This is a genomic window from Verrucomicrobiaceae bacterium (assembly GCA_016713035.1).
Lineage (GTDB): Bacteria > Verrucomicrobiota > Verrucomicrobiia > Verrucomicrobiales > Verrucomicrobiaceae > Prosthecobacter.
The window spans coordinates 288,356-346,026 of the sequence record JADJPW010000001.1; the positions used below are offsets into that span (position 1 = coordinate 288,356).

Annotated in this window: 37 protein-coding genes and 2 pseudogenes (2 of these 39 running past the window's edge); 21 read left to right on the forward strand and 18 right to left on the reverse strand. The window is 60.1% G+C overall.

Annotated elements, in window-relative coordinates:
* Positions 1-198: the 5' end (the start) of a phosphatidate cytidylyltransferase gene (locus IPK32_01250; protein ID MBK8090646.1), read on the reverse strand. Its footprint begins 717 nt before the window's first position; 198 of the gene's 915 nt are visible here — the first part of the coding sequence; the start codon lies at positions 196-198; the stop codon falls past the left edge of the window.
* Between the two features lie 101 nt (positions 199-299).
* Between IPK32_01250 and IPK32_01255 the strand changes: the two genes are divergently transcribed.
* The 3 genes from IPK32_01255 to purM all read left to right on the forward strand — a co-directional run bounded on the left by IPK32_01255 (position 300) and on the right by purM (position 3,389).
* Entirely contained in the window at positions 300-926 is a 627-nt protein-coding gene (locus tag IPK32_01255) for a LysM peptidoglycan-binding domain-containing protein (GenBank protein ID MBK8090647.1), read from the forward strand.
* Between the two features lie 284 nt (positions 927-1,210).
* Complete coding sequence (locus IPK32_01260) at positions 1,211-2,299, forward strand: sialidase (protein MBK8090648.1); 1,089 nt, start codon at positions 1,211-1,213, stop codon at positions 2,297-2,299.
* 88 nt (positions 2,300-2,387) lie between these two features.
* The gene (gene purM, locus IPK32_01265) at positions 2,388-3,389 is read left to right on the forward strand and encodes a phosphoribosylformylglycinamidine cyclo-ligase (protein MBK8090649.1); all 1,002 of its coding nucleotides are present in this window, start codon (positions 2,388-2,390) and stop codon (positions 3,387-3,389) included.
* Positions 3,390-3,399: 10 nt separating this feature from the next.
* On the opposite strand, the gene IPK32_01270 is transcribed toward purM, so the two are convergent.
* Entirely contained in the window at positions 3,400-5,496 is a 2,097-nt protein-coding gene (locus IPK32_01270) for a hypothetical protein (protein ID MBK8090650.1), read from the reverse strand.
* Between the two features lie 437 nt (positions 5,497-5,933).
* Between IPK32_01270 and IPK32_01275 the strand changes: the two genes are divergently transcribed.
* Together IPK32_01275 and panB are read left to right on the forward strand one after the other, a co-directional pair.
* A complete protein-coding gene (locus IPK32_01275) occupies positions 5,934-7,322 on the forward strand; it encodes a sulfatase-like hydrolase/transferase (protein MBK8090651.1) in 1,389 nt (462 codons plus the stop codon).
* Positions 7,323-7,428: 106 nt separating this feature from the next.
* Positions 7,429-8,196, forward strand: coding sequence for a 3-methyl-2-oxobutanoate hydroxymethyltransferase (gene panB, locus IPK32_01280; GenBank protein ID MBK8090652.1), 768 nt, complete (start codon positions 7,429-7,431; stop codon positions 8,194-8,196).
* 18 nt (positions 8,197-8,214) lie between these two features.
* Here the strand turns inward: panB and IPK32_01285 are convergent, their stop codons facing one another.
* Genes IPK32_01285 through IPK32_01295 form a run of 3 tightly spaced genes read right to left on the reverse strand, consistent with a single transcriptional unit; the run spans position 8,215 to position 18,330 of the window.
* Positions 8,215-8,814, reverse strand: a complete 600-nt coding sequence (locus IPK32_01285; protein MBK8090653.1) for a hypothetical protein — start codon at positions 8,812-8,814, stop codon at positions 8,215-8,217.
* Between the two features lie 37 nt (positions 8,815-8,851).
* Entirely contained in the window at positions 8,852-10,459 is a 1,608-nt protein-coding gene (locus IPK32_01290; GenBank protein MBK8090654.1) for a DUF1501 domain-containing protein, read from the reverse strand.
* A gap of 8 nt (positions 10,460-10,467) precedes the next feature.
* Entirely contained in the window at positions 10,468-18,330 is a 7,863-nt protein-coding gene (locus tag IPK32_01295; protein MBK8090655.1) for a DUF1800 family protein, read from the reverse strand.
* A 211-nt stretch (positions 18,331-18,541) separates the two neighbouring features.
* Here IPK32_01295 and IPK32_01300 point away from each other — a divergent pair, with 211 nt between their 5' ends.
* From IPK32_01300 to IPK32_01310, 3 genes are all read left to right on the forward strand, one after another.
* A complete protein-coding gene (locus IPK32_01300) occupies positions 18,542-19,012 on the forward strand; it encodes a helix-turn-helix domain-containing protein (protein ID MBK8090656.1) in 471 nt (156 codons plus the stop codon).
* 143 nt (positions 19,013-19,155) lie between these two features.
* The gene (locus IPK32_01305) at positions 19,156-19,344 is read left to right on the forward strand and encodes a hypothetical protein (protein ID MBK8090657.1); all 189 of its coding nucleotides are present in this window, start codon (positions 19,156-19,158) and stop codon (positions 19,342-19,344) included.
* Positions 19,345-19,443: 99 nt separating this feature from the next.
* Positions 19,444-20,826, forward strand: coding sequence for an aspartate aminotransferase family protein (locus IPK32_01310; protein MBK8090658.1), 1,383 nt, complete (start codon positions 19,444-19,446; stop codon positions 20,824-20,826).
* A gap of 105 nt (positions 20,827-20,931) precedes the next feature.
* Here the strand turns inward: IPK32_01310 and IPK32_01315 are convergent, their stop codons facing one another.
* A complete protein-coding gene (locus IPK32_01315) occupies positions 20,932-21,378 on the reverse strand; it encodes a hypothetical protein (protein MBK8090659.1) in 447 nt (148 codons plus the stop codon).
* A 27-nt stretch (positions 21,379-21,405) separates the two neighbouring features.
* A complete protein-coding gene (locus IPK32_01320) occupies positions 21,406-22,233 on the reverse strand; it encodes a hypothetical protein (protein MBK8090660.1) in 828 nt (275 codons plus the stop codon).
* A gap of 117 nt (positions 22,234-22,350) precedes the next feature.
* Here IPK32_01320 and dhaL point away from each other — a divergent pair, with 117 nt between their 5' ends.
* Positions 22,351-23,028 (forward strand): dihydroxyacetone kinase subunit L, encoded by a 678-nt coding sequence (dhaL, locus tag IPK32_01325; GenBank protein MBK8090661.1) that lies wholly within the window; start codon positions 22,351-22,353, stop codon positions 23,026-23,028.
* Between the two features lie 130 nt (positions 23,029-23,158).
* Here the strand turns inward: dhaL and IPK32_01330 are convergent, their stop codons facing one another.
* Positions 23,159-23,986 (reverse strand): hypothetical protein, encoded by an 828-nt coding sequence (locus IPK32_01330; protein ID MBK8090662.1) that lies wholly within the window; start codon positions 23,984-23,986, stop codon positions 23,159-23,161.
* 68 nt (positions 23,987-24,054) lie between these two features.
* On the opposite strand from IPK32_01330, the gene IPK32_01335 reads away from it, so the two are divergent.
* The 4 genes from IPK32_01335 to IPK32_01350 all read left to right on the forward strand — a co-directional run bounded on the left by IPK32_01335 (position 24,055) and on the right by IPK32_01350 (position 27,216).
* Positions 24,055-24,243, forward strand: coding sequence for a DAK2 domain-containing protein (locus tag IPK32_01335; GenBank protein ID MBK8090663.1), 189 nt, complete (start codon positions 24,055-24,057; stop codon positions 24,241-24,243).
* Positions 24,244-24,320: 77 nt separating this feature from the next.
* Complete coding sequence (locus IPK32_01340) at positions 24,321-25,289, forward strand: hypothetical protein (GenBank protein ID MBK8090664.1); 969 nt, start codon at positions 24,321-24,323, stop codon at positions 25,287-25,289.
* Entirely contained in the window at positions 25,271-26,374 is a 1,104-nt protein-coding gene (locus tag IPK32_01345; GenBank protein ID MBK8090665.1) for an AMP-binding protein, read from the forward strand. Before IPK32_01340 ends, IPK32_01345 begins: the two co-directional genes overlap by 19 nt.
* Positions 26,371-27,216 carry a sugar phosphate isomerase/epimerase gene (locus IPK32_01350; protein MBK8090666.1) on the forward strand — a complete coding sequence of 282 codons (846 nt, stop codon included), beginning with the start codon at positions 26,371-26,373 and terminating at the stop codon, positions 27,214-27,216. Before IPK32_01345 ends, IPK32_01350 begins: the two co-directional genes overlap by 4 nt.
* Before the next feature lie 62 nt (positions 27,217-27,278).
* Here the strand turns inward: IPK32_01350 and IPK32_01355 are convergent, their stop codons facing one another.
* From IPK32_01355 to IPK32_01385, 7 genes and pseudogenes are all read right to left on the reverse strand, one after another.
* Positions 27,279-27,878: a transglycosylase domain-containing protein gene (locus IPK32_01355; protein MBK8090667.1), complete on the reverse strand. Its 600-nt coding sequence runs from the start codon at positions 27,876-27,878 to the stop codon at positions 27,279-27,281.
* Positions 27,879-28,002: 124 nt separating this feature from the next.
* Positions 28,003-32,706, reverse strand: coding sequence for a choice-of-anchor D domain-containing protein (locus IPK32_01360; protein ID MBK8090668.1), 4,704 nt, complete (start codon positions 32,704-32,706; stop codon positions 28,003-28,005).
* Positions 32,661-32,957, reverse strand: coding sequence for a hypothetical protein (locus IPK32_01365; GenBank protein MBK8090669.1), 297 nt, complete (start codon positions 32,955-32,957; stop codon positions 32,661-32,663). Before IPK32_01365 ends, IPK32_01360 begins: the two co-directional genes overlap by 46 nt.
* A gap of 73 nt (positions 32,958-33,030) precedes the next feature.
* A pseudogene (fdhF, locus tag IPK32_01370) lies at positions 33,031-35,792 on the reverse strand (formate dehydrogenase subunit alpha).
* 25 nt (positions 35,793-35,817) lie between these two features.
* Complete coding sequence (locus tag IPK32_01375) at positions 35,818-36,354, reverse strand: hypothetical protein (GenBank protein MBK8090670.1); 537 nt, start codon at positions 36,352-36,354, stop codon at positions 35,818-35,820.
* A complete protein-coding gene (locus IPK32_01380) occupies positions 36,347-36,706 on the reverse strand; it encodes a nucleotidyltransferase domain-containing protein (GenBank protein MBK8090671.1) in 360 nt (119 codons plus the stop codon). Before IPK32_01380 ends, IPK32_01375 begins: the two co-directional genes overlap by 8 nt.
* A 1,708-nt stretch (positions 36,707-38,414) precedes the next feature.
* Complete coding sequence (locus IPK32_01385) at positions 38,415-40,079, reverse strand: SLBB domain-containing protein (GenBank protein ID MBK8090672.1); 1,665 nt, start codon at positions 40,077-40,079, stop codon at positions 38,415-38,417.
* Positions 40,080-40,305: 226 nt separating this feature from the next.
* On the opposite strand from IPK32_01385, the gene IPK32_01390 reads away from it, so the two are divergent.
* The 7 genes and pseudogenes from IPK32_01390 to IPK32_01420 all read left to right on the forward strand — a co-directional run bounded on the left by IPK32_01390 (position 40,306) and on the right by IPK32_01420 (position 49,790).
* Positions 40,306-46,302 (forward strand): chitobiase/beta-hexosaminidase C-terminal domain-containing protein, encoded by a 5,997-nt coding sequence (locus tag IPK32_01390; protein MBK8090673.1) that lies wholly within the window; start codon positions 40,306-40,308, stop codon positions 46,300-46,302.
* A gap of 36 nt (positions 46,303-46,338) precedes the next feature.
* A complete protein-coding gene (locus IPK32_01395; protein ID MBK8090674.1) occupies positions 46,339-47,550 on the forward strand; it encodes a putative sulfate exporter family transporter in 1,212 nt (403 codons plus the stop codon).
* An 89-nt stretch (positions 47,551-47,639) separates the two neighbouring features.
* Complete coding sequence (locus IPK32_01400) at positions 47,640-48,668, forward strand: alpha/beta hydrolase (GenBank protein MBK8090675.1); 1,029 nt, start codon at positions 47,640-47,642, stop codon at positions 48,666-48,668.
* Positions 48,669-48,759: 91 nt separating this feature from the next.
* Positions 48,760-49,002, forward strand: a complete 243-nt coding sequence (locus IPK32_01405; protein ID MBK8090676.1) for a transposase — start codon at positions 48,760-48,762, stop codon at positions 49,000-49,002.
* Positions 48,999-49,235 (forward strand): hypothetical protein, encoded by a 237-nt coding sequence (locus IPK32_01410; protein MBK8090677.1) that lies wholly within the window; start codon positions 48,999-49,001, stop codon positions 49,233-49,235. The genes IPK32_01405 and IPK32_01410 overlap by 4 nt, the downstream gene beginning before the upstream one ends.
* Positions 49,166-49,354, forward strand: a pseudogene (locus tag IPK32_01415) (transposase). The gene IPK32_01410 and the pseudogene IPK32_01415 overlap by 70 nt, the downstream one beginning before the upstream one ends.
* Positions 49,344-49,790: a transposase gene (locus IPK32_01420; GenBank protein MBK8090678.1), complete on the forward strand. Its 447-nt coding sequence runs from the start codon at positions 49,344-49,346 to the stop codon at positions 49,788-49,790. The pseudogene IPK32_01415 and the gene IPK32_01420 overlap by 11 nt, the downstream one beginning before the upstream one ends.
* Positions 49,791-49,944: 154 nt before the next feature.
* On the opposite strand, the gene IPK32_01425 is transcribed toward IPK32_01420, so the two are convergent.
* On the reverse strand, positions 49,945-50,493 hold the full coding sequence (locus IPK32_01425; protein ID MBK8090679.1) for a hypothetical protein: 549 nt from the start codon (positions 50,491-50,493) through the stop codon (positions 49,945-49,947).
* A gap of 151 nt (positions 50,494-50,644) precedes the next feature.
* Positions 50,645-55,894, reverse strand: coding sequence for a hypothetical protein (locus tag IPK32_01430; GenBank protein MBK8090680.1), 5,250 nt, complete (start codon positions 55,892-55,894; stop codon positions 50,645-50,647).
* Between the two features lie 212 nt (positions 55,895-56,106).
* On the opposite strand from IPK32_01430, the gene IPK32_01435 reads away from it, so the two are divergent.
* Positions 56,107-57,228, forward strand: coding sequence for an Lrp/AsnC family transcriptional regulator (locus IPK32_01435; protein ID MBK8090681.1), 1,122 nt, complete (start codon positions 56,107-56,109; stop codon positions 57,226-57,228).
* 7 nt (positions 57,229-57,235) lie between these two features.
* Here IPK32_01435 and IPK32_01440 read toward each other — a convergent pair whose 3' ends face one another.
* Positions 57,236-57,671, reverse strand: partial view of a hypothetical protein gene (locus IPK32_01440; protein ID MBK8090682.1) — the 3' end only. It continues 830 nt past the right edge of the window; 436 of the gene's 1,266 nt are visible here — the last part of the coding sequence; its start codon lies off the right edge, out of view; the stop codon is at positions 57,236-57,238.

Below are 57,671 nucleotides of genomic sequence, written 5' to 3' on the forward strand. Positions count from 1 at the left end.
GCCCATCAGCCGGTGATACTCTGCGACACCTGCCAGACCAAAAAAAGCCATCACCCCGGCGATGCCCCACTCATTCTGCCAGAGCAGCGCCGCCACGATCACGCCCCAGAGGATCAGCGTCGAGGTGAGCCGCGCTGCAAAGACATGCCGCCGTGTTTTCGGTGGAGGGGCAGCAGCTACGGGTGCGGATTCGTTCATGTGATCGGGTATCGAGACTATTTAGAGCGTAGTGGCTGGATTTGGGCAATCACGCATTTTCAAGATTGGCAGTTCTGCCCTTTGAGCGCACAATGCACCGCATGGCAGCCTACATGATACAGCGCGGCGACACCCCCACCGGTATCGCCAGGAAGCACGGCATGAGCTTTGATGACTTCAAAGCCATGAACCCCGGCCTCTGCGATGCACAGAACCACTGCCGCATCCTCTTCCCAGGCCAAGTCGTGCAAGTCCGCAGCACGGCAGCGAGCCCGCAGCGCCCCGCTACCGCTGGGCAGGCCTTTGCCCCCCAGGCCCCGCCGTGGATGGAGATCGCGCTGCGTGAGCAGGGCGTGGCAGAGTGGAGTCCGGGCGATAATCCGCGCATCGTCGAGTATCTCGCCAGTGTCGGCATCCGTGGTGGGGATGAGACGAGCTGGTGTGCCGCTTTTGTGAACTGGTGCATCCGCAAAGCAGGCTTTAAGGGTCATCAGACAGGCCTCGCGGGGCCATGGATCAGCTATGGAAGAGCCGTGGCCCCCACCTACGGCTGCATCGTCGTCACGCAGCCGCTTTCCGCAGGTGCCAGCGGCCACATCGGCTTCCTCCACGCACTCGATGAGCGGAATGCCTGGCTGCTCAGCGGCAACAGCGCCAACCGCGTCCGCATCTCCGCCTACTCCCGCTCCAAGCTCGCCGCCGGTCAGTGCTTCCGCTGGCCAGCGTGAGTGGCCAGTGTGCGAAAGATGCGCCAGCATGGCAGCCATCTCGCTCCGCGAGATGAGCCAAAGCGCATGCGGACAGCTGCTTTGGCATGCTTGATGGCAAAGCATTCTGCTAGCCACGCCCTCCGTTCATCTCGCGGAGCGAGAGGACTACTTTGCTTCGCCTTGATTGCACACGCTGGGATAGCAAACGCAGCCTAGCTTTTCTGAAGCGTGGCCGCAGGTCCGCTGTCCGTTCCTTTTGGGTCAAACGCCAGAGTGGACTTTGGGCGACGTATTGGGTTGGCATGAAAAAACTCCTTTTGGCTCTTTGGGTGGTCGGTTCTCCCTGCGTGTGCTCGGCGGCGGGTGATGGGCCGTTTTCGGTGATTCCGGCTGAGTTTGAGGCGGTGGAGGCTCCGGGGCGGTCGCCGCTGCTGTTTCGCGATGGTTCGGCAGTGAAATCGGCGGCGGATTGGGAACGGCGAAAGGCGGAAATCCGCCGCGAATGGACGGAGATCATGGGTGCATGGCCGCAGGTGATCGAAAGGCCCCGGATGGAGATTTTGGAAACGAAGGCCCGTGAGGAGGGCATCACGCAGCAGAAAATACGGATCGAAACGGGCCCTGGGCAGATGGGGGATGGCTATCTGCTGATCCCCGATCGTGCGGGGAAGCGACCGGCGGTGTTTGTGCCCTATTATGATGCGGAGACGAGCTGCGGCATCGGTGAGAAGCCGCTGCGTGACTTTGCCTGGCAGCTCGCACGGCGTGGTTTTGTGGCGCTGGCCATCGGCTCACCGGGCGGGGATGCGCGGAAGCCAGTCATGAGCGCGGGGGCGCAGTGTCAGCCGCTTTCTTACTTGGGGTATATCTGTGCGAATATGTGGCAGGCGCTGGCGGCGCTGCCGCAGGTGGATGCGGAGCGTATCGGTGTGCTGGGGCATTCGTATGGCGGGAAGTGGTCGCTTTTTGGCTCCTGCCTGTGGGAAAAGTATGCCTGCGCGGCCTGGAGTGATCCTGGGATTGTGTTTGAGGAGACACGCGGCAGCATCAATTACCAGGAGCCGTGGTATCTGGGGCTCGATCCCGCACTCACGCGGAAGCCGGGGCTGGTGCGGTCGGATAGTCCGCGCACGGGGGCCTATCGGGTGCTGGTGGAGCGTGGGCATGATCTCCAGGAGCTGCATGCGCTGATGGCTCCGAGGCCGTTTTTGGTGTCTGGCGGGGCGGAGGACCCGCCGCGCCGCTGGGCGGTGCTGAAGCATGCCATGGCGGTGAATCGCCTGCTGGGCTTCACCGGCCGGGTGAGCATGACGAACCGTGAAAAGCATGACCCGAACGAGGAATCGAACGAGGCGATTTACCGCTTTATGGAGCATTGGCTGCGGCCTTGAGCCTTTTGGGGCGGGTTTGGCCTTCTGGTGGGCAATTGAAGAGGGAAATTGACCAGGGGGGCCTACCGCGCTAAACCCGGTCTCCCCCATGAGCACCCAAGCAGCCGCCCACACCTACAAACAAGCCGGAGTCGATATTCACGAAGCAGCCTCTCTCGTCGATGACATCGGCGTGCTGGTGAAGCGCACCCAGCGCAATCGCAAGCTGGCGAACCCTTTTGGCCTCTTTGCGGCGGCGTATGACCTGAGTGGCTACAAGGCACCGATCATCGTGACGGGCTGCGATGGCGTGGGCACGAAGCTGGAGCTGCTACTGGAGCATGATTTGCTGGAAGTCGCGGGCAAGGATCTGGTGGCGATGAATGTGAACGACGTTCTGACCACTGGCGCGGACCCGATCATGTTCCTGGACTACGTGGGTATCCCGAAAATCGAGAAGCAGCAGATTTACCGCATCATCGCCGGCATGACGGACTACCTAGAGGCCTGCGACTGCGTGCTGGCTGGCGGTGAGACGGCTGAGATGCCCGGTATGGTGCCTGCGGGCATGGTGGAGCTGAGCGGATTCGCCATCGGCGCGGCGGAGAAGCCTGATTTGCTCGATCCCGGCACGATCCAGGCCGGTGATGTGCTGGTGGGCTGGGCGAGTGCTGGCTTCCACGCGAATGGTTTCAGTCTGGTGCGCCGCATCATCGCTGCGGAGAAGCTGAGCTTTACCCAGGATGAGATGCGCACGCTGCTGCTGCCGACTTTGCTCTACCATGAGCAGACGAGGGCGCTGAAGGCTGCTGGCGTGCGTCCGCGTGCGATGGCGCACATCACGGGCGGTGGTCTGCCAGAGAATCTGGGCCGCATCTTTGTGAAACGCGGCCTCGGAGCGAAGCTGCGCATTCCGTATTGGGAGAATGATGTGGCGCAGCGTGTGCTGCGGCATGCTGACCCGTCCGACGCCTTTGATACCTTCAACATGGGTCTGGGCTGGGTAGCGATCCTGAAGGCTGATGACGTGGACAAGGCTCTGGCCTGTGGTGCCAAGGTGATCGGTGAAATGGACACCAGCGCCACCGTGACGGTGGAGGTGGTGAAGTAATCCTCGCTCTCTACAAGGCCATTTTGCGCTGAATCGCCGTCTGGGGCGAGAGGCTGAGCTTTCGGCTCATGAACTCATGCGGCAACAGCACCTCGGTGGCTCCACTGAGGCAGCTACCACCCATGAAGTGGTTTTCTGCCTGCTCGGCGGTTTCACACAGCCATGCATAGCTGCGGTGATACAGGCTGAGAAAGGCATCCACGTAGGGGGCGATGTTTTCAGATGCCTGCGAGGCCATTTCGAGCGCGATGGCCTTCATCTCCGCTGCGGTGGCGGCGCTGATGCCTGCGGAGGAACTCTGCGGCAGAGGACGCGGGAGTAGGTGGTCATTGAGCGATACAGTCCTACCATCCTCCGCGAAGGGATAGACCGCTCCATCCATGGTGGCGATGACTTGGTGGATGAGATTGAGCATCTTCGGCACGATGGACTGAAGCGCGGCGAGCAGGGCACCGGGGTCATCCATGTTGGTGAAGCGGGCACCGAGGGTCTGGAAGCCGAAAAAGATGGTCAGCAGCTCACGGAAGGATGGTAGGGCTCCGCACATGGCCTCAAAGATGGTGACCCAGCCGGGTAGGGTCTCGCGGCGCTTCAGCAGCTCGGGCGTGAGCGCACTCTCCTGCGCCCACCAGATCAGCCCCAGGGCGGAGGCGAAGCGGCACTCCAGGGTGCGCTCGCGGTCCTGGAGCGGGCCTTCCATGTTCTCCATGACCAGGCGCTGGCGGGATGATTCTGTGCGCAGCACGGCGGGGGTCGAGTCCTCTGTGGCGAACTGGGCACGCGATACGGCAAATCCCGCTGTACTGAGCACCGCAGCGGCCTCCAGGTCCCGGCGGCGCTGCCAGGCGATGTTCCACTCCTGGAGTGCGGCGCGGTGCTGCGGTCCCCAGAGCAGGAGTTCCTGGCGGACGCGGAGGATTTCTCTGACCAGGGCTGCCCGTTCGCTGGCGGCGGCGTGGGTGGGCCCCAGGCCGCACATGGCACGCTCAGGATGCGCCATTCCGCCAAAGTAACGCCGGATGGCGAGCAGGCACTCGTCTTCCCGGCGGTTCTGATGCAGCACCTCCTCATCGGCGACCATGCGGAACTCATTCAAATTCAGCTCCAAGTCGTGCTGGTAGTGGAAGTAGGTGGCCTGGCGGGACATTTCGACGAAGTTTTTCAAAATCGTGGCCGCTGGCTGGGTGGCGGGCAGGTGAGCGACGAGGAAGGCCCCCTTTGCCCCAGCGGACTCCGCCGCATTAGGGACCTCCGAGACACCTGGCAGGGCACCGCTGCGGGCTTTTTCGGAGGCGGATTCTCGCATGGAGTGCGCCACATGGCGGGCGATGAGAAGGGACAGGTTTTCTGGCAGGCGATACTGGCTAATGCCGCGGCGGACTTCGGTTTTCGCTGCCTCCCAGGCATTCGCGAGACCACTGAGCTTGTGCTGCATGCGCCGCATTCCCTCAGCCCCGATGACATTCGCTCCGCAGCGATTCGCCGCGTGATCCATGAGCCAAAAGGCCAGTTTTGCCGAGCTACGGGCAGCCAGCGCCAGGATCAAAAAGGGCACCTTGGCCAGCCACATCCAGGCGCGTGTGATGTTACGCACTAGACGTTGCATGAGTGTTTCCTTTTTTGCCTTAGGTTCAAGCAAATGCATCACCCACGGGTCACGTTCCATCGCGGCTTGATAATACCAATTGTCCAGCTCCCGTATGGCATGGACAAAGAGTGTACCCACTCCTCCAGAGGCATAGCCCAGTTCCTTTGCCAGTAGTCCGGCCAACTCCTTTGCAGTGATCACAGAAATGACCGGCATGCCCAGATGCAGCACCGATTGGCCGGTGAGAATGCCCTTTAATCCGCCCAACATGCCGGTGCGGACGCTGATCGAGGTATCCAGCCAAACTTCCGAAGGAGGGGCCACCCGCAGGTGCCAGCAGAACAGGTGGATTAAATCAAAAAGCTGCGGCTGCGTGCCAGGAAAGACCTGCATCGCCACTTTGGGGCCGCCCCGCCGAGTGCGCAGAGGCCGCAGCATGAAGAGCCAAGTCACCCCTAATCCGAAGAAATACATCCAGTGCTGAACCAGCTCCCAGTGTAGGATACCCTGGAATGCCATCACCTTCGTCAAGGTATGTAATTCAAGGCATATCCAGACAAAAAGAAGCGCTAAAAACGTTACATAACTCACAAGGAGCCCGACCGTGATCGTCGCGGATAGCGCTAGTGTCGCCAACATCAACGGCCCTCGCCAGGGTGCGATACGCACCCGCTGCGGAGGCGGAGTTGGTGTTTTGTCGTGGGACGACATGAAATGGGATCAGAAAGGTCAGATTCAGGCAATCTCTGATAATTAAGTTTAATAAACATGGTTTTTCTAGTTCTAAATCATAATTTGATCATTTTTTGAGTAATTTACCTCAATTGAAGACATTCGAGCAACGTGAACGGAGTTACGCAATGGTAAGATACTTAACTTTTTAGGCGTTACTTGCCTGCATGAGACCTCCCAAGCCTGCCCGCCCCGTTGCCGCGCTTCTTTCACTTGCCACAGGCATGCTTTTCCACCTCCAGGCTGCACCAAAGCCTACCAATGTGGTCTTCATTCTGACTGATAACCAGGGTGCATGGACCCTCGGATGTTACGGCAACCCAGACATCCGCACTCCGCACATCGACCGACTTTCTGCGGAAGGCATGCGCTTTACCCGAGCACTGAGCAGCAATCCCGTGTGCTCCCCCACTAGGGCCACCTTCCTCACCGGGCTGATCCCATCGCAGCACGGCGTCCATAGCTTCCTAGACCCGAAATTCATGATGGGGCCAGAGGCCTACAACACCCTCCAGGAGTTCACCTCCATCAGCGAAGTCCTGCATGATTCCGGCTACGAATGTGGGCTCAGTGGAAAATGGCACCTCGGGGCCAACATGAGCCCCTGTGAGGGATTCACCACATGGACGACCAAGCCAGATGGCAGCACCCAGGAGTTCTATGACCAGAAAGTCATCGAAAATGGCCAAATCCGCATCGAACCGGGCTACACCACGGATTTTTGGACGCGGAAGGCGGTCGAATTCCTCGACACTCGGGCCAAGGACAAGCCCTTCTTCCTTTTCCTGGCCTACAATGGCCCCTATTCGCTGGGGAATCTGATGCTCAAAGAAGCCCGCAACCGCCACGCCGCCTACTACACGGACAAGCCGCTTCACAGCTTCCCCCGTGACAGCATGCACCCCTGGCAGTTCGCCAATAAAGCCTTTCACAACACCGATGCAGGCCGCCGCCGCATGGCTGCGGAGGTCAGCGGCGTGGATGACGGCGTGGGCACCGTGATGGCCGCACTGAAGGAGCGGGGGCTCGATCAGGACACGCTCATCGTTTACTCCAGTGATCAGGGCTGGATGGGCGGCCAAAATGGCATCTGGGGCATGGGCGACCATACGAAGCCGACAGGTGCGCATGAGCTCATGATGCAGATCCCCCTGCTTTTCCGCCATCCGGGCCAAATCCCGGCTGCATCCACCTGCGATGCCTTGGTGAGCAACTACGACTTCATGCCCTCCCTGCTCGGCTACCTGGGGCTGGGGCAAAAAATGCCCACCAAGCCGAAAAGCCCCGGACGGGACTTCTCCCCTGCCCTACGTGGCCAGCCGCTGCAAAACTGGGACAACACCATCTTTTACGAAATGGAGTACTGCCGTGCGATCCGTGAGGACCGCTGGAAATACGTCTCCCGCATACCCGCTGGCCCCTATGAGCTCTACGACATGCAGAGTGATCCGCAGGAGCGATTTAACCTGCACGGCCAACCTGGCACCGAGGAGGTCGAATCTGGCCTAAAAAGCCGTCTTGAGGCCTTTTTTGCCCGCTATGCGGACCCGCAATACGATCTGTGGAAAGAGGGCCACTCCAAAGCAAAGCTCCATACCGCCAAGGAGCCGTAAATCACTGGGAACACGCCATTTTCCCGCACAGAGCATGGTGCGGTGTATCTTTCTTGCCTCCCAGGCTCTAGCGCGGCAGTCTGCGGGCCATTTTTCTTCCTTCATCATGCTCCGCTCTCTGTCTGATCTCCCTGCCCGAAAACGCAGCGGCCCGCCCCTGGCGGTGCTCACGGCGTATGATTACCCCACTGCCCGCGTGATCGACGAGGCCGGGATCGATCTGATCCTGGTGGGGGACTCACTCGGGATGGTGGTGCATGGTTTACCAGATACGACTGGGGTGACGCTGGAGATGATGGAGATGCACACACGGGCGGTATGCCGCGGCGTGCAGCGTGCACCAGTGATCGCGGACATGCCGCACCACACTTACCGCACGGTAAAGGAGGCCCTAGAGACGGCCCAGCGCCTGATGGCCTGCGGTGCCTCTGCGGTGAAGCTGGAGGGCGGCATCACGATGCTGCCGCAGATCCGCGCTATCCTGGAGGCGGGTATCCCCTTCATCGGCCATATCGGCATGCTGCCCCAAAGCGTGCGTGAGGAGGGCGGATACAAGAAAAAGGGCAAGACGCAGGAGCAAATCGATCGTCTCCACGCCGATGCACTGGCTCTGGATGAGGTGGGAGTGCCTGCGATGGTGCTGGAGAGCATCGTGCCAGCCGTCGCTGCGGACATCACCGGCCGCATCCGCTCCTGCACCATCGGTATCGGAGCTGGGGACAGCACAGATGGCCAAGTGCTCGTGACGCCAGATATTTTGGGCTCCTATCCGTGGTTCCGACCGCCCTTTGCCAAAGCACGGGCTGATCTGGCAGGTGAAACCGCCCGAGCTGTGAGGGAGTACATCGCCGCTGTGCGCGGAAAAGCTCCGTAGCCGTCTGAAAATGGCTGATTAGCGGGTGACGATGTCGTCCGCGTTGTGCATTATTTTGTCAGGCCCAGCGGAGCGGATTTCCATCTCGGTGGCGGAGTTCGCGTGGAAAAAATACGGGGTACCCCAGGTGTCGAGCAGCTCGCCTGCTGCGTTCATTCGGCGTGCGGCAGGGAGGTAATTTGCAGCGGCGGCATTGCCCCCGTTGAGAGCTTTGGTGATCTCGGCGTTGGTGCCGGTGGGGTTACCTCCGAGACGCTGGCTGTAGTTGCGGATGTTGAGGGCGACTTCTTCGGCTTCTTCGCGGGCGGGATCAGGCTGGTTGGTGTCGGCGTAGCCTCCAGGGATTTTCACGGGAGGTGGCGGAGGGGCCTCGATGCGCTTGAAGGTGCCGGGCTGTGCAGGTGAGAGGACAGCCTGGACTTGCGCAGGACTGGTGATGGGCGCTGGGGCTGGTGGAGGGGGCAGCGAGGCGGTTTTTTGCGACGGTGGGGCAGTTTGCGCGGCTTTTGGAGTCGAAGCAGGTGTTTCGGAAATACCGGGGGCCACTGGACGGGCAAACCAGTAAAGCGCTACGGTGAGACCGAGGAGCAGGAGGAGCTTCCAGATAGATTTTTTCATGGTGGAGGTTTTTGCTCTCCAGCTAGGTCGCCTCTGGTCACGCGGGCTTCATGAAGCCGATGTATTTGTTGCCGAAGGAGGTGTTGAAGCGACTGATGTTGGGGAGAAGGCTACCGATCTCGTTCGCATCAAGGCCATACCACTGGGCGAGGGTGGCGGTGTGCTCATCGACGGAGAGCGTCGGGAGCCAGCGGCCGGTACCGGTGTCATCGGGGCCATTGATGGCGAAGGTGGGTAACTTGCCGAACATTTTGCCGCCATCGACGGCTCCACCGACGATGATGTGGTGACTGCCCCAGCCGTGGTCGCTACCCTGGCTGTTGGAGGGGAAGGTACGTGAGAAGTCGGAGGCAGTGAAGGCCGTGACGCCCGTGGAGTAAGGCTTGGCGGGATCACCATTGTCGAGCTGCTCCATGGCCCGCTGGAAGGCGAACATGGCTTCGCTGATCTGCCGCAGGAGACCGTAGTGGGTGCCGCCAGTGTTGGTGGGCTGATTGGTGAATCCTGGGCCATCTACCTGAGCGGTGTGCGTGTCGAAGCCACCTGCGGTGACATAGAATATCTGGCGCTTCATGTCGAAGCCTGTGGGGCCGTTGGCAGCGATGAGACGGGCGACCATTGTAAGCTGTGTGCCCAAGGTGGTGTTGGGGAAGCCGCCGAGACCGCTGGGCTGAACGGTGGTGGTGTATATGCCGGTGAGGCCGGTATTCCAGCGCCAAGGAGCGGCGGCATCTTGAACCGGATTTCCTGGTCCATAGCCTGCGGGTGAGTCAGTCGGGTCGCGGTATGGGCCGATGTTGGTGTTGAGGTCATCCCCCACTTTAATGGCGTTATCCAAAACCTTGGCATAGGCCTGACGCTGGAGGTTGGAGTTGGGGAGGGCCATGATCTCTTTCATGGCTTGGACGCGTGCTCCGGTGCCGCTCATCATGGCTCCGCCACTGAGCGAGACGGCTCCGGTGGTGGCGACGTGGTATTGGGAGACGAGGTTGCCGATTTCAAAGGTGTTGGCTCCGGCGATGGAGACATTCATGGAAATCTTGCCGCTGGGATTGGCGACGGAGTCGTAGATGTCCGCGACACGACCACCCCAGCCCGTGGTGGGGGGCACATCGGGGATGGAGGTCTGCCAATGGGTGACCTGATCACTGTGGGAGAAGAGTTGCGGTGGACGATAGGCAGCGAGGCCGGAGGTGTAGTTCGCCTTGGTGGTGGGTCGAACGAGGGTCCCGATGTTCTGCACGATAGCGAGCTTCTGTTCGCCAAAGAGGGTCTGGAGCCGTGAACAAGCGGGGTGGAAGCCATAGGTGCGTCCCTGGTAGCTATAGGTGGGATCGGTGCCGAGCGGGCCAGTTCGCAAGGGCAAAAGGGAACTCTGTGGAAGAACGAGGTTCCCACGAGCGGCGGCGTATTCGCCGTAGGTCGTGTTATCGGTGGGGACGATCCAGTTGTTGGCATCGTTTCCACCACCGAGGAAGACGCAGACGAGGGCTTTGTAGGGGCCACTGGGGTTGGGATTCTGCGCGGCCATGAGGGAATTCATGAGCCGGAAGTCACGAATGGTACCAGCGCAGGCACCCGCGCTACCGAGCACAGCGGCGCGGCGAAGAAAACTACGACGGGTGAGGATGTTGGGAGAGTTCATGGGATGAATTAGCGCTGGATGGTGAAGTCGGGGCTGGTGAGGATGAGGTGCAGGATGGCACGGAAGCGGTCGCGGCGTTCGGTGGCGCTGGGGGTGCCACTTCCTTGATTGTAAATGACCTGGGAGGCGTGTGCGTTGGTGAGGCCGGCAGTCGTGGGTGCAGATGTGCAAGTGAGGCCTGTGACGGAGAAACGTGCTGACGGGGTTTTTGGATCACTGTCTTCATCGATCACCGTGATCACACGCGTGCTTGAAGTGCTGTTTAGAGTGGCCGAAAAGGTTCCATTGGTCACACCACTGATACAGACGCTCTGCCCTGTTGCATAGCCGTGTGGCCCAGCCGTGTTGACGATGCACGGATCGGTGGCTGGCACCTCTCCTGGAGTAATGGAGGCGATGGGCTGGCTGACAAAGTTCCGAATGCGGCTCTTGGTAGCAGAGGTGAGCTGATCGGAGGTGAGCAGCACGCTCATGTGATTGATGAGCGTGGCGATGTTCTGATTGTGCGTCCAGGGCACGCCAGTGTTGGTAGCGGTACCGAGGCCGAGGTTGGTGCCTGCATTGCCGGTGATCCAGGAGGAGTAGTCCATAGTGACGGCGTTTTCTCCACTGGTGGTAGCAGTGCCCCCTGGATTTGGCCCACGGAATCCACTATAACCGTTGGTGGTACCGGGATTGAAAATACCATCGTAGAGGAAATTGGCCTGACGCACAGTGGTGGTTTCCGCTGTGAGTTGGAATTCCGGCGTGGTGATGCCCTGGGAGGCCAGTGAGCCGGGGAATTTATACTCAGGCAGGAAGAAGTTGAAGACAGTATCCGCATTGACGGGCGACTGCTCGAGCGTACCGTCAGTGCTGCCAACAAAGTAGGAGCTGGAACGAGAATTGATGGTGCCGCTGCGGGTGAGCGGCTGAGAGACCAGCGGGAACTGGAACACACTGTTGTTGCCCTGATTGTTGCCCCAGCCGGTGATGGCGCTAGAGATGATGAAGGTGTAGGTCTTCAGATCGACAACGGTGTCCACGGTGACGACCTGATCGATGGGTGCTGGGGTGGCCAGGGAACCATAGACATTGAGCTGCACCTGATCACCGACATTGAGATGGTGATCCTCATTGGTGCGCATGGTGACGCGGCGGTCCTGCGGGGCGGCGAGGCCAGAGGCAGCGATGGTGAGGCTACCGGGGGAGAAGCGTGGGATCATGCAACTGCCGCTACGGGCAGCGGTGGTGACTTGACCAACAGGAATCTGAAACGTGAAGTTGGGACCATTATCACCGTTGTTCGTGGCGCTAGGGTTGGTGGCGACGGTATAAACGGCCCCATCAAGACCAGCGACGCCGTCGGCCAACTGGCCGGAACCCGTGCCGACATTGCTGGTGAAGTCGATGAAGAACTGATTGCCGACCTGTAGCCAGTGATTGCTCATGGTGACGGTGCAGGTGGTGGAGTTGGCAGGGATGCTATACGCCGTCGCACTGGTGTTTTGCATCCAGTTCGTAGCTTGGACGGTGAAGGTGTCAGTATCTACGCTGGTGATGCCGTAGGCGCCGGTCCAAGGGGCCACCCCCGTGCTGGGTGTGAATTCGAGCAAAACGTTGTTTCCAGTAGCCAGTTTATGAGCCGTGCCTGCGGGCGTGAGGTCGATGGTAATGGTGCGACCGCCGGTCTGACTGTAGGTGCCCGCAAAAGTGCCGGGGCGGAAGGCACGGCCTGCGGCGGCGACACGCATCAAAGGCTCACGTTGCTTGCCAAAGGCAGGCTTGGTGATCTCATTTGGGCTACGGGCCTCGTAGTCGAGCAGGATGGCCTTGATGACCGCCTGCATGTCCCCACGGACGCCGTCTCCACGGTTGTTGAATTTCTGCACGACGCGGTAGAGGTAGCCACGCGAAGGATGGCTGGTGACGAGGCGCTGAATGAGCTGGCGGCAGATGAAGGGGCCAATATTCGGGTGATCAAAGAGCTGCTGGTGAGAGAGCTCAAGTTCCTGACTAGCGAGCTGCTCATAAGCGGGCTGGTTGAAGTGGGTGGTGTTGTGCGTGGCGAGCGGATCGAGCGGCTGGCCGCTGAGGGTGGGCAGGCCGGGGAAGACTTCGTTGTTCAGCACACGTTTTGCCCCGGTGTAGTGGCGGGCAGGCACTTCACGCATGAGGCCCATCCAGTTGGCTGGAGCATTCAAACCGGTGCGATAGGCACCCATGTAGCCATCCGTCCAGCCGGTGAAGACGTGGGCAAAGCCGACGATTTCACGCTGCGTATAGGTATCGATCGGGGTGTCCTTGGAGGTAAGCATCAGGGTGCCGTCCGGCCATTGACGGTAGAGACCGACGGAGAAGAGCTGCTTGATCTCGCGAGCGTAGTTTTCATTCGGGATACGGCCAACGGTGATGTCCGGCTTGTCGTTGTTCTTCATATCGAGGTAGCGGCCCATCGCTGGCGTGAGCGTGGTGGTCTCGAGGATGTCGCGGAAGTTGCCAAAGGCCCCTTCGTTGAGCTTGTCATAGAAAAAGGCGATGGCCTCGCCGCGATTGTCGAGCGGCCCCTGGCCGGAGATGACATGGATTTCACTCAGAGCAAACGCGATGCGCTGGCGGAGCTGGTCAGCGTTTGAGATGGAGTTACGCCACCAAGAGTTGAAAAACAGCGTCTCATCGAGCTGCGCGCCGCCCTGGGCATCCGCACGGCGAGTGCGGAGCACCTCTGGCAGAGTCTGCGAGGCGGATTGAGCGAATTGAGCGTCGATCCATGTTTCGTAACGACTGGCGGGATACTGGCCAGAACTGCTGGAGGGCGAGAGAGCCTTCAGGGCGGCGATGTCGGCGATATTTGGGCCAAAGCTGGCCTGCGTGAGGAATCGAACTGCGCCAACATCGGTATTGCTGTCGTCCGCCCAGGTCGGCGGTGCGGGCGGAGGCGAGAAGGTGCGGGAACCATTGGCGAGGGTGAAGTTACCACGGATTTCGCCGTTGAGGTTCGCTGCGGTGTGCAGATTGATGTAGGCTTTGCCCTGTTTGATGAGCTCGCGGATATCATTGGCGGTCAGAGCACCGACACCGACGATGGTCCACTTATGCGAGCCATCTGTCTGAGGTCCATCACCAGGAGGCGGCTCGACGCCGTCGTAGATGATACCGGAGGGTGCTGTGAGGAAGGGGTCATTGTGGACGTGCCAATCGGTGACTGGTCCGGTGAGGCCGCTGTAGTTGAAGGTCACATAAGCGACGCTTTCATCCTCCGAGAGACGCATGGTAGCCGTGCCTACGCCATTGGTAATGGCACCGCCTTGGGAGAGCATGGTGGCGATGTAGAGTGTGCCAGGTGTGCTGCCAGGGGCAGGTGGCACATAATTGGTGATCACATAGCCAGGAACGACCTCGCTAGCAGCAGTGGTGGGCTCGCCGGGCTTCGACCAGCCGAGGGAGAGGCTGTCGCTGCCGGTGCCTGTTTTGTGCAGGATCTCGAAATAGTAGCGTTTGCCCTGTTCGAGGGCCATCCAGGGCGATTTGGCCGTCACGCCGCCAGTGACGGTGGCTCGCTTGAAGCTACTGATCGTCTCGTCGTCGTTGGAGAGCCAGAACTCGGCCGAATCACTCGCATTGAGCCAGAAGTAGTAATTGCCGGTCGTCGGCGCAGTGATGTAGCCACGCATGCGGGCTCCAAAATCGTCCGCAGCGTCCGTGGGAGCCTGGAGGCTACTCAGATTGCTTGTGCTGCTCGGAGCCGTGCTTAGCGGAATGCTGGAAATACTGGTGCCTGCGATCCCAGTCCACATTTCACGCATCACATTACCACCTGCGGCTTCTACATGGAGATCGAGCACCGAAGTGGAGGTTCCAGCGGCATTTGTGATGGTAATGAGGATCTGGTAATCACCCGCCGTGGTCGCCATACCGGAAATAATGCCGTTGGCATAACTGAGGCCATCTGGCAGTCCACTGACGGTGACTGTGCCGCCATTGCTACCGAGCACCGAGTAGCTGAACGGACCACCGACCATTGCTGTCGCCGTCATATCAGCCACATGCGCCGGAGGAGCCTGCGGAACATTCTCAGGATAGAGACGCTCGATGGGGATAATCTGCTTCGGCTGACTGGCGCTCATCCAGTACAGTTGGGCGCGAGCATTGCCGGTGCTCTCGTAGTAGTCGAGTTGGATGTCATAGCGAGTGCCACCGACGACGGGGAGGCGCACATAGCGCTCATTGCCCATGGAGGACCATTCTTTGAGCGGTTTGTTGACGATTTCGAGGCTGATGTTGCCGACGCTGTTGTTGGCATTGCGGCCAGCGTAATGCGTCAGCGCCATGGCTGTAGTCTGGGAGGCGGGGACAGTCGTAACACCAGGTGCCATGAAGAGCATGGAACTCGTGGAGTTGCTGAGGCCTGTAGCATAGCCCACGGTGAAGGTCGTGCCCGTGTGGGCCGTGATGGTCTTGTAGGTGTAGATTTCATTCGTCAAATTGCCTCCAGTCGGATCAAGCACCACCTGCATGCCGGTGGTGAGCGTATTCGCAGGAAGTCCCGCTGCCGTATAATCCACCACAGTCACCCCATCGGCACTGTTGTAAGTGTAGGTAGCGTTTCCTGCTGGGAAGACGGAGGCGACGACGATGTCGCGGTTGTCCGTCACATTGATCGTAGCCGTTCCTGCCGTCTCGGAGGCAAAGGTATTGATGCCAAAGCTCACCGCGAAGGTGTTCGTGGTCGGCGCGGGGCTGGCGAGGATCGTGTAGCGTAGGTTGGCCAGGGTGTTGGCCGTGCCACTGGTGGGATCCAGTTCCACGATTTGGCCCGCAGCATAGCCACCAGGTGTGACGGTGGTCTGGGCACTATAGTTCACCGTCGCCACTCCCGTAGCCGCGTCATAAGTGTAAGTATTGGCCGTAGTCTGGTTCAAATTCCCACTGGCAGGGTCGATGCGGATCGTCTCACCGACGACAAAGCTGCCCGGCTTGATTCGGGCATTCACATAGTTGACCAGGATCGCGCCAGTCGTGCTGTCGTAGTGGTAAGTGCTGCCGTCGTTGTTGGTGCCGGGCAGTGTTTTCATCTCCTGCACCTGACCATTGAGCTTCAGAGTACAGCCATCATCCGCCTGCACGATGAAGGTGTATTCTTCGGTGAACTGTGGCTGCACCTGCCCGTTCCAGCGGATGGAGAAGGTGTCTGGATTGATCAGCGCCACATCCGGCGTGCCCGTGCCCCAGACGCCGTTGTTCTGCTCCGTCACATGATTGAATGTGCCCGTGCGGGCCGGGGAGCCGGAGAAGGTCGTGTTGGTATAAATGAGGTTATAAACTCCGGTCGTGGTGCTGGCAGAGTTGTTCAGCACGAAACCACTACCCGTCACGTTGTTCGTTGGGTGCAGGAAGGCCGTGAGCGTAGTGTTGGCCTGCGTGGTGACGCCTGTGGCCGTACTCAGCAGGATCATGCCGGGTCCGATGGCAGAAATGGTGGCATTTGTCGGCAATCCCAAGCCCGTGATCGACATACCCGTCGCTAGACCGTCGATAGAGGGCACCAATACCGTCTGGCTGCCTGCCGTAGTGGACGCACCCGCGATGGAGACAGGGATGCCACCGAGGCGGCAGGTCAAATCCGTGCTGGTCTGTGCGGTGACACCCGTGCCAGTGGTGATCGTGATCGTCGTGGTGCCGATGGCGGTGATAAATTCATTCGCTGGCAGACCTGTGCCTGTAACCGACATTCCTACATATAGTCCCACGACCGAGGGGACTGTTACCGTAGCGCTACCGGCTGTTGTCGTCGCTCCTGTCAGCGTCACTGTCGTCTGAGGGATGGGCACCGTAAAAGTCGTGGTGCCATTGACTGCCGAAATCTGAAGCGTGCCATTATGCGTGGAGGTAGCTCCGGGCCTGAAAAGTGGCCCAGAGGAGAAGGAAAGCCCAACATTGTTACCGACCGCCAGAGAGTGCCCGCCTGTCGGGGTGATCACCACGTTCCCGGAGGTGTAGCTGTAGCTCATCGCCTGCGTGTGCGTGAACTGGTTTGCCTGCGGTATGTTGACAAAAGTACCCCCATCCATGTTCCACTGGAGGCGGCAGCGGGCACTTCCGGTCGTCTCCACCATCTCCACCCGCATCTTATAGCGCTGCGCTGGGCTGCCAGGAATGGCCAGTGCATAGGGCGAACCGGAAGGCGTCGCTTTGAAAGTGCCGATGACCTCGTCATCTGCCACACCGTCCTCCGGTGCCCCCGTGGCAACGGTGTCCCATCCGTGCTCCACCACCTGCTCACCAGGCAGATCGAAGGAGCCGTTCAAATTCAAGTCGATGAGCACCCGCGCCTTGTCATCCGCGTCGAGCTGGAAGCGGTAGTTCCCTGCCGTTGTCGGATTCAGATATGTCTCAAAGGTCGTGGAGTAGTTCTCCGGCACATTCATGTGCGAGATCGTCCCCGCGTTCGGCGTGCCGTAGATCCAGTCATTGTTCACCACCTCCAGGCGCTCGATCAGGCCAGGATGAATTGGCTGGATACTGAAGTAGCACGTACTGGTGCTATTCGTCGGCAGTCCAGCTCCAGGCGGTAGTGCGATGGTGAAGGTGGCTGCCGTTTTCGCCATCACGAGGAAGTTCTGGTGATTGTACACCGCTGTATTGAGATTCCCGCCATTAAAGGAGAACTTCACTTGCGTGGTATTCGGCGTCAGCGCCGCCAAGAGCGTTGCTAACCGGGTGGGCGACACGCCGGTCGGCGTGATGACCGCCGTGCCCGTGAAATTCGGAGTCGAGCCTGCCCGCGTGAACTGATAGTTCCCGTAGTCCCCAAAGTTCGCGGCATGAACATAAGTGCTGCTCGAGTGATCATAATAGCGTGCTGTCAGCCCCGTGCCGCTCACCGCCGTGGTATTGCCGATAATTACGGTCGCCGTGTTCTTCGCGGGGTCGATCACGGGGGGCACATAGGCACCTGCAGTGGCTGTCGTCAGCGTCGCAGTCACCGACTCACTGCCCTCCACCGAGCTATCAGCGATGGGATTGATGAATACCTGCTTGGATTTTTCTCCAGAGCCAAAAATCAGGGCCGTGCCCGGTGCCGTGTAGTCTGCTGCGCTGGTGGCCGTGCCGCTGAGGGAAAAATTCACCGTAGCCGGGATCAATGCCCGTGTGCGTGTCACGGTGAATTGGCCGCTCTGAGGGCCATCTTCGGATGCCTGCGTCACCGTGCTGGTGATGCTCACCTTATCCTCCACCGATACCTCTGCCAGCAGCTCATCCGCGTCCGACACACCATCAGCATCGGAGTCGGCAGAATCAGGATTGAGCCCCGTGTGCAGTTCCACCCAGTTCGAGGCTCCATCCGTATCCGAGTCCACCTCTGTCACCTTCAGCTTATAGAAGCGCTTTGTCCCAGCCGCCTTGTTCACCGTCACAAAGGTCGGCGTCCCAGTCGGACTGTCCACCGCAGGCACATAAAAGGCCACTTCGGGGCTTTGAAGCACTCCATTGATCGAGGTGATATTCTCCACCGTCGTGTAAGGACCGGTCAGCAGCGTATCGCTCACGACCTCGTATTTTTTGCCACCCTCTGAGTCGAAATGAAAAGTCACCGCCGAAGCAGACACCACCGTATTCCCCACACGCAGACAGTCACCCGGTCTGCGCGGATCGGTGCCAGAGACCGACTCGATCAAGTTTGAGCACCCGTCGCTATCCGTGTCCGCAGTCGGAGACAGGCCCCAGCCATTAAAAATAGCCTGCCACACATCGCAGAGCTGATCTGGCCCACCCTGCCCTGGCCCGGTGGAAAAGGAATCCGTACCCGCCAGCAGAGGACCCGTCACGAGGAGCAATAAGGCTGAGGCAGAGAGGTTGGTCAGACGGCGCAATACGCGAGGTGTCTTCATAGAGTCAATACGATGGGTGAGAGGCAACGGAAAGAACTGGCTTTCAGTAAAAAGCACAGCATGCCGGGGCCGTCATAAATGGACGAATTAGGCGAAGAATAGTCAAAATAGCATCACCCCGTCAATACCTTAGTTTCACGGCCAAAAGCCATCGTTACGCCCTTCATCCCAGCCTTGCCAGACGGGTCATCCTCGCCAAAAAGCAGCCCTCATGCCCCATCCGCGAACCAAAGTCAGCCTCGAAACCCGGCAGGAAATGCTCAAACGAGCAGATGCCGGCGAAAGCTACCATGACCTCGCCGCAGCCTACGGAATCAGCCGCCAGCGTATCCAGATCCTCCACCAGCGTAGCCAGGACCCCATTTGGTGCCTCCCCCCCACCAACATCTCTGAAATCCAGTTTGCCAAACTCTGCGCCGAACTGGAAAAAAACGCCGCCAAACGCCCCAAAAAAGGCTGGAGCCAAGACCACGTCCGCCAGCTCGCCTACCAGCTCTTTCATGTGAACTTAGACATGCGCCACCGCCGTGGCGATCTACGTGTCAATGGCGTCCAAATCGGTGCCCCACTCAAAAAGGACGAGCTCAGCACCATCACCGACCCCGGCTTTCGCAAGTATCTCGCCTCCCCATTGCCGAAACCATCCGCGAGCGAGAAAAAATCTGGTACGAGGCCGAGTTAGAACGCCAAAAGAACTACAAGCCGCGCCTGGGCCGCCCGCGCAAAAATCCCCTGCCCGAGCCCGCTCCCAGCAGCCAAACCACGCCATCCACCGCCCCCGATGAAGACGAAGATGATGGCTTCGACATTGGGAGCATCGAAGACATGGAGCGCAGCGTCGCAGAAACCCGCGCCAAGCTCGCAGCCCAGGGCATCCACCACGGTCCAGGCAGTAGCTTAGGCCCTGCGCTCACCCCCTGGCAGCGCCAGCAGCAGCAATACGGCATCCGCACCGGAAAACACGCCCGCAGCAACCAACAGCAGCAGCAAAAAAAGAAAAAGAAGCGCCGCTGATCCCAGAGTCTAGCTCACCGCACCTGCTCACAAAAATACCTTCACTCGCATCAAAGCGAGTAGCTAGGCCATCGCCGCCCGTGCATGCTCCGCCCCATCATGGGCAAAGAATACAGCACCACTCCTCAAACCGTCCCACACGTGCAGACAGCGCATCGCCGCATCTGCACGCCAGTCCCGCATCCAGACTCCCTCCCGCTGCTGGAGCGTATGCGCCAAGTCGAGCCCATCTCCATGCGCGGCATGCCCCCCATCATTTGGGACAAAGCCCGCGACATCCACATCTACGACAAATACGGCAACCAATGGCTCGACTGGAGCAGCGGCGTCCTTGTCACCAACGCTGGCCACGCCGCCCCAGAGGTTTGTCAGGCCATGATCGAGCAGATCCAGAGCGGCCTCATTCATAACTACGTCTTCCCCAGCGAAGAACGCCTCGAAACCGAAGAAATCATTGCCTCCGTCTCGCCCGACGGGCTCAAAAAAGTCTTCCTCCTCAGCAGCGGCAGCGAGGCCACCGAGTGCGCCATCAAGCTCAGCCGCGCCCACGGCATCAAAGTCGGTGGCAACACCAAAATCGGCATCATCGGCTTTACCCGTGGCTTTCACGGCCGCACCCTCGCCAGCCAGCAAGCAGGCGGCATGGCCGGGCAAAAAGCCTGGATCGTCAACGAAGACCCCGCCATCCTCAATGCCCCCTTCCCTGACGGCTACTGGACCGAGGACACCAGCTTCGATACTTTCCTCAAAACCATCGCTGATCGCAGCCTGAAGCCCGAAAACATCGCTGGCGTCATCATGGAGAGCTACCAAGGCGTCGGCCCCGACTTCGCACCCGTGGACTACGTCCAAAAACTCCGCGCCTGGTGTGATCAACATCAGGTCATCCTCACCTTTGACGAGGTACAAGCCGGATTCGGCCGCACCGGCAAATTCTGGGCCTTTGAGCACTATGGCGTCACGCCAGACCTCATCTGCTGTGGCAAAGGCATCAGCTCCGGCATGCCCATCAGTGCCGTCATCGGCCGCCAGCACATCATGGACCACTTCCCCGCAGGCTCCATGACCAGCACCCACACCGGCAATCCAGTCTGCTGCGCCGCCGCCACCGCCAACATCAAAAAAATCCTCCGGGAAGACCTCACCGGCAATGCAGCCCGCCTCGGCCCCATCCTGCATCAGCGCTGTTTAGCTATCCAGCAGCGCCATCCGCAGCTCATTGGCCACGTCACCTGCGCAGGCTTCGTCGCAGGCCTCCAGACCATCCTCCCCGGCAAAAAAGAGCCCAATCACGACCTCGCCCACCGCATCATCGAGCTCTGCTACCAGCGCGGCCTACTCCTCTTCGCCCCCGTCGGCGCCTGGGGCCAGACCGTCAAGATCTGCCCGCCGCTCACCACCACCGAAGAAGCCCTCCTCGAAGCCTGCGACGTGCTCGACACCGCCGTCGATGATGCCGTCGCCGAGTTATACCCCGGCTGATCGGAGACTAGGCACCCCAGTCATCCTGTCTGGTGGAATCCCAGCAGCAGATTGGCAACAGCATGCAGTCCTGGACTGGACTGAGTGACCGCAGCAACCAGCGCCTCAACGATACCCATACGCCAGTGCCCATAGCACCGGCTCACCTTCCGTCTTCGATTTCATCTCAAAAACCACCTTGTAGGTCCCTGTCTTCGGCGGGTTCACCCGCACCGTGAGGAAGTGTTTAGTCACCTTGGTGTCCATCTGCACCTCCGTGCCTTTTTCATCAAAGACCTTCAGATCCATCGTGACGTCATCCAGCGCTGTCCCTAGCCACAGCGCATACTCATTGCCTTTGAAAAACTGGTGTGAAATCATCAGCTTCTGCCCGCCTTTCACCTCACCATTCCAGTATTCTTCACGCACGATGAAGCCCTCCTTCACAAACGCATCAGCGGCCTCCATCGCGTAGTCATGGCTCTCATCCACCGTGGCGGAAACGGACATAGGCATGCACAGCAGCAACAAAGCCGTCGTGAGCACTCGGATGGGGGAACGGAACAAATTCATGATGATTCGGGTCAAAAAATCTCGCTGTTATTTCTTTGCCATGATCTCGACAAGGAGCCCCTCACAGGTGCTGCTGATGTCACCCACGGCATCCTTGGTGAAGCCATCCACCGCGCCTTCCATCTTGGCCAGCACGGTGCTCAGACCTTTTTGGATCGACTTCACCAGCGCATGCTCGCGGGTAGCGGCAGGCATCTTGGAAATCGTCGCCACAAAGTGCTCCACCAGCATCGGCTGATTCAGCAGTTCCGCACGGTCTGCGGAGAAGTTTTTTCCCACCACCGAGGTCACAGACGCCGTCCCACGCAACCAGCCACCTAGGCTCACGCATTGCGACAGATCCGCATCCTTCATCTCCTCCATCGTATCCTTCACCGTCTTCTGTGTCTGGTCGAATTCACGCCGGATCGCACGCCAGTCGGACTGATCCGCTGCATTGAGAATGCTCTGCGCATGTGGCAGCACCGCTTTGGAAATACCCAGTGCCTTTGACAACGTGATCACATCACGCCCGGCATCCTTCACCGCCTCCTTATCCTCCGCCTGCACAGCGACAAAGCCCTCCGCCACCACCTGGCCGAAGATCAGCGCCAGCTTCGTCCGGTCGCTCGATGTCGGCACCTCTTGGTCGCGAATTTCTTGCTTCCAGTTCGGCTCACCCAGCTTATCCAGCACGGAGAAAACCTCACTCGGCACCGGCACCACCACATCATCCACCACACGGCCTGGGAAGGTCAGTGGGTCAAAGCTCTGCACCGGTTGCGCACCCTGAGGCGCGGCCTGCGCAGCACCAGAAATCAATAAGGCCGCCAGCAAGGCGGGGGACGGCGAGAAAAGGCGTTTCAGGTCACTCATAGCGGTGGGATCAGACGCGGTGAATGAAGCCCTATTCGCAGAGCACCGCAACTTCTTTGACCGCCATCACATACTCGCATCGTTGCGAATCATGGCACGCCATTCATAGAGCAATGCGTGTTTGACAAGCTCCCCTCCACCCGCACTTATCCGCCCGCCATGCCAAAAACCGCCCTCCTCCCTGCCGAAGTCACCGCCATGCTCATCCAGGCCGCCGATGCCATCATCGCCGCAGAGCCCATGCTCTCCGAAGCTGATCGCAATCTCGGTGATGGCGATCACGGCCTCGGCATGCAGCGTGGCTTGACCGCCGCCAAAGAAAAACTCTCCGCTGGCGGCATCGACAGCATCGAAAAAGCCTTTAGCACCACCGGCATGGCCATGATGAGCAGCATGGGCGGTGCCAGCGGCGCCATCTTCGGCACCTTCTTCCGCAATGGCGGCAAAGCACTCGCGGGTCGCCCGCAGCTCGACGCCGCAGGACTCGCCGCTTTCTTCCAAGCAGGCGTCGATGGTGTGAAGCAGCGTGGCGGAGCCGCCGTCGGCGATAAAACCTGCGTCGATGCCATGGAGCCCGCCGCCGTCCGTGCCAATGAGGTCGCTCAGAGCTCTCTCGCCGATGCCATCACCGCCATCGCCGCCGCTGCCGAATCTGGCAAAGAAGCCAGCAAAGCCATGATCGCGAAATTTGGCCGTGCCAAGACTCTCGGCGAGGCCTGCATCGGCCATCCAGACGCAGGTGCATGCTCCGTCGTCGTCATCATCGACGCCATGCGTGACTACATCCTCGCCTGAGTGAAAACGGAGCACACTGGCGCTTGAATCCAGCCGCATGTGCCGGGAATCTCTGCCCGCCATGCAACCCTACACCTCGCCGCAAGTAGCCAGAACCATTGTTTTTGTGGAGCGATGTGTGGCTACAAACTTACTTAGTGACGTTCAGCCATTTCGAGTCAGGCACGAGCAAGTCATAATGCGGCGTTGAGCTTCTCAGGTCATATCGCACGACGAATTGACGCATGCCCACATAAACAAAATGACCGTCCACGACGATGGAGCTTGGATACAGAATTCCCCAATCCGTGTTTGGGATAAGGGTCGTCTTTTCTTTCTTCAAATTGACGCGCAATAGTGAATTCGTTGTAACGATGAGATAATCACCCGCTCCAACACGGGCAACCACTTCTGGAGAGCTCGACAGAGCAAGGAACTCCTCTGCTTTCCACTCTTCCCCCACCTTGAGGATTTCGATCATTGAACCGCGGGAGCCACCCAGATGAGCCAGCCCCTCAATCGCAAATAATCGATCTCCCTCGACTAAGAATTGATTAATCTGATGATCAGAGAGCTTCTTCCGCTTACTGCCATCCCCGTTAAACCAGAAGACTGCGCCCCCCCATTCCCCTTGGTTGTAAGCCACAATCCAACCGTCCCCGACCTTCGACATACGGAAAGCCTCCGCTTCGGTCTGGTCGAGTTTCACCCGTGTGTTAAATGGTGGAGCTACTCTTTTCTTCTCAAGCAACTGAGTCCTCAAACGAGCTACAACCTTCCCGTTGACCGATTCTACAGTCCAATCATGATCCGATTGATTCGCACGGGCCAAAAACATGTCTTCCAAGTCTAGTGCGTTCTTTTTTGGCCGATGAACGCTTTCCCATGTGCTGGGATCAGGATTGAATTTGGCATCGACTGCAAACCCATGATCGACCCAAACCAGCAGGAAAACAAAATCGAAGATGTAGTGCGTCATGTTTTTCACTATAGCATATCATGGAAGCAGGCCTGCCTACAATATGTTTCAGGGATTAAGCAGAGGCCATGCTCTCCGAAGCAGATCGCAATCTTGGTGATGGCGATCACGGCCTCGGCATGCAGCGTGGTCTGACAGCTGCCAAAGAAAAAATCTCCGCTACAGGTATCAAAAGAATCGAAAAAGCCTTTAACACACCCTGCATGGCAATGATGAGCAGCGTGGTGGAGCCGCCATCAGCTATAAGATATGCGTGACTACATCCTCTCCTGAGTGAAAACGGAGCACACTGGCGCTTGAATCCAGCCGCATGTGCCGGGAATCTCTGCCCGCCATGCCCGCCACGCCACTCTACGCCCACGAATACCTCCTCCGCAGTGGCGGAGCTATCAATGCAGCCTCCCAGCGACGTGAATTCGCGGGAGCACTCATCCGCAGTGGTGACGGTTACGGCTGCATCCATCCCTGGCCAGAATTCGGCGACTCACCCCTCAGCGAGCAGCTAAGCCTCCTCGCCAGCGGAATCACCACCCCCATCACCGACATGGCACTCCACTGCGCCGAGATCGATGGTGCCGCACGCCGTGCAGGCCTCAGCCTCTTCCACGGCCTACACATCCCACGCAGCCACTATTCATGGAGCTTCGCCGCAGAGACCGAGCCCCAGCTCCACACCGTCATCACGCAGCAATGGCCCGCCATCAAAGCCAAAGGCCACATCGACCACGCAGAGACGGCCCACTTCCTCAATCAGGCGGCACAGCACCTCGCACCACACGGCATCCGACTCCGCGTGGATTTCAATGGCGTGCTCACCGCCACTCAGTTCGATCAATTCCTCACCAGCCTCTCGCCGCAGGTCCTCGACGCACTCGACTTCATCGAAGACCCCTTCCCTTACGACGCAGATGCTTGGGAGGCCGTGCAGCAGCGCCACCGCATCCATCTCGCTCTCGACAAAAACTGGATAAACGGCACCCACGGCTTCCACACCGTCGTCATCAAGCCCGCACGCCGCGACTGGCGCAGCGTGGCCCAGCTCCATCCGCAAAAACGCCTCCTCATGACCAGCGCCATGGATCACGCATTCGGTCAGATGTTCGCCGCCTACCAGTCCGCCCTCGCCGCAGTCACCGGACACGACCTGCATCACACCGGCCTCTGCACCCAGCATCTCTTTGCGCCAGATGCCTTCTTTGAGCGACTCCACAGCCCCGGCGGCCAGCTCCAGCCCGATACCACTGGCGGTGGACTCGGCTTTGGCGACCTCCTTGAAAAACTGCCATGGAAACGCATCCGCTAACGCTCGACGACACCCTCTGGCAGCACGCCGCGCCCCCACCCGGCTACGCAGGCCATGCAGCGGACGAATGCTACTTCCAGACCAGCGGCAGCGAAGGGCAGCCCAAATGGGTCGTGCACACCCGCGACACACTCCGCATCAGTGCCCGCGCGGTCAATGCACACCTCCAAGTCACCGCCGCGGATCACTGGCTCCTCACGCTGCCGCTGCATCACGTCGGCGGCTTCAGCATCCTCGTCCGTGCCCAGGAAAGCGGCTCCCGCGTCACCCAGCTCACTGGCAAATGGGATGCCCATCACCTCGCAGCACAAAAACACATCACCCACACCTCCCTCGTCCCCGCGCAGGTCTATGACCTCGTCGCAGCACAGCTCCCCGCACCACCAGCACTACGGGCCGTACTCGTCGGTGGCGGTGCTCTCAGCCCCGACATCGAAGCTGCCGCACGCCGCCTCGGATGGCCCGTGCTCAAAACCTACGGCATGACCGAAACCGCCTCCCAAGTCGCCACCCAGACACTCAGCGGCACCGAAATGGCCATCCTACCCATCTGGCAGCTCCACACCGACTCCGACTCCATTTTGACCCTACGCGGCCCCGCACTCGCCAAAGGCTACCTCATCGAAAAAAGCCCCCACTGGCACTTCCAGCCCATTTCAGCCGAAAACGGCCTCTGCACCCGAGACCGCGTCACACTCACTCCAGATGGGTTTTTGCACTTTTTGAGCCGCGAGGCCGGAACCATCAAAATCCTCGGCGAACTCGTCTCCCTAGCCACCATCCAGGCCCAAATCGACTCCCTACGGCTCCATGAGCACCTCCATAGCAGCGACGCCGCCGTCTGTGACCTCCCAGATCCACGCCGCGAGTCCCGTCTCGTCCTCGCCGTCTCCCACATGCCGCCCAGCGCCGCCGCCCAGCTCCTCACCCAGCTCAATCAGCAGCTCCGGCCCTTTGAGCAAATCACCACCGCCCCACAGCACCTCCCCGCAATCCCCCGCAGCCACCTCGGCAAAATCCGCCTCGAAGCCCTACGTCACGCCTTGACCCACCTCAGCGTCTCATCACCATCCCCATCGCCATGAAATACCTCGCCCCGCTCCTCGCACTCCTCGGCACCGCCCTCCTCCTCCAAGCCCAAGCCGCCAAAGACGCCGCTGGACTCCAGCTCTACAGCCTGCGCAGCCAGTTCACCCTGCGTGGCGTGCCCTGGACACTCGATCGCGTCAAAGAATTCGGCATTCGCGAAGTCGAGCTCGCAGGCACCTACAATCTCAGTCCCACCGACTTCCGCGCCCAGCTCGATCAGCGCGGGCTAAAAGCCATCAGCAGCCACTTCCCCTACGCACGCTACAAAAACGATCTCGACGCCGTCGTGAAAGACGCCCAAGCGCTCGGCATCCAATACGCAGGCTGCGCCTGGATCGACCACAAAGACGCCTTTGATGAAGCCGAGTGCCGCGACGCCATCGCCGTCTTCAACCGGGCCGGAGAAGCCCTCAAAAAAGTTGGCATCACCTTCTTCTACCACTTCCACGGCTTCGAGTTTGAGAAACACGGCGACGGCACCCTCTTTGATCTCTTCATGGCCGAAACAAAACCCGAATTCGTCTCTGGTCAGATGGACGTGCTCTGGATCGTCTTCCCCGGCCAAGACCCTGTGAAGCTCCTGGAAAAACACCGTAGCCGCTGGGTGCTCATGCACCTCAAAGACCTCAAAAAAGGCATCGCCACCGGCTCCCTCAGTGGCAAAACCGATGTCGCCAACGACGTCACCCTCGGCACCGGCCAGATGGACTGGACCGCCATCCTCGCCGCCGCCCGCTCCGTCGGCGTGAAGCACTACTTCATCGAAGACGAATCCCCCACCTCCGAAGCCCAAATCCCCTCCAGCCTCACCTTCCTCCGCGCCAACGGCTTTGAGTGATGGCTGCGGCTTCCTCACATGGTTGTTCTTCATCACCCGCCTGCAACCACCATCCGACCGTCTTATGAGTGGAAAAGCTCGCTGACCATTTCGTCCGTGAGCTTTTCCAGCAACGCACGATCACGCATGAACTGCATCGGCGAACGCGAAAAGATCAGCAAAGAAGCAAGCTGGCGCTCATCCAGGGTTTCGAGAGGTTTTTGATAAAGTTTGCGGGCCAAATGCTGGATTCCCATGTGACCTTCAAGGTCGGCCATGTAGCGAAAGTACAGCAACTGCCGGTCCTGGACGCTGAGGTGCCATTTCAATGAGATCCGCCACAAAATCTGTCTCACACGCCATCTCAGTGAAGTGGTCTCATTCAGGCCAAAATTGCCCAGCAACACTCGAGTGATGTGAAAGTCATCTCCAGCCTCATGCTCGATACAACGGGCCAAAAAGGGCGGAATGACCGGCGTTCCCGCCCGCTGCTCCTCGACGAGTTTCATGATCTTGGGCAAACGAGGCCGGAAAGAGTAGATGTCCGAACGCAGAAACAAACCTCCCGCCAAAAGAATTCCAAGCAGCATCAACAAAGCGGGAACCAGCCAGAACAGACGACAAACCCGACTCCAGCAGCAGTAAGCCTGAGCTACTTTGATTTCTGGCTCAGTGTCTTTCACGGAGAAACCCGTGTTAGCATATCTATCAGGTTCAACTTCGCTGACCTTGCGCGGAGGCAATCCATGTCGCAGCCGGTGGCGAGGAGGTTTTTCACGTCCGAAAGCTGACGTGCCGAAAGAAACATCACTCCACCTCCACTCGGTAAAAAGCTCGGGGAATGTCGCCTGGCACGGTGCTGTCGGTGAAGCTTGTCGTCGGTTCCACGCCGGAAATGCTACTTCCCACCACGGTGTAGTTGATGAAGGCAGGCGTGTCGGAGCGCTGTACGCGGTAGGTCTTCCGGACTTTCGCCGCCCAAGTGACCGTCATCGCCCCGTTGATATCCCGCGCTGTGCCTGTGGCGCGGAAGACGGACGCCGCATCCATGCCGCCAGTGCCCGCGATGATTTCCTGGGCATCGCTCATACCGTCGGCATCCGAATCGGCCAGCAGCGGATTCGTCAGCGTCGTGTTCACCTCTTCCCAGTCGCCGATGCCGTCGCTGTCAGTGTCGTAGAGCAGGAAATCCGTGCCGAGCGTCTGTTCTTGCGTGATTGTCATGCCATCATGATCGGGATCGTCAGTCGTGCTCAGCGTGATCTGGTCGATCTGCGCCACGGCGTTCGTCAGTCCCTGGCTCACCAGCTTGATGACGAGGGTGCCGGTTTGCCCTTCGTATCCCTGCAAAGGTACATTCACCTCCAGTGGTGCCGTGCGTGCTGCCACGACATCCGGGCCGATGAACAAGGGAGGGTTGTCACCAAAATAGACAGCGATGAAGTCGCCGTCTCCCGCTGTAGTGAACTGGTAGCGGAATTGCAAGGCGTCCGCGCCCACTGGCAGTGTCAGCGTCTGCTGGATGCCCGCATTGGTGTCCTCAGTCACGATATAGGGCGATCCACTGCCCGTGACGCTACCAAAGGTGCTGAACCCGTCCAGAGCGGCTGATGTTAGCGGAGTATCAGCGGCCTCGCTCATCATCGCGAATGCCTGGTTCGCTGGTGCGGGGGCTTGCACGGTCATAAAGGGCGATAGAGCAAAGCCTCCGCCTTCCGCCGTTACTCCGTAAGCCGAATTGATATACCACTCTCGTGAGTAGTTGTGAGCAGCCACGCTAAACACATTCGCCCCCGCAATAGGATCGGAATAGAAGTTCGACAAAACATACCGCCGGTAGTACGTCCCCTGAGGCAGTGAATTGGATGTTTGAGTGATCGCATTGGGGTCGATGAGCAATGCAAGACGGCTGCTCAAAATTGCAGGCAGCTCGCCGAGGTCAGGCGCAGCCGCGCCTGCCAAAGTGCTGACATATCTCTCCATTACAGTCGGATTCATCAGGCTCGTGAAAACAGCTCTGTCTGGGATCGGTGTGTCCAACATCGTCACCTGAGAGACAGTTGCCACATTCCACCGTTTCAACAAGTTGGCAGCATCGCTAGTGACAAAACCTCCGGCACTATGCCCGATGAAGTGGATGGGTTTCGTCACATCAATGTGGTCAACACCAGGGGCGGACTCAGCCTTCACCCAGTTTGCCAGAGTGATGCCATAGCCTTTTGCATCAGGCTTGATGGCTTTCAGATTGTAAATGAACTCTCCCACTCCAGGTAATCCGGCGAGTATTGTAGCATTCGTTTTGAGTGCTTGAGCCACTAAGCTCGTGTCTGTTGAGCCAAGGTCTTTGAGAAATGGATTCGCCCCATACTCCCAACCAAAAATGACAATGTTCGGCACTGGCTTGCCTTCATCATGCAGACGACTAGCAATGGCATTGGCAAGTTCGCGTATCCACGGCGCATTTGGATTGTCTGTCAGGCCATGTGTCAGGACGATCAGACCATGCGGTATTCGAGTGGCATCAAACTGGAAAAGCTGTCCCTGGCTGTTCACAAAGGTTGCACCCGCTGGCTGACTGGCTGGATACTTCTGTCCCGGCTCATTGAGAGCTGGCACTTGCAGCGTTACCAACCTTGTAACCGTCCCGGTGCGGTTGAGTGAATCCGTAACCACCAGCTTCAATTTCACGCTTCCGCCCCTTCCAGGCACCTCTTTGTCAAAACTGCTGGCACTTCCAGTTTGCAGCACATCATCCAGATACCACTGGTAGGTCACACCCGTTGCAGCCGCCACAGAGCTACTCGCGTTAACCCGCCACACATAGCCACCTGCCTCTGGACGCTGATAGAGTCCCTTCACATTGACGAGAGTCACGCCCAGCGTGTTGCCGTCGCCCGTCACCACTTCATGCGGCGCAGAGGTGATCCGTCCGCTACTCCCAGTATAGCTGGCCGTGACCAGAATCTTTTCTCCGTTCGGCACAAAGGCACCTGCTGTCAGCCGATTGCCATAGACCACCACTTTTCCTAGGCCGTCGTAACTGAGCGCCGCACCTGTGGCACTCCAGGTCGCCAGTGATGTCACATCCACACTTGATGCTCCAGATTGCGCCCACGCTTGGAACTGGACGGATGAGTCCGCCGCGCAGATCGTCGGGCCGGTGATCAACAGCCCAGCCGTAGGCAGGCCCGGGTAATAGCCTGATCCCGTGAGCGTGATGTCAAAAGGGTTCTCATCGCTGTCGTTGTTGGCGATGTGAAGGGCCGCAGTCTTCGTCCCGGCACTGGTTGGGGCAAACTTCACCGTGAAGGTCGTGCTACCGCTCGGACCACTGACGGTAGCCGCTGGGAAAGAGGTCACTGTGAACTGACTCGCGTCCGCACCATCTTTGGTGATTGCTAGCCCGATAAGATTCGTGGTGCCGACGTTCTTGATCGTGAAGGTGAGGCTCGTGTTCGCCCCGACGACGACCGTGCCAAAGGACTTGCTTCCACCATCGGCGATATTCGTGTTTAACGGCTGTTCCACGGCGATCTCTGGCATGGGGGCAAAGCCCGTGAAAATATAGGCCGCGCCGGAGTCGCTGATCGCGCCGAGGATGTCATTGGGCGTGCCGGCACCGGCTTGCGCCCCTGTCGTGCTGCTGTCCTCCTCGATGGCCCCGACGACCACCGTGTCACCCGCCACGGCCACCGCGCTGCCGAAATTGTCATCCGCCTGAGTGGTACCGACGGCGGCGGGCTTCAGATACGCCTGCTGCGTCCACACCCCTGCGCTGCGCACGAAGACGTAGGCCGCCCCGGCAGCGCTCGCGCTCTCATTGGGCGTGCCCGCTCCGGCTTGCACTCCCATTATGCTGCTGTCCTCCCTGTTGGCCCCGACGACCACCGTGTCCCCTGCGACGGCCACCGAGGTGCCGAACTGGTCCCCCGCCTGCGTGGTGCCGACGGCGGCGGGCTTCAGATAGGCCTGCTGCGTCCATACCCCGGCGCTGCGCACGAAGACGTAGGCCGCCCCGGCAGCGCTCGCGCTCTCATTGGGCGTGCCCGCTCCGGCTTGCGCCCCCGTCGTGCTGCTGTACTCCGTGGGTGCACCGACCACCACCGTGTCGCCCGCGACTGCAACTGAGCTGCCGAAATTGTCATTAACCTGCGTGGTGCCGACGGCGGCGGGCTTCAGATACGCCTGCTGCGTCCACACCCCGGCGCTACGCACAAAGACGTAGGCCGCTCCAGAACTACCCGCGCTCTCATTGGGCGTGCCCGCTCCGGCTTGCACCCCCAGAGTGCTGCTGTCCTCCCCGGAGGCTCCGACGACCACTGTGTCGCCAACCACGGCCACCGAGCGGCCGAACTGGTCCACCGCCTGCGTGGTGCCGACGGCGGCGGGCTTCAGATACGCCTGCTGCGTCCACACCCCGGCGCTGCGCACGAAGATATAGGCTGCTCCGGCATTGGCGGCGCTCTCATTGGCCGTGCCCGCTCCGGCTTGCACCCCCGTCGTGCTACTGTCCTCTCCCCATGCCCCGACGACCACCGTGTCGCCCGCGACGGCCACCGAGCTACCAAACAGGTCCCCCGCCTGCGTGGTGCCGACGGCGGCGGGCTTCAGATAGGCCTGCTGCGTCCATACCCCGGCGCTGCGCACGAAGATATAGGCCGCTCCGGCACCGCCGGCGCTCTCATCGTGCGTGCTGTTCACCCCCGTCGTGCTGCTGTCCTCTCCCCATGCCCCGACGACCACCGTGTCGCCCGCGACGGCCACCGAGTAGCCGAATTTGTCAAACGCCTGCGTGGTGCCGACGGCAGCGGGTTTCAGGTACGCCTGCTGCGTCCACACCCCAGCGCTGCGCACGAAGATATAGGCCGCTCCGGCATCGGCGGCGTTCTCATTGGGCGTGCCCGCTCCGGCTTGCACCCCCATCGTGCTGCTGTCCTCTCCCCATGCCCCGACGACCACCGTGTCGCCCGCGACGGCCACCGAGTAGCCGAACCGGTCCCCCGCTTGTGTGCTGCCGACGGCGGCGGGCTTTAGATACGCCTGCTGGGCGATGGGGTCAATGGTAAGCGGGTAGCGCGCGCCGCGCTCCTCGACGAGCAATCGTACGCTTTTCTCCCCCGCAGCCTCAAAACGGGAGGTGAGCACTTTGCCGTCCGCATCCCAGACCTTCAGGCCGGTGTAGTTCAGCACGGTGGTGCCTGCGGCATCGCAGAACTCAACGCCCTTGGCATCAGCGCTGACTTTCGGGCGCAGGCTGCCGCGGGTGCCCAGCAGGAAGGTCAGTTCCTCGGCGGGATCTCCCTCCGGGCGGGAGTGGATCACGTAGCCATGCTCCAAGCCGCGCGGGTCATTGACCCACCACTCCTGCACGTCGGCATCCCACTGGTAGCTCAGGCGCTGGCCCTCGGCCTTCACGGTGGGCTTGCCGGAGACCTGGGCCTGCCGGGTGCCACGACCGTAGCTTTTCAGCTCCAGTCCCCAGGTCCAGCCTCCATCTCTCGGCGTGGCCAAAAAGCCGCGTCCATCGAACCGCGTCGTCCACTGCTGGCCCGGATTCCTCGCTTGCCACCCGCCCTCAAAGGCATGAAGGCATGACGGCCCGCCTCATACGCCGCGCGGATGCTGGACCAGTCGGACTTCGCCAATCCCTCGGGCACTTGGTCTGGCGCGATGAGCTGCTGGCTCTGCCCGCCTTGCTCCGCACAGAGCGGGGGTGCGAAGGCTAGCAGTAGTGCAAGAAAGAGGTGGCAGATGGTCTTCATAAGCGTGGCAACATAGGAGGAGGTTTCAAATTGCACGCCTTATTGGGGCGCTGGATACAGGTATCATGTGGTCTCACCCCATCTCCTGCATCCGCTTCTTCTTCGGCTTGCCAGCGCTTACAAACTCCACATCCGCCGCGATGACTTTGTATTCGGGGCACATGGTGTCGGCGTCGCAGCCTTGGCCGGTGACGTTGTTCACCATGGCTTCGGGGAAGTGGAAGGTGGTGTAGAGGATGCCGGGCTTCACTTCATCGGTGACGCGGGCTTCGAGCTCGACTTCACCGCGGGCGCTGCTGAGGCGGACGCGGTCGCCTGTGCGGATGGATTTGCGCTGGGCGTCGGCGGGATTGAGGGAGAGGTAGTCCTGCACGACGATCTCGCTATTCCCGGTGCGGCGGGTCATGGTGCCGCAGTTGTAGTGCTCCAGGATGCGGCCGGTGGTGAGGATGAAGGGGAACTCGGCCCCGTTGGTCTTCAGCTCGGTGGACTCCTTCCAGTCGAAGTAATGGAAGTGGCCTTTGCCACGCGCGTGAACTGCTCTTGGTGCATGATCTGGGTGTCCACGCCGCCTTCTTTGACGGGCCATTGCTTGCCGTTGATGTCGAGATTGGCCCAGGTGATGCCTTTGAAGAAGGGCACGATGCTGGCGACCTCGGCGAGCACGCCATCTGGCGTGTAATCGGCCTGCGGGAAGCCGAAGCGCTGCAGGACTTCGCACATGATCTGGCCGTCGGGCTTGGTGCCTTCCAGCGGCTTCACGGCGGCGTTCACGCGCTGCACACGGCGCTCGGCATTGGTGAAGGTGCCGCTCTTTTCGAGGAAGGAGGACGCGGGGAGGATGACGCTGGCGTATTTGGCCGTCTCGGTCATGAAAATCTCCTGCACGACGAGGAACTCCAGGCTTTCCATGGCGTGACGGACGTGATGCGCATCGGGATCGGTCTGCACGACGTCTTCGCCCATGAGCCAGAGGGCCTTCAATTTGCCTTCGATGGCGGCATCAAACATCTGCGGGATCTTCCAGCCGGGTTCGGTCGGCGTGGGCGTGCCGTAGAATTCGCTGTAGCGCTTCTGCACGTCGAGATCATTCATCTCAAAGTAGCCTGCGCCTTGATGCGGCTGGCAGCCCATGTCGGCCGCGCCTTGAACGTTGTTTTGACCACGCAGCGGGTTCACACCGACGCCGGGGCGACCGATGTTCCCGGTCATCATCGCCAAATTAGAGATGAGCATGACCGTTTTGGCTCCTTGCTCGTGTTCGGTGACACCGAGGCCGTGGAAGCTCATGGCAGCCTCCGCGCTGGCGTATTCGATGGCGGCAGCGCGGACGGTTTCGAGCGGCACGCCGGTGATTTTTTCCAGTTCGGCCAAATCGAGTGCTTTGAGGCCGGTTTCGAACTCCTCCCAGTTTTCGCAGCGTTTGCGGACGAACTCGGTTTTCACCAAACCAGCATCAAGGATGCAGCGGGCGAACATATTGAGCAGCGCGACATTCGTGCCGGGGCGGAGCTGCAGGTGATGCTTGGCATACGGCACGAGCTCGATCTTGCGCGGGTCGATCACGATGAGCGGCGTGCCCTTCATGATGTGCTGCTTCAGGCGTGCGCCAGTGACGGGATGTCCCTCGGTGGGATTTGCGCCGATGACCATGATGCAACGGGTGTGCTCGATGTCCTCGTAGCTGTTCGTGGCCGCGCCGGTGCCAAAGGACTTCTGCATGCCCCAGGCGGTCGGCGAATGGCAGACGCGGGCGCAGCAGTCGATGTTGTTCGTGCCCATCACATGGCGGATGAACTTCTGCATGAGGTAGTTTTCCTCGTTCGTGCAGCGTGCGGAGGAGATGCCGGCGACCGCATTGCCACCGTGCTCGTTTTTGATGCGGGTGAGGTTCGTCACGATGTGATCGTAGGCCTCGTCCCAGGTGCTTTCTTTGAAGCTGCCATCGCTCTGACGGATGAGCGGCTTGCGCAGGCGGTCCTTGTGATTGTAGAACTTGAAGGCAAAGCGGCCCTTCAGGCAGGTGTGCGCATGATTCACCTCCGCATCGACGGGAGCCTGGATGCTGAGCACCTGATCGCCCTTCGTGGACACGTTGAGATTGCAACCGACGCCGCAGTAAGTGCAGATCGTGCGGGTCTTCTTCGTCGCCTCGATGGATTTGGAGAAAAACACGTCACTGATGGCCGAAGTCGGACAAGCCTGCGCACAAGCACCGCAACTCACGCACTCCGAGTCCGCGAAGGACTGGTCGAGGCCCTTGATGATCTTCGCGTTGAAGCCGCGACCGTGCATGGAAAGCACATGCTGGCCCTGGATTTCATCGCAGGCACGCACACAGCGGGAGCAGTTGATGCACTTCGCGAGTTCGGAAGTCATGTAAGGATGCGAATGGTCCTTCGCACGATCCAGATGGTTCGCACCCGCCGGATAACGCACGCCACGAATGCCCACCTTCGCCGCCACGGTCTGGAGTTCGCAGTTTCCGCTCACCTCGCAGGTCAGGCAGTCCAGCGGATGGTCCGTGAGCACCAGCTCGACGATGTTTTTGCGCAGCTTCCGCACTTTTGGCGACTCCGTGAACACATGCATGCCCGCCGCCAAAGGCGTGTGACAGCTCGCCACCACGCGGCGCGGCCCATCGGCCTGCAAAGCCACCTCCACGCTACAAACACGGCAAGCACCATACGGTTCGAGCTGTGGCGCATCACACAGCGTCGGCACAAAGCCGCGACCTTTGTGGCGGTCGATGAAGTTGAGCAGCGTTTCGCCGGACTCGAAGCGGAGCGGTTCGCCGTCGATGAATGCGGTGAGGGTAGAGAGATCTTGGACCATGGGGGATGGGAGGATAGACTTAAACTTACAGAAGTTGGCTAATTCTGACGATGAGTCCATCAGGATTGAGCAACTGAACATGACTGAAATTGGGCGGGGCTGGCATTGGCTTTTTAGCAAGCCACTCATCAATGGACTTATACTGTTCGGGGCGAGGTTTGGGGAAATAGTGAATTCCAACCAGTTTGAAGCCATCCTTTAGCAGCCATACTTCCGAAATGCCTGTGTATCGATTCCCTGAACACGGCTCAACAGCACCTGGAGGATAAACCGTGGACTCCACACCTTCTAGTCCGCATACTGAAATGAGTTTTTCACGCTCGATTCCGTCTCCTCCTAGCGACGCAATTAATGGCTGTAATTCATGAGCCATCTGTGATTTAGATACTCCTGAGCAACTAGCGCCAAAGGTGAGTGCCAAAAAGGCAAGCACCCCATGCGTCATCGCCTTTTGAGAGAATGGAGGCACCAAGAAACCTCCAAGCAAAGGCACAAAGGCACAAATCACCCTGAGATTTTCGATCCATGGCAACTTTGCGTACTTGCGCTTCTTTTTATCCATAGAGCAGCCTCCCCTCATGCATGATTTTGTAGGTCAGGGAGGATACCACGTCCTGGTATGTTTCGAACTCAGAACGAGTGTGCACCATCACATCCTTTGGCAAGCCGAGTCCACGCAGCGTACGATTTGCTTGGCGCACTCTCTCCAAGTTACGCTCCTGGCTGGATGGAATCACCACCACCAAATCCAGATCACTGTCCTCCGTCGGCTCCCCCCAGGCGTAGGAGCCAAAGAGCCAGACTTGTGCAGGATGAAACTCCTCCACCAGCCGACGCGTGGCCTCTGCGATGACAGGCTCCGCCTTCTCGCGGAGCGAGGCAGCGATGACGGTGCTGTCAGTGGCGGCGACCATGGTTCAAAAGAAGATATGACGAAGATTCCTCCGCAGGTAGCCTTTGGAGAAGAAAAATCATGCGTTTTCAGTAGGTGAAGACACCGAGCAGTCCCCAGAGCGGTTTTGCCTGGTGGACACCGCCACTGGCAGGCCTCGACCATGCCGCCACCTGGTTTGGATAGGCCACCTTGGTGCTCCGAGACGCCATTTCCTGATGGGAATCGGCACCTCCCAGCCTCCGGCCTGCCATTTCCTGATGGGAATTGAGACTCTGCCTCCGTGACCATGCCGCCACCTGATGGGGTCTGACACCCCTGCGCCGCCGAGACGCCATTTCCTGACGGGAATCGGCACATCCCCGTCTCCGACCTGTCACTTCCTGATGGGAATCCGTATCTTCCTCTCTGACCATGCCGTCACCTGATAGGTCCTGACACCTCCGTGCCGCCGAAATGCCATTTCCTGATGGTAAATGACACCTGCCAGTCACCGACCTGTCACTTCCTGATGGGAATCCGTACTCTGCCACCCTGACCATGCCGCAACCTGATGGGTGCTGACACACCCGAGCCTCCGAGACGCCATTTCCTGATGGGAAATGACACCTGCCAGCCTCCGACCTGTCACTTCCTGATTCGTCCAGTCACTCACACCGCAGCGAGTCGCCACCACCCAATAGGAATTCCCGTTCCCGACCTTCCGACCTGCCAGTTCCTCATGGGAATCCACGCCTCCGAGCCATCTCCTTGCAGGAGGTCGGCGCTTTTTGAAACCGCAGACGCTCCGCCCATCCAGGCCCCATGGAGTTGCATGCATGTCTCCCGAATAACTTGAATTATTATGCTTCGCGTCGTGAGGTTTTGTGATTTTTTTAACCGCTCATTCGACGCTGACCCGACGCTAATCCCAAACCAAATATCAGCGTCATATTAGCGTCATATCAGCGGTTTAGATTCCCATCTTCATCTCATGAATTCACAAATCATGATGAAGCGAAGCATACAACGAACGCGAATGGGGCGCTGGAACCTCATCGGGTGCCAGCCGAAACGAATACGGTGCCGCCTGAATCGGCTGCCGAAGCAGCAGGCCGCACTCTTTGACAAGGGTCTTCAGCTTGCGGAGGTTTTGGGGCGTCTCGGGAAGGGATAGGTCCACATGTCAGTCCGAATCGCCCGCATTGCCGATGAGAATGGCCTCAAGCCCATGCTTTTGCATGGCTTGCAAGACCGCTCTAAGCAAAGGGGTGGCGTTCATGGATTACTAAGCGGTAGTTTCTCAGATCGGTATTGAATCCGGCCCTTCGAGTCTAGAAAAGAAATGCCGTTATACCATTTCGTTCGGGATGGCGGTTCGGCTGCTCCAAAAGGCAATTTGTCACAGTGAATAGTCGATGCAGACTCCATTGGCGTAACCATCCTCCAACCGCGAGAGTAAAAACTGAATCTAGCCACAACTTGCGCCCCATCAGGCAGCTTCCAGATTTCAGTTACACCTCCCCAACCTCCTCTGAGGCCCTGGTGAAAACGTGTTGAGCTTATGGACTCCAGTTTGCATTCGGAAATAAATTCCTTGCTGCGCAAAGGCAAGTCCGCCCCGAGTCGCCGAAGTGTCGGAGTTAGCCCATGTTCTTCCTGGGTTGTTTCGCAACTGGTGAGAACCACCAGCCAAAACAAGGGGAGCCATGATCTAATCCTCATATTATGTGGCAACAGTGATCAGTGTATCAGCTCTGAAAGTAAGGCTTCAGCTCCGCCTCGAAATGCTGGATGGCATTCTTGATCGGTAGCGGCACGCCACCGCCCAGCGCACAGAGCGACGTCTGCTCCATCGTGTCGAGCAGGTCGGTGATGAGTTCGCGGTCGATCTTGTAGCTGCTGTCGCCACGGGCTTTGGCGATCAACTCTTTGCCACGGGTGCTGCCGAGGCGGCAGGGGAAGCATTTGCCGCAGCTCTCGTCGGCGGTGAATTGGAAGAGGTGCTGGATGTACTCGATCATCGGCAGGCTATCGGGGATGCTGACGACACCGGCGTGGCCGAGGAGGAAGCCGGCTTTCCTGAAGCTCTCGAAATCGACGGTGAGCTGGGCGATGTGGCTCATGGGGACGATGCCGCCGAGCGGGCCGCCGATCTGGATGGCTTTCACCTTGGTTTTGAAGCCACCGGCGAGGTCGATGACGGTTTGCAGCGGGGTGCCCATGGCGACCTCGTAGATGCCGGGCTTCACGAAATGGCTGTCGAGCGAGAGGAGTTTCGGGCCGGTGGACTGCGGCGTGCCGATTTGAGTGTAGCCTTTGCCACCGAGCGTGAGGATGGCACGGAGGTTGGCGAAAGTTTCGACGTTGTTGACGATGGTGGGCTTGCGGTAGAGGCCCTCGTTCACCGGGAAAGGCGGGCGCGTGCGGACCTCGGGGCGCAGGCCTTCGATGCTGGCGAGCAGGGCGGTTTCCTCACCGCAGATGTAGGCTCCGGCGCCTTTGATGGTCTTCAGCACGAAGTTGAAGCCCGTGCCGAGGATGTTCTGACCGAGCAACCCCGCAGCATGCAGATCCGCGATGGCTTGATTCACGATGGTGACGCTGTCGGGGTATTCGGCGCGGATGTAGAGCACGCCGGTCTCGGCACCGGCGAACCATCCGGCGACCATCATACCGAGCAGGACGCTGTGCGGCTGCTTTTCCATGAGGTATTTGTCAATGTAGGCACCGGGATCGCCTTCGTCGGCATTGCAGACGACGTATTTCACTGCGCCCTCAGCAGCACGGCAGCCAGCCCATTTGATGGAAAGCGGGAAACCCGCGCCACCGCGTCCACGCAGGCCGCTGTCCTTCAATTCGGCGGCCAGGGCGTCGCGATTGCCTTCGGTGATCAGCTTCTTAAAGGGAGCGTAGTAGTCTTCGATGCCTTCAAATTTTGCGGTCAAGATCGCGGGCTGGTGGTGCGAGACGACGGCGTAGCGGTCCTCCGAGTCCCCCTGCCCTGTTTTGAAAAGTTCGCTCAAAGCGGCGTCGGACTGGCCGGAGTAGTTCTTCCCGCCGTATTGCAGCGCCGCGCCCTCATGGCAGCGGCCGAGGCAGCAGATGTGGCCGATCTCCTCCTTGGCAAAATGGCCCTCCAGCGTGTGGTGGAGCTTTTCCTGCGTCCCCGCGCACAAGCAGGCGCTGCCGTTGCAGACGAAGACCTTCTTGCCCTCATTTTCCTTCTTCATGAAGTCGTAGAAGGACACCGCGCCGAGCGTGATGGCATCGCCAAAGAGGTGATCCTGCCCCATCTGGCGGACGAGGTCGTGTTTTTCGGCGGTGCCGTGTTTTTCGGCAGCATCGACCATACGTTCGAAGACGTTTTTTTCGATGCCTTTGCGGAAGGAGAGGGCGCTGAGGTTTTTGGACATGTTTCGGTCACTTTATACGAGGGGACACTGCTTTTGCACGGCGGAAATGACCGCCAAGTTTTTTATTGTCATCAGGGGGCGATTCATGACAAAACGCAGCCCGGCAGGAAAACCGCCAGAACTGCAACACCTCCCCGATTCCGGGGTTTAGCCCGCTTCTTCAACCAGCCCACAGCCTAGATTCATGCCCAGACGCCATTTCATCCCGCTCTTTTTCGTGCTTAGCATGGCTGTTCAGGCCCAGACGCCGCGGGTGCGGCTGCAGTTTGATGGAAACCTCACGGACAGCTCCGGCGCGGGACTTGTGACAGCGGTGACGCCTTCGGCGGGCTTCACGCCGACGTATGCGACGGATCGGAATGGCGCGGCGAATGGGGCGATCGTGTTCACGAGCGGGCAAAGTCTGGCGCTGGAGGCTTCTTCGCTGCCGGGGAATTCGAATCAGGCGCTGGGGCTGCGCAATGCGGGCGGGACGAACACCTCATTCACGATGTGTGCATGGGTGATGTTCACCTCGCTGGGCGGCGGGCAGGGCTACAGCACGATTTTTGGCAATGCGGGCACCGGCGCGGGCACACTGCATGCGGGGCTGAATGTGAACAGCGCCAACACGCACTTCGGCTTTGATGGAAATGATCTGAATGGCGGCTCTGCGGCGCTGGTGACGAATGTGTGGTATCACTTCGCGGTCACTTACGACACGACGGCGTCGAACGGGCAGCGCATCTACATCAACGGCATCCCGGATACCACGCGGACGAGCGTGACGAACACGCTGAAGGTCGCGGATCTGCTCATCGGCAACCACGGCACGACGACGGATGCTGCGAACGATTTCAAAGGCCGTCTGGATGATGTGGTGGTCTATAATACCGCGCTGAAGGGGGATCAGGTTCTCGCTTTGGCGAATGGGGTGAGTCCGGCGAGCGTCCCGGCGGTGAATAGTTACTTCGCTCCGGCGACGACGGGCGGCTATCGCGGCACCACGGGCATGTGGGGCATTCGCGAGATCAAAGCGTATCCCGGCATGGCCTACGGCTCGCTGGTGAATGTGGACCGCATCCTGAAAGCGTATGCGACGACGCCCGGCGGCACGAAAGTGGACTACTGGGCTCCGGTGATCAATTTCACGGATGATGAGGCACCGGGGAATCTGGGCTACTTTGACAGCGAGGGTGACTTTGCGACGAACACTCCGGGCGCGGATGACAACATCCTGATCTTTGCACGGTGCAGCGTGAAGATCCCGACGGCGGGGAATTACACGTTTGGTTTTCGTGGTGACGATGGTGCTCGTCTGCGGGTGGTGGGGCAGCGTTTCACGGGCTCGACACGGCTGGGCGGGGGCAATGCGGACCCGGCGAACATGAGCGACACGCTGGTGTATCCAAACAGCTCGGGCGATAGCAATACCTTCGGTGTGGTGAATCTGGCGGCGGGCGAGTATGATCTGGAGTTCAGCTACTGGGAAGGCGGCGGCGGATCATCGATTGAGGTTTTTGCGGCTCCGGGAAGCAAGACGACCTTTGACGGCGCTTTTCAGCTCATCGGCAATGTGGCGGCGGGCGGGCTCGAAATCGTGCGGGACAGCGACACGGTGCCGACTTTGACCGCGAATGCCGGACCATCGGTGTTTGTGCATTCGGGCTCGCCCGCGAGCTTCACACTCGCGTGGAGCGTGGCGGAGCCGACGACGACGCTGAGCATCGATCAGGGCATCGGCGCGGTGGCGCAAAGCGGATCGCTGGTGCTGGCAGCGCCAGCGGTGACGACGACTTACACGATCACGGCGACGACGGGCCTCGATGTGGTCACCCGCAGCGTCACTGTCTATGTGAACTCGCCACCGGTGATCCCCTCCTTCACCGCGAGTGATACGACGGTGCTGCCAAACGGAGCCGTGACACTGAGCTGGAGCACGCAGGGGGCCGCGTCGCTCACCTTGAACCCTGGAAACATCAATGTCACCGGCACCACGAGCCGCGTGGTGAACCCCGCGAGCAGCACGACCTACACTTTGACCGCCACGAACGCGGCGGGCAGCACGCCGGCGAATGTGTCCATCACCACCGGCGCTGCGCCAGTGATCAGCAGCTTCACAGCGAGCGAGCTATCGCCGATGTATGGCAAGGAGACGACGTTGAGCTGGAGCGTGACGGGCAGTGACTCGCAGAGCCTCAATCAAAACATCGGCAGCGTGCCAGCGAGCGGCAGCGCCATCGTGGTGCCGCTGCTGAGCACGACCTACACGCTCAGCGCGGTGAATGTGTATGGCACGAGCACGGCGAATGTGGTCACGACGATCCCCACGCCGGTCGGTGTGAGCAGTGCGGGCTTCACCGCACGACGGGTGAGCAGCACGGTGGCGTTTCCTTTCAGCGGGCAGGGCTATCTGCAGAGTGCGCTGAGCCTGCTGGGCGGTCAAAACGCGGGCACCACGACGAATGGCGGCCCTTACACGATCATCAATTTCGCCGACGGCGCGGATGGTGACTTCACGAGTGGCAATGTGGCCTTCCCCGGCGGCGGTGGTGATAACTTTGCCGTGGAGATCACCGGCACGCTGGTGGTGAACACACCGGGCGAATACACCTTCATGGTGAACAGCGACGACGGCTGCCGCCTGCGCATCGACGGCGTGGATGTGATCGTGGATGACGCCACGCACTTCCCCGCCACCTCCAGCGGCCGCATCGTGCTGACGAAGCCGACGGTGAGCTTTCAGCTCGTCTATTATGATGTCAGCGGCGGTGCGAGCGTGGAGGTGAGCTGGGTGCGGCCGAATCAGACGTGGCAGCAGCTCTCCACTGCTGCTCCGGCGGCTCCGGTGGTGCGCGGCGGCCTCGTGATGAGCGAAATCGTCGCGAATGGCTCCACCCTGGCCGATGAGGACGGTGCCACGCAGGACTGGATCGAGGTGTGGAACAGCAGCAATGCCTCGATCGATCTCGCCGGGCACTTTTTGACGAATGTGGCCGGCACTCCGAGCCTGTGGGCCTTTCCATCCAAGGTGCTCGCTCCGAACGAATACCTCGTCGTTTATGCCAGCGGCAAAAATCGCGTGAATCCGGCGGCGAACCTGCACACGAGCTTCACGCTGCCCGGTGGCGGCGGTTACCTCGCTCTGACGAAAAGCAATGGCGCGGGCGGTTTCATCACGCTGACGGAATTCAATCCCTTCCCCGCGCTGACCAGCGGCATGAGCTACGGCAGCAGCGGCGCGGTACCAGCAACGGGCCACATGGAGGTGCCCACGCCTGCGGCGCCGAACGCGGCGACGTATCTCGGCTTTGTGCAGCCCGTGGCCTTCAGCGTGCCGCGCGGCCGCTACACCACCGCGCAATCACTCACGCTCAGCACCACAACCGCAGGTGCGACGATCCGCTACACCACGGATGGCAGCGAGCCGGGCTGGGCACGCGGCACGATCTACAGTGGCCCGATTTCTGTCACGGCAACGACGGTGGTGCGGGCGAATGCCTTCCTCGCCGGATGGAAGCCGACGGAGCCAGTGACGCACTCGTATGTCTTCCTCGATGATGTGATCACGCAGAGCACCGCGAACACCGTGTCAAAGGGCTGGCCGCAGTATCCCGTGAACGGCCAAGTGTATCGCTACGGCATGAACATGACCGCGGTGACGAATGGCGGCGGCGATGCCACCGCGCTGAAAAACGCCCTCTCCGCCGCTCCCACCGTGATGCTGAACATGAGCCCGGATGACTTCCATGGCGTGAGCACCGGCATTTACTCGAACCCGGGCCGCCGCGGGCGTTTTTGGGAGCGTGAGGCCTCCTTGGAGATCATCGAGCCCAATGGAACCACCACCACGCAGAAGGACTGCGGCGTCCGCATCCGTGGAAATGCCAGCCGCAGCACCAGCAACCCCAAACATGCCTTCCACCTCTACTTCCGCAGTTTGTATGCTGGTGATTTCATTTATCCGATCTTTGGCAATGAAGGCAGCGTGACCCGTTTCGACCAGATCGACATGCGCTGTGAGCAGAACAACTCTTGGAGCAGCGGCAACAGTGGCAACAACGCCCTCATGCGTGAGGAATTCGCCCGCCTCACCCAGCGTGACATGGGGCAGCCCTACTCCCGCCATGGCTTCTTCCATCTCTACATCAACGGAATCTACTGGGGCATCTTCAACTGGCAGGAGAAGACCGAGGCCGACTACGCCGCGAATCAATTCGGCGGCGATGACATCGACTACGACACCGTGAAAAGCGGCGGCGGCAGCCAGGGCTACAACACCGAGACGACCGATGGCAACGAACTCTCCTGGCGGCAGCTCTTTGACCTCTGCCTCGCTTTGAAAAACGCGGCGGATGATGCAACGCGGAACGCCATCTACTTCCAAATGCAGGGTCTCAATCCCGATGGCACACGCAATCCGGCCTATCCCGTGCATTTGAACCCGAACAACCTCATCGACTCCCAGCTCGCTACCTTCTTCGATGGCAGCTTCGATGCGCCGATGAGCACTTTTTTGAGCAACGCATCCAACAACTGGTTCGCCATCCGCAAGCGGGATGGCTCGCTCGGCGGTTGGATGTTCTTCCTCCACGATCACGAGCATGGCATGGGAACCGGCAATCAAGGCTACAACCGCGTCGGCCCCTGGGGCGATCCCACCGCCACTGGCAACAACTGGGGCCAGACCTGGACCACCAGCCAATACCGCACGCGAGAGACGTGGAATAAATTCAATCCGCACTACCTGCATGAGTTCCTGTGCTTCGCCCCGGAATATCGCCAGCGATTCAGCGACCGTGCGCACAAGCATCTCACTGGCACCGGCGCACTCACACAGGCCGCCGCCATCGCCCGTGCAGATGCGCTCGCGGCGCAGATCGATCCCATCATCCATGCTGAGGCGGCCCGCTGGGGTAGCAACACGCTCACCAAGACCACTTGGCTGAACACCGGCAAGGCTGGCGTGTATAATTTCATCAACACCAGCGGCCCAAATGTGGCCGGGCAAACCATCTGGCCATCGCAAGCACGCAACTTGACCGTTATCGAGCAGCTCAAAGGCTACACCGACAACGGCGCGAAGCCGCTTTTCACCCTCGTGGCCGATCCAGTGGTCAGCGGCGTCGCAGGTGGCCTCGTCACCGCGCCGCACAACCTCAGCATCACCAATCCAAACACCGGCGGCACGATTTACTACACGCTCGATGGTAGCGACCCGCGCCTCATCGGCGGCGGTGTCAGCAGCAGCGCCCTTACGGGTGCCTCACCGCTCAATCTCACGCTCAATGCCTCCACCACGCTGAAAGCACGCATCTTTGACAGCGGCACCGGTGAGTGGAGCGGTCTCATCGAGAACGTCTATCTCCTAGCCGTGCCCGCCACCGCGTCGAACACCGTCATCTCGAAAATCCACTACCGCCCAGCCACGGGCGTCACCACCGGCGAGTTCATGGAGATCATGAACATCGGCACGCAGGACAGTGTTTTGACGAACTGCCGCTTCACCCTCGGCATCACCTACACCTTCCCCGCGAACTACATCCTGCCTGCTGGCGCACGCTGCGTCATCGTCGAAAACCAGACCGCCTTTGCCGCCGCATTCCCCGCCGTGACTATCGCAGGTCAATACAGCGGTGGTTTGAGCAACAGCGGCGAGAGACTGCTCTTCATCGACAACCTCGGTGCCACGATCAAAGACTTCACCTATGGCGTCAGCGGTGCCTGGCCCACCGCCGCGAACGGCACCGGTCCCTGCCTCGTCCTCCTGCGGCCAGAAACCAATCCCGCCCACGGCACCGGCACCAACTGGCGTGCCAGCACCAGCAATGGCGGCGCACCCGGCACTGAGGAGGCCACCCGCATCGCCTCTTGGCTCAATGCCAATGCCATCCTCGACCTCACCGGCCTCGGCGACAAAGACAACGACGGCCTCCAAGACCTGCTCGAATACGCCCTCGGCACCCACCCCGGCGTCCACAGCACCAGTGGCCTAACGACCGGCATCGCCAGCGTTTCCAGCCAGGATTACATGACCCTCATCCTCACAAAGCCCATCGGCCGGGATGATGTGAGCTACCAGGCCGAATCCAGCACCAGCCTCACCTCCTGGACCAATGCCATCCTCGTCAGCACCACGCCCGATTTTTCCACTGGCACCGAAACTCAAGTCTGGCGGCATGTGGACCCCAAAACCAGCGCCACAAAGCAGTTCCTGCGAATGAAGATCACACGCATTCCGTGACAAAACTTCAGCAAGTCACAGCGTTTGCCTCTTTCCATGTCCGACTCACCGAATCCTGCCGCCGCCCCATCCGCCTATCCCTCGCCCACACCTTCCACTGCGCCGTGGTGGAAAACGGAGGACTGGAAGGCCGTTTTTGCCGCACTACCGATCCTGGTCGCAGTGGCCTCTGGCTGGGTGCCGGTGCTGTGGATGATGTTTGCGCTCTTCATCGTGCTCTCGGCCCTCTTTTTGGGCAAGGAGGTAATCCTCGGCTCCATCGTTGTCTTGGCGCTGGCCTGGGGAGCGCAGGAGATCGCGGCCCTTTCCAGTGTAAGGCAATGGGGGCTCGAATACGTCGTCTTTGCGCTCGGTTTGGGCCTGATTTGGAGCCATACACTGCCAGTGCCAGAGTGGCTGCGTGCAGCCGTGCGGACAGAGTTTTTCATCAAAGTGGGCATCGTCCTGCTCGGAGCCACCATCCTGCTCCCAGAGATGCTCAAAGCGGGCACACCTGGCCTGATCCAGGGGGCGCTGGTCATTCCGGTCGTCTGGTATGCCTGCTTCTTCATCGCCCGGAAGCTGAAGGTGGATGACGAGTTCGCCGTGATGCTCTCCACCGCCGTGTCGATCTGCGGCGTGTCCGCCGCCATCGCCGCCTGTGGGGCCATCCAGGGTGATCGCAAGAAGCTCAGCTACGTCACCTCCATCGTCCTGCTCTGCGCCGTGCCGATGATGATCGTGATGCCCATCGTGATCAAACAAATGGGCCTCAGTGAAGCCGTCGGCGGAGCATGGCTCGGTGGCACGCTGGACACCAGCGGCAGCGTGGCCGCAGCCACCGAGCAAGTGGGCAAGGATGCCACCAAAATCGGCGTGATCGTCAAACTCAGCCAGAATGTGCTCATCGGCGTGGCAGCCTTTGTCTTGAGTGTGTGGTGGAGCATGCGCGGCAGTGCAGCGGGAGGTCAAAAAGTCTCCGCCGCAGTGATCTGGGAGCGCTTTCCGAAATTCGTCATCGGCTTCGTCCTCGCCTCCGTCATTTTCTCCTACCTCGTGCCTGCCGAGACCGCCGCAGCAGTCAGTAAGCCGCTCAAAGCCATCCGCGAAATCTGGTTCGCCGCTGCCTTCGTCTGCATCGGCCTGGAGACTCGCCTCGGAGAGCTCTTCAAGCTCGGCGGCGGCCGCCCCGCTCTCGCCTTCCTCGGTGGCCAGGTCTTCAACATCGCCTGGACGCTGGTGCTGGCACTGTGGCTCTTCGGGAAGTGATGCCATCGTCCATTCTCCACTGGAATCACGCCACACCTTCGCTGGTGAAAATGGATACGCATCCGATTCCGCTCAACCATCCCACCTCCATGCGCTCACTCATCCTCCTCCCGCTTCTCACGCTCACCTTGGCGGCACAGCAGCCGCAGCAGCCAAAACCGGCACCGACCAAGCTCGCACCAGAAATCACCGCCGCGCTCGAAGCGCATCCAGGCGTGGTTTTTGCCCGCTATGGGCAGCGGGAGATGCAGCTCGATCTGTGGCGACCACGGTCAGCCCCCTCGCAGCCGCTGCCAGCCATCATCTGCATCCATGGCGGCGGTTGGTTCAAAGGCGAGCGCTCGGTGATGGCCAATCTGGCGCAGGCTCTCGCCGCGAAGGGCTTCGTGGTCGCCACCATCAGCTACCGCCTCAGTGGTGAGGCGAAATTCCCCGCCGCTATCCAAGACTGCAAGGCCGCTGTGCGCTTCCTCCGCGCCAATGCTGCGAAATATGGCATCAATCCGTCTGCCATCGGTGTCACTGGACTCTCCGCAGGCGGCCACCTCGCGGCGCTACTGACCACTAGCAGCGGCGTGCAGACTCTCGAAGGCGACGGCCGCCACGCAGACACCTCTAGCGCCGTGCAGGCCGGTATCGCCATGGGGGCGCAGAGTGACCTCGAGAGTCCGCGCATCGGCGAGCTCAGTGGCAAGCCGGATGATCCTTTTTACCGCACCTTCCTTGGTGATTCACAGGCGGCGATCCCGCAGACCTATGCGCTCGCCTCACCGCGGCATCATTTGGATAAAAGCGATCCGCCCATTCTCTTCATGAGTGGTGCGCTCGATGATGCCAGCACCCACGCCGTGGATGCACGCGCGGATCTGGCAAAGCTCGGCATCCCCACCGGCCTCACCCTCATCCCGCAGGCCCCACATGCCTTCCTCGGCCAACAAAAAGCCTTTGATACCTGTGTAGCGGCCAGCACCGAGTTCTTCACCCAGCATCTGAAGGGCACTCCTGGAAACTCAAAATCTGCACCAAACCCGATCAAAGAGTGGCGTCGCGCGATGAGTTGCGGCAAGGAAAGGCGTGGCAAGTTTTATTCCTTTTGGCAATCCTGGTCTCTTCGATGAGTTCGTTCAAAACCTTGATGTGGCAGCCTTCGAGACGCCCTTGATGCGAGTAGGCAAGCTCGTTCAATGGGAGGTCTTCGATCCGCTCATTATGAGTGCTCTCACCAGTGAGCCCAAAGGTCCTGGCGGCAGGCCACGCTTTCATCCCATGCTCATGTTCAAGGTGCTCGTGTTGCAGCGCCTCCACGGCCTGGCCGATGACGCTACGAGCTTTCAGATCACTGACCGCAACAGTTTCCGCGCCTTCCTAGGTCTGACCCCAGCAGACGCAGTGCCCGATGGTCAACCGAAGCGCAGCGGAGATAGACAGCCGCAGGCTGCCCCGCAGGGGTGAGCGCAGCGAATCAAACCATCTGCGACTTTCGCGAACTGCTCATCGCAACAAAGACCTTCGAAAGCTTGTTTGACACCTTCCTCGCGCATCTGCAAAAGGTACACGGGCTGGCTCTGGCAAAGGAAGGCGTGACGGTCGATGCCAGTTTTGCCGAAGTGCCCAAGCAACGCAACAGCCTGCACGTTGGACGAAGAAGAACAACGAGACGCACTATGGCTACAAAGACCATGTGAAAGTCGATGTGAAGGACAAGCACATCCTCAAAGCCGTCATCACCGCCGCGAGCGTGCATGACAGCCAAGTGTTGGAAGAACTCATCGAAGAGGGAGATCGCGTCGTGTATGCCGATTGACTCGCTCCCGCCACCCTTCCCGCTCGCCCTGCGGGTGCTCCTACGTCGCATCTGTCTCACTCCGTTCGGCTGCGCCTACTCGGGAGCGCCGATCGAGGCCGCGCTGGCCACCAAGAACGTCGAACCACAGATCAATGAACCGGAGCGCAGCGGAGATAGACAGCCGCAGGCTGCCCGAAGGGTGAGCGCAGCGAATCAAAAGGGTACGCGGGGCCATCCGCTCACTGACGAGCAAAAAGCCAGCAACCGCGAAAAGTCGCGCACCCGGTCACGAGTGGAGCATGTGTTTGCGCAGATGAGCGGGAGCATGAAAGCTCTCTATCAAAGGTGCATCGGCATGAAGCGCAACGTGGCCTGCCTGCAACTGACCAATCTCGTGTATAACATGCTGCGTCTTGAGCAGATCAAGCGCCTCAATCTCAATGCCGCAGCGTGAGCTGTGCCCAGATCAGACCTTCAGAAATGAAAACGACTCCGAACACCCTAAATTGGCCCTTGAAGTCACTCGAGTAATTTCAAAATGACTTCTGCCTGCGGAAGTCAGGTTGCGTAAAAAATGTTTTCGGGAGTGCCCTCGAGTCATACCGGCACTACTTCTGCGCTGTTACGGCACCACCCGCAGGCAGCGTGCGCACTTTCTGCGTGGGGCTGAGGCCGTATTTCTCCGGCTGATACATGGCTTCGATTCTCGCGGGGGGGGCGGTGGCGTCGCCTTCGGAGTTCACTCTCGCGAGGTATTTGAGGGAGAATTTGCCTTTGGCGGGGGCGTAGTCGGTGAAGAAGAGGGCGCGGTCGTTGCGGATTTCGCGGTGGTCGCAGAACCAGGGCTGGGTGCCGTCGGGGAGCTGGCCGCCTTCGCGTTCGTTCATGGTGGCGAATTCGGGGTTGATGGCTTCAAAGCAGGCGGGAAGCGGGTCGTCGATGGCGAGGTAGCGGTCGCCACCGCCGATTTCGATGGCGAGGGTGACGACGACCATGTCGCCGACGTGCAGGTCGTCGATGCCGGTGGTGCTGCCGTCCATGTTGAGTTTTTCATAGGTGCGGGCGATGGCGTAGCCTTTGTTTTCTCCGGCGAAGTCACGCTGCGGCGGATAGGCGCGGGCTTCGATGCGGGTGAAGGCTTCGCGGTCGGCGGGCATTTCGATGCGCAGCGGTGCGGCGGCGAGTTTGTCGTTGAGGGCAAAGTTGACGCTGCTGCTGGCGGCGGGTGCGGCGAGGAGGAGGTCGCTGCTGGTGGCGTCCCAGATGGCTTTGGCGACGAGGGGTTCGCCGGCTTTTTTGAGGCTGCGCTCATAGGCGGTGAGGGCGGTGAGGGTCCAGGCGTTGGCGTAGGTGTTGCCCCAGCCGCCGCTGCCGTTGCGGGACTGCAGGATGCTGACGGCGAGCTTTTCGGCGTCGGTGGTGAGGCCGAGGTGGGTGTAGGCGATGAGGCGCAGGGCTTTGTTGACGCCGCTGCCTGCCCAGTGGCCCCAGATGACGGGCGGGGCGGGCGGTGGGGTGGGTTTGGCGATGACTTTGGGCTTCGAGCCTGGATTTCGTTTTGGTTTTGCTCTTGGCGTTCTTCGCGACTTTGGGCTCGGGAGCGGGTGGTGCGGGTGGGGTCCAGCCGAGGGTTTCTTTAATTTGCTGCTCGGGGCTGTTGGCGAGGCACATGGCGAGAGCGAGATACAAGCGAGTGATCTCTGGCAGGCGCTCACGCTTGGCGTGGAGCAGGTTCATGTAAGCAGGTTCGGGCTTGCCTGCTTTGGCGAGGGTGTAGAGGGCGAAGGCGCTGTCGGTGATGATGTAGAGGTCTTTTTCTTCTTCGAGGCCACGCAGTTTTTTGGAGAGGAATTCGACGAGTTTGTTGATGGTCTCAGCAGGCACGGAGGCACCTTGATCACGGGCGCGGAGGAGCATGAGGCCGCCGTAGGCGCTGCCCCAGAGGCTGCTTTCTTGGCCACCGGGCCAATAGCTGAGGCCGCCTTCGTCGGTGGTCATTTGCAGGACTTTGTCCACACCTGCCTGGATGGCTTTTTGGGCTTTGCCGCTGCCGAGTTGGGCGGGGAACAAGGTTTCGTATTTGCCAAGGGCGAGCCACGGAACGGTGGCGGAGGTGGTTTGCTCGACGCAGCCGTAGGGATACTGCAAGATGTAGTCGAGGGCGTCGCGGGTTTCGTAGAGGCGGGTGTTGCTGACGCTGACGTTGACGCTGCCCTGGCCTTCGAGCAAAGCGGGGTTCACATCGCTGATGAGGTTGGCGGGGAGTTCGCTGCCTTTGAGGCGGGCATACTTCACGTGGCGGAGTTCGGGGAGCGGGTGCTCGACATTGAAATTGGATTCGACGGCGTCGCTTTCGGGCTGGGGGAAGTCGAGGGACTTGGCGGACCATTTCCACTTCGCGGTGCCCAATTGGTCGAAGACGACGGGGAAGGCCATTGCGGCTGTTTGGCCTGCTTTGAGGCTCAAAACGGCCTTTTTTTGCTTCAAATTGGCTCCGAAGTCGGTTTGCAGCGAAACGGGCACAAAGTCGCGTTTTTCGGCGATGAAGCTCGAAGTGGCATCCAGCTCCAAAAGGACCTCCACGCGGCCATCATGCTTGGTGGTGTTATGCAGCACGGCTTTGACCAAAAATTCGTCACCGAGGCGTGCGAAGCGCGGAACGGCGGGTTCGAGCATGAGCGGCTTATTGACCTTTACGGCGCTTTCGCCGCTGCCGAAGCGATCCACGCCTTCTGCGGCGACGGCCATGAGACGGTAGCGAGTCAGATTATCCGGTGCGACGAAGCTGGCGGTGATTTTGCCATTCGAATCGGTCATGGCGCTGGCGAGCCAAAGTGGCGTGGTGATGAAATTGGCACGGACGCGTTTCATGCTGCCTGGAGCCATGGCCATAGCGTCACCACCGCCGATGACGAAGCCTTTATTGCCGCGATCTCTGGCGGCGACTTCTTCGGGGAGCAGGCCGTCGAAGCTGGTGAAGCCGTCGATGGCGAGGGGGAACTCCGCGTGGAAGATTTCCTTCGGATTTGGTGTCTTGAAGGCCATGAGGCTGAGCACGCCTTCATCGACTGCGAAGACGGTGACATCGGCTCCGCTGACGGGTTTGCCGGTGGAGTCGGTGACGGTGGTGGTGACATTGACGGTTTCAGCGGGGCGTGCGTCGGTTTTGTCGGCGGTGAGGGCGAGGTTGAGTTCTTTGGCGTGGCTTTCGACCTTCAAAGCGCAGACGCCGATGCGGTATTCGGGCATCTTGTCTTTTTTCGGGCTGGCGGCGCTGCCGCGAATGACGATGACGCTCACAAAAATGTTCGGTGCATCGGTTTCGGTGACGGGGATTCGGACGACGGGGTTTTCCAGGCTGATGGGCGCGGTGAAGTGGCTATGGACGCGGTTGCGCTCGACGGTGACGAGGGCGGTGCCTGCGATGGGTGTTTTGACGACGATGACGGCTTCTTCGCCGGGCTTGTAGCTGGTTTTTTCCGGCTGCAAATTCATGCGGCTGCCGTCTTCCATGGCCCAGGGGAATTCATTGCCACCGACGACGTAGAAGGGCATGCGTGACATGACTTTTTTGCCATCGGCGTCTGTGGATTCGGCGGTGAGGAAGTAGATGCCGCCATGCGTGGGCGTGAAGGCGATGCTGGTGCTGGGTGGGCTGCCTGCGGTGGCGGGTTTGAGGTCGTGGCTCTGCTTATACTGCTCTTGCAGAATGACTTGGTCCTTGGTGGTGGTGCCGCCGCCTGCGGTGGCGATTTTCAGCGTGTGGTATTGCTGACGCTCGATTCGCACGTCGGTCTTCACGGCGGTGCCGGGTGCGGCGCCCTCGGGTGTGATGGCGAGGATTTCGAGCTGCGTGGCTTTGCCTGCATTGGCGAAGGAGTCGGGGCCTTTGAGGCCGAGGATGAACAGAGCACCGGGCACTTGCAGGTCGGTGGCGGTGCTGACGGTTTGCTCGTTCACGTCGGTGACTTCGGCGCTGATGTGGATGATCTGCGGCAAAGCGGCGCGGTCGGGCGGTGGCATGGGCATTTCGAGTGCGGCGGTGCCGTCTTCGCTGATGAGGAGGTCGCCATTCACGAACCACTCGGTTTCGTCGTGCTTTTCGCGATCGACGTAGTCGCCGTCGGAGTCGCGATCCTGGCCGTAGTGTGCCCAGGTGGGTGCGTCGCCAAAGTGGTAGGCGTCAAACTTCGCGGGTGGCTGGTATTGGCGTTCGGCGTTGGCGCTCCATTCGATCTCGGCGACGGAGATGGCTTTGCCCATGAGGTAGTTGGCTTTCAAAGGCACGGTGATGCGGTCTTTGGCGAACTGCGTGGCTTTGGCGTCGAGTTTGACCTCAAAGGTGTTCGGCTTGTAGTCATCGACGCGGAGGCTGAGCGTGCCTGCGGAGCTGATCTGGCTGTTGTCGTTGCCGGTTTTGAGTTCGATCTCGACCTGATAAGAGCCGAGCGGGCCGGTGGGCAGCGTGAGGTCGTCCGCCCAAGCACCGCTGGGGCTGAAGGTGACTTCTTTGTCGATGATGGTGCGGTAGCGCGGGTCACGCACGGTGAGGCGGCCTTTGCGTGGCTCGGTGTCGAGGCTCAAATCATCACCGATGAGCAAACGCGTGTGCGCTTTGAGGTGAGCGGTCTCGCCGGGTTTATAAAGAGGGCGGTCGGCGAAGATGAAGGTGCGGCGCTGCGGCTGCCAGACGTCTTCGTAGGCCTGATTGATGTCCCACGGCAGTCTGAGGCTGCTGTCACCGCTGTCGCACTCGATGACAGTGGCGTCGCCGTTTTTCTCGGCGAGGACAAAGGCGGGCTTTGGCCCCGGCACGCGGGCGATGCCGCTGCCATCCGTGTCGCCGTAGCCGAGGAGCTTCAGATCCGCATCGACGAGCGTGAGGCGCACGCCGGGCAGTGCAGCGCCGGTTTCCAGCGAGGTGGTGTAGGCGAGCGTTTCTTTGCCATTGCACTTTTGCATGAGGCCGATGTCGGTGAACTGCACGAGCGACTGCGTGATGATGCCTTTGCCGGGTGCGCCATTCGCGGCGACGCCTTCCATTTCGATGAAGAGCGGGCCGGTGGGCTGGCCTGCGAGCATTTCGGTCCATTTGAGGCTGATGATCTCGCTGCGGTCCAAGGGCTTGTTGCAGGGGAAGCTGCGATCATAGACCTGCGTACCAGGATAGCTGTCGATGGGCTGCGCTTTGTAGGCAGCTTTTTGTTTCTCGCTGCCCCAGAAGGCGTTGCGGTAGGCACGGTAACGATCCAGCGCCTGGAGCAGCTCGGCACCCGCGAGGCGCTTCGCACGGACTCGCACCTGCGTGACATTTGCCATGCTGAACTCGAAGCTGCCGCCGCCTTTGGCGAGCTGGGCGCTGATGAAGGCCGGTGCAGCGACGTAGGGCGGATTCGGGGTGAATTTGACCTCACGCACATCGGCAGCGGCGAGCGTCATGCCATCGCCACTGGTGAGTCCGGGCAGCACGGTGACTTTGTAGCTTTGATTGGCCTGGAAGGCGGCTTCGAGGGTGATGCTAGCGCCGCTGATGCCGGCTTTGATTTCGCCTGCGGGCGCTGGTTCGACCTGGATGAAGGGGAGGAGCTTTTTGGCGGCTTCGGCGATCTCTTCCGGCTTCCATTCATCATCACGACGTGGGAGGAGCTGCTTATTGGTGTAAACGTCGATGTAGTAAGGTGCATCGAAGGGCGTGTGAGCCTCTGCCGATGAGACGGCGAAAGGTTTGATGTCGCCGAGCTGGATGCTGTCGCCTTTGACGAGCGTGTTGTGGCCTGCTGCGTTGGTGAGAGTCTGGGCGATGTCGAGACGCCATTGTTTGCCGACGGGCAGCAACTGCGCGGGCTCCACGACGAGAGCGCTGAGGCGTGGCGCATCCGTTTGCAGCGCAGGCTTGGCCTTGGCGATCTGTTCGCCCCAGGTCTGCTGCGGCTCGGCGTTGCGACGCTCGAAGTCCTTGCCGGTGGCGTGGCGCACACTTGCCGCGATGCCTGCGGCAGAGTCCGGCGAGATGAATTTGATGTGCTTCGCGGCATCTGCCGGTGTGACGTTGTCATTGAACTCAAAGAGGAAGACCGGCGAGCGGTTCTGCGATTCATCACCGAACCATTTCGGATACTGGTCGATGATGGCAAAGCGGGCGCTGTTGAGCGACTCCAGCCGCTCGGTGGACAAAGCGCGGCCCGCGAGGTCGGTGAGGCCACTGCGGAGCTGGAAGTCGTAGCTCGCGGCGAATTTCGGCGATTGAGCGAGGTGAAAGTGGCCACTCCGGGTGCTGGTCCACTCAAAGCTGCCCTGGAGCTCTGGGATGACGATGAGCGGCGACTGTGCCTCCGTAGTGCCGATGCGTTCCTTGGCGATCATCGGCGTGGGGAAGACGAGCTCGATGGTGGACTCCGGTGCGAGCTCCTTCGGGTTCACGCTGAGCGTGGCGACGAGCGGCGGCGGTGCGGCGGGGGCCTTGGGGGCGGCCTCTTTTTGAGCGGGAGCCGCAGAGAGAGACGAGGAGAGTGCCAGCAAGAAAGCAGGCAGCAGCACGGAGCTGTGGGGAGTATTCATGGCGAACGAGAGTTCGCACGGAGAGTAGCATGCCGATTCACGCTGCGAGGGGTTTTTGCGTGAAATTTGGGTGAAGAGTCTCGCCGCAGGGGCGGAAGCGGAGTCGCCACCAGAGCGCAAAATTCGCCCTAAAGGCAGCTCTTCACGCCGCTTGTGTTCATATTCTGAGCCGTTAAGGATGGCACCCCTTCTATCACACCCAATCCCTGCGCATGTCTGCCATCCCTACCGAGCATAACGACCCCCTGAATGCCCAAATCCTCGCTGTCAGTGAAGATCGCGTGAAGGGCTTTCACCAGCATCCATTTCAGTTCATCGCCCAGGAGAGCGGCGTGGCTTTTGACACGGTGGTGGAGCGTATCCGTGCGATGCTCGCCGCAGGTGTGATCCGCCGTGTGCGGCAGACCCTGCTGGCGAATAAGCTCGCAGAAGGAGCGCTCGTCGCCTGGAAGCTGCCCGCAGATAAACTGGAGCCCGCTTTTGATTTCCTCTTCAAGCAAGACCCCTTCAGTGGCCATGTGGTGCTGCGCAGCACCGACCGCGAGGTCAGTGGCAGTGATTTCCGACTCTGGACGACTCTGAAGGTGCCACAAGACCGCGCCATCAATGAGCATTGTGATGTGCTGAAGCGCCTCATCGGTGCAGAGGACTACTACACGATGCAGGCGCATGGCATCTTCGCCCTGGGCGTGGGCCATGTACGGCGCAAGACGATGGAGCCCGGCGAAAAAGCCGATGAACCGGCCAAAATGATGACCACCAACATCGCCGAGCTGGATGAAGAAGAGTGGAATGTGCTGCTCCATCTCAAAGGCGACCTCCAGTCCGACGAGATCGGCCCAGAGCCATGGAAAGGCCGCGCGGAGGCTGCTGGCGTGAGTTTGGAGAAATTCTGCGAAGTGGCGAAGCGCCTCGATGAGAAAGGCGTGATCGGCCGCTTCTCCACCTTCCTCGAACATGTGAAGCCCAGCGCCACTGGCCAGCGTGTGACGCGCTTCAATGCGCTGTTTCACTGGAAAGTGCCGAAGGGCATGGAGGAGCGTGCTGGTGGTGAAGTGGGACGCCACCCGATCATGACGCACTGCTACTGGCGTGAAGGCGGAGACCGTTTTGCCAATGTGAACATCATGGGCGTCATCCACGGCAGTGACAAGGAGACCGTGCTCACGCACAAGGCCGCCATCGACAAGCATCTCGCCGATGTGGGCATCCCACTCGAGTACACGAATGTGTTCTGGGGCGGACGCAGCGAGATCAAGCCCAGCGAGATCAGCCCCGTCGTCTTCCGTGAGTTCCACGCGAAGTGGGCCGACGTCGCAGGCCCCGTGATTTAAGGAGACCTCACGGCATCACGCGTGCCTGGAAGGGCACGCGGATGTCTTTCCCGTCGATGCGCAACTGCGCATGCAGGCGCAGGGTGCCGACCTCTGGCGAATAGATCTTAAAAGCGAGTGCCGGCCCTCCGCGCAAGTCCTCACGCAGGATGTCACCACCCGTGGGATGGAGCTGGAGCAGCGTATCGCTTTCCACATAAAAGGCGGTGAGGTGAGCAAAGGCCTGCCAGATGGGCTCCAGCCGATTCACAGGCTGACCGCTAGCATCCGTGACGCGGAGATGGAGCATTTGCGTCTCTCCAGCGCGGAGTTGGTAGCCTTTGGTGCCTGCGATGCTGAGTTGGAATTTGAAGCCCTCTGCGCTGGCACTCAGCTGATCACCTTCTGGGATCACTGCGCCCTTGGCCTCGCCTGCGACAGGGAGCTCCGCAGCCGGATACTCG

Bases quoted from the DNA above. Each gene is read 5' to 3' on its own strand.
- IPK32_01255 (MBK8090647.1), top strand. From the start codon at position 300: ATGGCAGCCTACATGATACAGCGCGGCGACACCCCCACCGGTATCGCC.
- IPK32_01260 (MBK8090648.1), top strand. From the start codon at position 1,211: ATGAAAAAACTCCTTTTGGCTCTTTGGGTGGTCGGTTCTCCCTGCGTG.
- purM (MBK8090649.1), top strand. From the start codon at position 2,388: ATGAGCACCCAAGCAGCCGCCCACACCTACAAACAAGCCGGAGTCGAT.
- IPK32_01270 (MBK8090650.1), bottom strand. From the start codon at position 5,496: ATGGCATTCCAGGGTATCCTACACTGGGAGCTGGTTCAGCACTGGATG.
- IPK32_01275 (MBK8090651.1), top strand. From the start codon at position 5,934: ATGCTTTTCCACCTCCAGGCTGCACCAAAGCCTACCAATGTGGTCTTC.
- panB (MBK8090652.1), top strand. From the start codon at position 7,429: ATGCTCCGCTCTCTGTCTGATCTCCCTGCCCGAAAACGCAGCGGCCCG.
- IPK32_01285 (MBK8090653.1), bottom strand. From the start codon at position 8,814: ATGAAAAAATCTATCTGGAAGCTCCTCCTGCTCCTCGGTCTCACCGTA.
- IPK32_01290 (MBK8090654.1), bottom strand. From the start codon at position 10,459: ATGAACTCTCCCAACATCCTCACCCGTCGTAGTTTTCTTCGCCGCGCC.
- IPK32_01295 (MBK8090655.1), bottom strand. From the start codon at position 18,330: ATGAAGACACCTCGCGTATTGCGCCGTCTGACCAACCTCTCTGCCTCA.
- IPK32_01300 (MBK8090656.1), top strand. From the start codon at position 18,542: ATGCCCCATCCGCGAACCAAAGTCAGCCTCGAAACCCGGCAGGAAATG.
- IPK32_01305 (MBK8090657.1), top strand. From the start codon at position 19,156: ATGGAGCGCAGCGTCGCAGAAACCCGCGCCAAGCTCGCAGCCCAGGGC.
- IPK32_01310 (MBK8090658.1), top strand. From the start codon at position 19,444: ATGGGCAAAGAATACAGCACCACTCCTCAAACCGTCCCACACGTGCAG.
- IPK32_01315 (MBK8090659.1), bottom strand. From the start codon at position 21,378: ATGAATTTGTTCCGTTCCCCCATCCGAGTGCTCACGACGGCTTTGTTG.
- IPK32_01320 (MBK8090660.1), bottom strand. From the start codon at position 22,233: ATGAGTGACCTGAAACGCCTTTTCTCGCCGTCCCCCGCCTTGCTGGCG.
- IPK32_01330 (MBK8090662.1), bottom strand. From the start codon at position 23,986: ATGACGCACTACATCTTCGATTTTGTTTTCCTGCTGGTTTGGGTCGAT.
- IPK32_01335 (MBK8090663.1), top strand. From the start codon at position 24,055: ATGCTCTCCGAAGCAGATCGCAATCTTGGTGATGGCGATCACGGCCTC.
- IPK32_01340 (MBK8090664.1), top strand. From the start codon at position 24,321: ATGCCCGCCACGCCACTCTACGCCCACGAATACCTCCTCCGCAGTGGC.
- IPK32_01345 (MBK8090665.1), top strand. From the start codon at position 25,271: ATGGAAACGCATCCGCTAACGCTCGACGACACCCTCTGGCAGCACGCC.
- IPK32_01350 (MBK8090666.1), top strand. From the start codon at position 26,371: ATGAAATACCTCGCCCCGCTCCTCGCACTCCTCGGCACCGCCCTCCTC.
- IPK32_01365 (MBK8090669.1), bottom strand. From the start codon at position 32,957: ATGAAGACCATCTGCCACCTCTTTCTTGCACTACTGCTAGCCTTCGCA.
- IPK32_01375 (MBK8090670.1), bottom strand. From the start codon at position 36,354: ATGGATAAAAAGAAGCGCAAGTACGCAAAGTTGCCATGGATCGAAAAT.
- IPK32_01380 (MBK8090671.1), bottom strand. From the start codon at position 36,706: ATGGTCGCCGCCACTGACAGCACCGTCATCGCTGCCTCGCTCCGCGAG.
- IPK32_01385 (MBK8090672.1), bottom strand. From the start codon at position 40,079: ATGTCCAAAAACCTCAGCGCCCTCTCCTTCCGCAAAGGCATCGAAAAA.
- IPK32_01390 (MBK8090673.1), top strand. From the start codon at position 40,306: ATGGCTGTTCAGGCCCAGACGCCGCGGGTGCGGCTGCAGTTTGATGGA.
- IPK32_01395 (MBK8090674.1), top strand. From the start codon at position 46,339: ATGTCCGACTCACCGAATCCTGCCGCCGCCCCATCCGCCTATCCCTCG.
- IPK32_01400 (MBK8090675.1), top strand. From the start codon at position 47,640: ATGCGCTCACTCATCCTCCTCCCGCTTCTCACGCTCACCTTGGCGGCA.
- IPK32_01405 (MBK8090676.1), top strand. From the start codon at position 48,760: ATGAGTGCTCTCACCAGTGAGCCCAAAGGTCCTGGCGGCAGGCCACGC.
- IPK32_01420 (MBK8090678.1), top strand. From the start codon at position 49,344: ATGCCGATTGACTCGCTCCCGCCACCCTTCCCGCTCGCCCTGCGGGTG.
- IPK32_01425 (MBK8090679.1), bottom strand. From the start codon at position 50,493: ATGCCCGCCGACCGCGAAGCCTTCACCCGCATCGAAGCCCGCGCCTAT.
- IPK32_01430 (MBK8090680.1), bottom strand. From the start codon at position 55,894: ATGAATACTCCCCACAGCTCCGTGCTGCTGCCTGCTTTCTTGCTGGCA.
- IPK32_01435 (MBK8090681.1), top strand. From the start codon at position 56,107: ATGTCTGCCATCCCTACCGAGCATAACGACCCCCTGAATGCCCAAATC.